At 72.8% G+C, this 55,718-nt stretch carries 59 protein-coding genes and 2 pseudogenes (2 of these 61 cut by a window edge); 42 read left to right on the plus strand and 19 right to left on the minus strand.

The features are described from left to right. From rplS to whiG, 9 genes are all read left to right on the plus strand, one after another. A protein-coding gene (gene rplS / locus B0I33_RS10830) for a 50S ribosomal protein L19 (RefSeq protein ID WP_106178489.1) crosses the window boundary here: on the plus strand, positions 1–24 show its 3' end. The gene continues 333 nt to the left of window position 1, outside the view; only the last 24 of its 357 coding nucleotides appear in the window; the start codon falls outside the window, past its left edge; its stop codon occupies positions 22–24. 42 nt (positions 25–66) lie between these two features. Continuing rightward, the gene (gene lepB / locus B0I33_RS10835) at positions 67–1,014 is read left to right on the plus strand and encodes a signal peptidase I (protein ID WP_106178873.1); all 948 of its coding nucleotides are present in this window, start codon (positions 67–69) and stop codon (positions 1,012–1,014) included. 74 nt (positions 1,015–1,088) lie between these two features. Beyond that, positions 1,089–1,871, plus strand: coding sequence for a ribonuclease HII (locus tag B0I33_RS10840; protein ID WP_245900629.1), 783 nt, complete (start codon positions 1,089–1,091; stop codon positions 1,869–1,871). Next, entirely contained in the window at positions 1,868–2,191 is a 324-nt protein-coding gene (locus B0I33_RS10845; protein WP_106178491.1) for a DUF2469 domain-containing protein, read from the plus strand. Before B0I33_RS10840 ends, B0I33_RS10845 begins: the two co-directional genes overlap by 4 nt. Positions 2,192–2,507: 316 nt before the next feature. Then, complete coding sequence (locus tag B0I33_RS10850; protein ID WP_106178875.1) at positions 2,508–2,900, plus strand: YraN family protein; 393 nt, start codon at positions 2,508–2,510, stop codon at positions 2,898–2,900. After that, positions 2,900–4,411 (plus strand): YifB family Mg chelatase-like AAA ATPase, encoded by a 1,512-nt coding sequence (locus B0I33_RS10855; protein WP_106178492.1) that lies wholly within the window; start codon positions 2,900–2,902, stop codon positions 4,409–4,411. Before B0I33_RS10850 ends, B0I33_RS10855 begins: the two co-directional genes overlap by 1 nt. Beyond that, positions 4,408–5,571 (plus strand): DNA-processing protein DprA, encoded by a 1,164-nt coding sequence (gene dprA, locus B0I33_RS10860; RefSeq protein WP_106178493.1) that lies wholly within the window; start codon positions 4,408–4,410, stop codon positions 5,569–5,571. Before B0I33_RS10855 ends, dprA begins: the two co-directional genes overlap by 4 nt. Positions 5,572–6,232: 661 nt before the next feature. Continuing rightward, positions 6,233–7,237, plus strand: coding sequence for a tyrosine recombinase XerC (locus B0I33_RS10865; RefSeq protein ID WP_106178494.1), 1,005 nt, complete (start codon positions 6,233–6,235; stop codon positions 7,235–7,237). Next, positions 7,209–8,090, plus strand: coding sequence for an RNA polymerase sigma factor WhiG (whiG, locus tag B0I33_RS10870; RefSeq protein WP_106178495.1), 882 nt, complete (start codon positions 7,209–7,211; stop codon positions 8,088–8,090). Before B0I33_RS10865 ends, whiG begins: the two co-directional genes overlap by 29 nt. Positions 8,091–8,112: 22 nt before the next feature. Here whiG and B0I33_RS10875 read toward each other — a convergent pair whose 3' ends face one another. Then, on the minus strand, positions 8,113–8,709 hold the full coding sequence (locus B0I33_RS10875; protein ID WP_106178496.1) for a M23 family metallopeptidase: 597 nt from the start codon (positions 8,707–8,709) through the stop codon (positions 8,113–8,115). 547 nt (positions 8,710–9,256) lie between these two features. Between B0I33_RS10875 and rpsB the strand changes: the two genes are divergently transcribed. From rpsB to B0I33_RS10900, 5 genes are all read left to right on the plus strand, one after another. Beyond that, positions 9,257–10,096: a 30S ribosomal protein S2 gene (gene rpsB, locus B0I33_RS10880; RefSeq protein WP_106178497.1), complete on the plus strand. Its 840-nt coding sequence runs from the start codon at positions 9,257–9,259 to the stop codon at positions 10,094–10,096. A 96-nt stretch (positions 10,097–10,192) separates the two neighbouring features. Continuing rightward, the gene (gene tsf / locus B0I33_RS10885) at positions 10,193–11,008 is read left to right on the plus strand and encodes a translation elongation factor Ts (RefSeq protein ID WP_106178498.1); all 816 of its coding nucleotides are present in this window, start codon (positions 10,193–10,195) and stop codon (positions 11,006–11,008) included. Positions 11,009–11,105: 97 nt separating this feature from the next. Continuing rightward, a complete protein-coding gene (gene pyrH, locus B0I33_RS10890) occupies positions 11,106–11,852 on the plus strand; it encodes a UMP kinase (RefSeq protein ID WP_106178499.1) in 747 nt (248 codons plus the stop codon). Positions 11,853–11,901: 49 nt separating this feature from the next. Next, positions 11,902–12,459, plus strand: a complete 558-nt coding sequence (gene frr / locus B0I33_RS10895) for a ribosome recycling factor (protein ID WP_106178500.1) — start codon at positions 11,902–11,904, stop codon at positions 12,457–12,459. After that, positions 12,459–13,349, plus strand: a complete 891-nt coding sequence (locus tag B0I33_RS10900; RefSeq protein WP_106178501.1) for a phosphatidate cytidylyltransferase — start codon at positions 12,459–12,461, stop codon at positions 13,347–13,349. The genes frr and B0I33_RS10900 overlap by 1 nt, the downstream gene beginning before the upstream one ends. A gap of 17 nt (positions 13,350–13,366) precedes the next feature. Here the strand turns inward: B0I33_RS10900 and B0I33_RS10905 are convergent, their stop codons facing one another. After that, positions 13,367–14,212, minus strand: a complete 846-nt coding sequence (locus B0I33_RS10905; protein ID WP_106178502.1) for a VOC family protein — start codon at positions 14,210–14,212, stop codon at positions 13,367–13,369. Between the two features lie 115 nt (positions 14,213–14,327). Between B0I33_RS10905 and B0I33_RS10910 the strand changes: the two genes are divergently transcribed. After that, entirely contained in the window at positions 14,328–15,080 is a 753-nt protein-coding gene (locus B0I33_RS10910; protein WP_425440466.1) for a class I SAM-dependent methyltransferase, read from the plus strand. Here the strand turns inward: B0I33_RS10910 and B0I33_RS10915 are convergent. Further along, complete coding sequence (locus B0I33_RS10915; RefSeq protein ID WP_181193248.1) at positions 15,044–15,673, minus strand: PadR family transcriptional regulator; 630 nt, start codon at positions 15,671–15,673, stop codon at positions 15,044–15,046. The genes B0I33_RS10910 and B0I33_RS10915 overlap by 37 nt on opposite strands. A gap of 95 nt (positions 15,674–15,768) precedes the next feature. Here B0I33_RS10915 and rlmN point away from each other — a divergent pair, with 95 nt between their 5' ends. From rlmN to B0I33_RS10935, 4 genes and pseudogenes are all read left to right on the plus strand, one after another. After that, a complete protein-coding gene (gene rlmN, locus B0I33_RS10920) occupies positions 15,769–16,890 on the plus strand; it encodes a dual-specificity RNA methyltransferase RlmN (RefSeq protein ID WP_106178505.1) in 1,122 nt (373 codons plus the stop codon). A gap of 37 nt (positions 16,891–16,927) precedes the next feature. Then, complete coding sequence (locus B0I33_RS10925; protein ID WP_106178506.1) at positions 16,928–17,173, plus strand: CopG family transcriptional regulator; 246 nt, start codon at positions 16,928–16,930, stop codon at positions 17,171–17,173. Further along, the gene (locus B0I33_RS10930) at positions 17,167–17,511 is read left to right on the plus strand and encodes a type II toxin-antitoxin system PemK/MazF family toxin (RefSeq protein ID WP_106178507.1); all 345 of its coding nucleotides are present in this window, start codon (positions 17,167–17,169) and stop codon (positions 17,509–17,511) included. Before B0I33_RS10925 ends, B0I33_RS10930 begins: the two co-directional genes overlap by 7 nt. Positions 17,512–17,533: 22 nt before the next feature. Next, positions 17,534–17,940: pseudogene (locus B0I33_RS10935) on the plus strand (dual-specificity RNA methyltransferase RlmN); the annotation flags it as partial. Positions 17,941–17,995: 55 nt separating this feature from the next. Here B0I33_RS10935 and B0I33_RS10940 read toward each other — a convergent pair. The 3 genes from B0I33_RS10940 to B0I33_RS10950 form a co-directional block, all read right to left on the minus strand. Beyond that, the gene (locus B0I33_RS10940; RefSeq protein ID WP_106178508.1) at positions 17,996–18,490 is read right to left on the minus strand and encodes a DinB family protein; all 495 of its coding nucleotides are present in this window, start codon (positions 18,488–18,490) and stop codon (positions 17,996–17,998) included. Positions 18,491–18,863: 373 nt separating this feature from the next. Beyond that, positions 18,864–19,268 (minus strand): heavy metal-responsive transcriptional regulator, encoded by a 405-nt coding sequence (locus tag B0I33_RS10945; RefSeq protein ID WP_245900591.1) that lies wholly within the window; start codon positions 19,266–19,268, stop codon positions 18,864–18,866. 157 nt (positions 19,269–19,425) lie between these two features. Beyond that, a complete protein-coding gene (locus B0I33_RS10950) occupies positions 19,426–19,692 on the minus strand; it encodes a DUF2631 domain-containing protein (protein WP_106178510.1) in 267 nt (88 codons plus the stop codon). A 90-nt stretch (positions 19,693–19,782) separates the two neighbouring features. Here B0I33_RS10950 and dxr point away from each other — a divergent pair, with 90 nt between their 5' ends. The 10 genes from dxr to B0I33_RS11000 all read left to right on the plus strand — a co-directional run bounded on the left by dxr (position 19,783) and on the right by B0I33_RS11000 (position 31,134). Further along, positions 19,783–20,988, plus strand: coding sequence for a 1-deoxy-D-xylulose-5-phosphate reductoisomerase (gene dxr / locus B0I33_RS10955; RefSeq protein WP_106178511.1), 1,206 nt, complete (start codon positions 19,783–19,785; stop codon positions 20,986–20,988). Between the two features lie 3 nt (positions 20,989–20,991). Then, positions 20,992–22,212 carry a M50 family metallopeptidase gene (locus B0I33_RS10960; protein ID WP_106178512.1) on the plus strand — a complete coding sequence of 407 codons (1,221 nt, stop codon included), beginning with the start codon at positions 20,992–20,994 and terminating at the stop codon, positions 22,210–22,212. 46 nt (positions 22,213–22,258) lie between these two features. Further along, complete coding sequence (gene ispG, locus B0I33_RS10965; protein WP_106178513.1) at positions 22,259–23,401, plus strand: flavodoxin-dependent (E)-4-hydroxy-3-methylbut-2-enyl-diphosphate synthase; 1,143 nt, start codon at positions 22,259–22,261, stop codon at positions 23,399–23,401. An 11-nt stretch (positions 23,402–23,412) separates the two neighbouring features. Beyond that, positions 23,413–24,480, plus strand: coding sequence for an LLM class flavin-dependent oxidoreductase (locus B0I33_RS10970; protein ID WP_106178877.1), 1,068 nt, complete (start codon positions 23,413–23,415; stop codon positions 24,478–24,480). Between the two features lie 4 nt (positions 24,481–24,484). Further along, on the plus strand, positions 24,485–25,288 hold the full coding sequence (locus B0I33_RS10975) for a helix-turn-helix domain-containing protein (protein WP_106178514.1): 804 nt from the start codon (positions 24,485–24,487) through the stop codon (positions 25,286–25,288). 55 nt (positions 25,289–25,343) lie between these two features. Then, positions 25,344–26,198, plus strand: a complete 855-nt coding sequence (locus B0I33_RS10980) for a GNAT family N-acetyltransferase (protein ID WP_106178515.1) — start codon at positions 25,344–25,346, stop codon at positions 26,196–26,198. A gap of 49 nt (positions 26,199–26,247) precedes the next feature. Next, a complete protein-coding gene (gene map / locus B0I33_RS10985) occupies positions 26,248–27,105 on the plus strand; it encodes a type I methionyl aminopeptidase (protein ID WP_106178516.1) in 858 nt (285 codons plus the stop codon). An 87-nt stretch (positions 27,106–27,192) separates the two neighbouring features. Beyond that, positions 27,193–27,945 (plus strand): 3-hydroxybutyrate dehydrogenase, encoded by a 753-nt coding sequence (locus B0I33_RS10990; RefSeq protein ID WP_106178517.1) that lies wholly within the window; start codon positions 27,193–27,195, stop codon positions 27,943–27,945. A 98-nt stretch (positions 27,946–28,043) separates the two neighbouring features. Continuing rightward, positions 28,044–29,318, plus strand: coding sequence for an MFS transporter (locus B0I33_RS10995; RefSeq protein WP_106178879.1), 1,275 nt, complete (start codon positions 28,044–28,046; stop codon positions 29,316–29,318). 4 nt (positions 29,319–29,322) lie between these two features. Next, the gene (locus tag B0I33_RS11000) at positions 29,323–31,134 is read left to right on the plus strand and encodes a helix-turn-helix domain-containing protein (protein ID WP_106178518.1); all 1,812 of its coding nucleotides are present in this window, start codon (positions 29,323–29,325) and stop codon (positions 31,132–31,134) included. Here B0I33_RS11000 and B0I33_RS11005 read toward each other — a convergent pair. Beyond that, positions 31,127–31,807 (minus strand): FadR/GntR family transcriptional regulator, encoded by a 681-nt coding sequence (locus tag B0I33_RS11005; RefSeq protein ID WP_106178519.1) that lies wholly within the window; start codon positions 31,805–31,807, stop codon positions 31,127–31,129. The two genes, B0I33_RS11000 and B0I33_RS11005, sit on opposite strands and share 8 nt — an antisense overlap. A gap of 61 nt (positions 31,808–31,868) precedes the next feature. Between B0I33_RS11005 and B0I33_RS11010 the strand changes: the two genes are divergently transcribed. Continuing rightward, complete coding sequence (locus B0I33_RS11010; RefSeq protein ID WP_425440469.1) at positions 31,869–33,077, plus strand: CynX/NimT family MFS transporter; 1,209 nt, start codon at positions 31,869–31,871, stop codon at positions 33,075–33,077. Between the two features lie 44 nt (positions 33,078–33,121). Here B0I33_RS11010 and B0I33_RS11015 read toward each other — a convergent pair whose 3' ends face one another. Continuing rightward, entirely contained in the window at positions 33,122–34,513 is a 1,392-nt protein-coding gene (locus B0I33_RS11015; protein ID WP_106178520.1) for a mycothione reductase, read from the minus strand. A gap of 85 nt (positions 34,514–34,598) precedes the next feature. Between B0I33_RS11015 and B0I33_RS11020 the strand changes: the two genes are divergently transcribed. Continuing rightward, positions 34,599–35,663, plus strand: coding sequence for a CobW family GTP-binding protein (locus B0I33_RS11020; RefSeq protein ID WP_245900592.1), 1,065 nt, complete (start codon positions 34,599–34,601; stop codon positions 35,661–35,663). 9 nt (positions 35,664–35,672) lie between these two features. Here the strand turns inward: B0I33_RS11020 and B0I33_RS11025 are convergent, their stop codons facing one another. Further along, positions 35,673–37,169 carry a cobyric acid synthase gene (locus B0I33_RS11025; RefSeq protein WP_245900593.1) on the minus strand — a complete coding sequence of 499 codons (1,497 nt, stop codon included), beginning with the start codon at positions 37,167–37,169 and terminating at the stop codon, positions 35,673–35,675. A gap of 112 nt (positions 37,170–37,281) precedes the next feature. On the opposite strand from B0I33_RS11025, the gene B0I33_RS11030 reads away from it, so the two are divergent. Beyond that, complete coding sequence (locus B0I33_RS11030) at positions 37,282–38,067, plus strand: S1 family peptidase (RefSeq protein WP_106178523.1); 786 nt, start codon at positions 37,282–37,284, stop codon at positions 38,065–38,067. A gap of 19 nt (positions 38,068–38,086) precedes the next feature. Continuing rightward, the gene (locus B0I33_RS11035) at positions 38,087–38,527 is read left to right on the plus strand and encodes a GNAT family N-acetyltransferase (protein WP_106178524.1); all 441 of its coding nucleotides are present in this window, start codon (positions 38,087–38,089) and stop codon (positions 38,525–38,527) included. A 68-nt stretch (positions 38,528–38,595) separates the two neighbouring features. On the opposite strand, the gene B0I33_RS11040 is transcribed toward B0I33_RS11035, so the two are convergent. Continuing rightward, positions 38,596–39,780 carry an 8-amino-7-oxononanoate synthase gene (locus B0I33_RS11040; RefSeq protein WP_106178525.1) on the minus strand — a complete coding sequence of 395 codons (1,185 nt, stop codon included), beginning with the start codon at positions 39,778–39,780 and terminating at the stop codon, positions 38,596–38,598. An 89-nt stretch (positions 39,781–39,869) separates the two neighbouring features. On the opposite strand from B0I33_RS11040, the gene B0I33_RS11045 reads away from it, so the two are divergent. Further along, positions 39,870–40,574, plus strand: a complete 705-nt coding sequence (locus tag B0I33_RS11045; RefSeq protein WP_106178883.1) for a PIG-L deacetylase family protein — start codon at positions 39,870–39,872, stop codon at positions 40,572–40,574. 62 nt (positions 40,575–40,636) lie between these two features. Here the strand turns inward: B0I33_RS11045 and B0I33_RS11050 are convergent, their stop codons facing one another. Both B0I33_RS11050 and B0I33_RS11055 read right to left on the minus strand, forming a co-directional pair. Continuing rightward, a complete protein-coding gene (locus B0I33_RS11050) occupies positions 40,637–42,103 on the minus strand; it encodes a DEAD/DEAH box helicase (RefSeq protein ID WP_219927175.1) in 1,467 nt (488 codons plus the stop codon). A gap of 195 nt (positions 42,104–42,298) precedes the next feature. Further along, complete coding sequence (locus tag B0I33_RS11055) at positions 42,299–43,210, minus strand: serine protein kinase RIO (RefSeq protein ID WP_106178526.1); 912 nt, start codon at positions 43,208–43,210, stop codon at positions 42,299–42,301. 206 nt (positions 43,211–43,416) lie between these two features. Between B0I33_RS11055 and B0I33_RS11060 the strand changes: the two genes are divergently transcribed. After that, positions 43,417–44,544, plus strand: coding sequence for an NAD(P)/FAD-dependent oxidoreductase (locus tag B0I33_RS11060; protein ID WP_106178887.1), 1,128 nt, complete (start codon positions 43,417–43,419; stop codon positions 44,542–44,544). On the opposite strand, the gene yaaA is transcribed toward B0I33_RS11060, so the two are convergent. Then, on the minus strand, positions 44,531–45,274 hold the full coding sequence (gene yaaA / locus B0I33_RS11065) for a peroxide stress protein YaaA (protein ID WP_106178527.1): 744 nt from the start codon (positions 45,272–45,274) through the stop codon (positions 44,531–44,533). The two genes, B0I33_RS11060 and yaaA, sit on opposite strands and share 14 nt — an antisense overlap. A gap of 31 nt (positions 45,275–45,305) precedes the next feature. Continuing rightward, on the minus strand, positions 45,306–45,656 hold the full coding sequence (locus B0I33_RS11070; protein WP_106178528.1) for a VOC family protein: 351 nt from the start codon (positions 45,654–45,656) through the stop codon (positions 45,306–45,308). 104 nt (positions 45,657–45,760) lie between these two features. Here B0I33_RS11070 and B0I33_RS11075 point away from each other — a divergent pair, with 104 nt between their 5' ends. Both B0I33_RS11075 and B0I33_RS11080 read left to right on the plus strand, forming a co-directional pair. Then, positions 45,761–47,509 (plus strand): proline--tRNA ligase, encoded by a 1,749-nt coding sequence (locus B0I33_RS11075; protein ID WP_106178529.1) that lies wholly within the window; start codon positions 45,761–45,763, stop codon positions 47,507–47,509. A gap of 6 nt (positions 47,510–47,515) precedes the next feature. Continuing rightward, positions 47,516–48,421, plus strand: coding sequence for a DUF8017 domain-containing protein (locus B0I33_RS11080; protein WP_106178530.1), 906 nt, complete (start codon positions 47,516–47,518; stop codon positions 48,419–48,421). A 3-nt stretch (positions 48,422–48,424) separates the two neighbouring features. On the opposite strand, the gene B0I33_RS11085 is transcribed toward B0I33_RS11080, so the two are convergent. After that, complete coding sequence (locus tag B0I33_RS11085; protein ID WP_342750055.1) at positions 48,425–49,120, minus strand: HAD family hydrolase; 696 nt, start codon at positions 49,118–49,120, stop codon at positions 48,425–48,427. A 107-nt stretch (positions 49,121–49,227) separates the two neighbouring features. Between B0I33_RS11085 and B0I33_RS11090 the strand changes: the two are divergent. Further along, a pseudogene (locus tag B0I33_RS11090) lies at positions 49,228–50,283 on the plus strand (YhgE/Pip domain-containing protein); the annotation flags it as partial. Here the strand turns inward: B0I33_RS11090 and B0I33_RS11095 are convergent. The 4 genes from B0I33_RS11095 to B0I33_RS11110 all read right to left on the minus strand — a co-directional run bounded on the left by B0I33_RS11095 (position 50,227) and on the right by B0I33_RS11110 (position 53,169). Next, positions 50,227–50,637: a YjbQ family protein gene (locus B0I33_RS11095; protein ID WP_106178532.1), complete on the minus strand. Its 411-nt coding sequence runs from the start codon at positions 50,635–50,637 to the stop codon at positions 50,227–50,229. The pseudogene B0I33_RS11090 and the gene B0I33_RS11095 overlap by 57 nt on opposite strands. A 37-nt stretch (positions 50,638–50,674) precedes the next feature. Further along, positions 50,675–50,872, minus strand: a complete 198-nt coding sequence (locus B0I33_RS11100) for a hypothetical protein (protein ID WP_106178533.1) — start codon at positions 50,870–50,872, stop codon at positions 50,675–50,677. Between the two features lie 90 nt (positions 50,873–50,962). After that, positions 50,963–52,084, minus strand: a complete 1,122-nt coding sequence (locus tag B0I33_RS11105; RefSeq protein ID WP_106178534.1) for a fatty acid desaturase family protein — start codon at positions 52,082–52,084, stop codon at positions 50,963–50,965. A 14-nt stretch (positions 52,085–52,098) separates the two neighbouring features. Continuing rightward, entirely contained in the window at positions 52,099–53,169 is a 1,071-nt protein-coding gene (locus B0I33_RS11110) for a ferredoxin reductase (protein WP_245900598.1), read from the minus strand. Between the two features lie 84 nt (positions 53,170–53,253). Here B0I33_RS11110 and B0I33_RS11115 point away from each other — a divergent pair, with 84 nt between their 5' ends. The 4 genes from B0I33_RS11115 to B0I33_RS11130 form a co-directional block, all read left to right on the plus strand. Continuing rightward, positions 53,254–53,922 (plus strand): TetR family transcriptional regulator, encoded by a 669-nt coding sequence (locus B0I33_RS11115; protein ID WP_106178535.1) that lies wholly within the window; start codon positions 53,254–53,256, stop codon positions 53,920–53,922. Between the two features lie 97 nt (positions 53,923–54,019). After that, a complete protein-coding gene (locus B0I33_RS11120; protein WP_106178536.1) occupies positions 54,020–55,126 on the plus strand; it encodes a Re/Si-specific NAD(P)(+) transhydrogenase subunit alpha in 1,107 nt (368 codons plus the stop codon). Continuing rightward, positions 55,126–55,431: an NAD(P) transhydrogenase subunit alpha part 2 gene (locus tag B0I33_RS11125; RefSeq protein ID WP_106178537.1), complete on the plus strand. Its 306-nt coding sequence runs from the start codon at positions 55,126–55,128 to the stop codon at positions 55,429–55,431. The genes B0I33_RS11120 and B0I33_RS11125 overlap by 1 nt, the downstream gene beginning before the upstream one ends. After that, positions 55,428–55,718: the 5' portion of an NAD(P)(+) transhydrogenase (Re/Si-specific) subunit beta gene (locus B0I33_RS11130; RefSeq protein ID WP_106178538.1), read on the plus strand. The gene runs 1,098 nt beyond the window's last position; the window shows 291 of its 1,389 coding nt (coding positions 1–291); its start codon is at positions 55,428–55,430; its stop codon lies beyond the right edge, outside the window. The genes B0I33_RS11125 and B0I33_RS11130 overlap by 4 nt, the downstream gene beginning before the upstream one ends.

A 55,718-nucleotide genomic window follows, 5' to 3' on the forward strand; every position in this document is an offset into this window, starting at 1 on the left:
CGCCGCGAGTCCTCCGCTTCCTGAGCCGTCGGCCACCTGACGTAGCCTGGCGACGTGGTCGAACCCGTGCCTTCTCACGCCGAGGAAGACGAGCCGGAACGCCCTGACGACGACGAATCGCGGAACGACGCGGAGTCCCCGGCCGCCGGGGACTCCGGCGGCGGGCGGTCCGCGGGCAGGGCGAAGAAGCGGCACCAGCAGCGCAAGCAGCGTCCGTTCTGGAAAGAGCTGCCGATCCTGATCGTGGTCGCGCTCGTGCTGGCGTTCCTCATCCAGCAGTTCCTCGCGCGGGTCTACATGATCCCGTCGGGCTCGATGGAGGAGACACTGCACGGCTGTCCCGGGTGCACGCCGGACCGCATCCTCGTGGACAAGGTGACGTACGACTTCACCGACCCCTCGCCGGGCGACGTCGTGGTGTTCCGCGGGCCGGACACGTGGCTGGAGGGCGAGGCGCCCGTCGAGACCTCGGACAACGGTTTCGTCCAGTTCCTGCAGAGCATCGGGTCGGTGTTCGGCCTCGCGCCACCGGACGAGCGGGACTTCGTCAAGCGGATCATTGCCACCGGCGGGCAGACGGTGCAGTGCTGCGACGACCAGAACCGGGTGCTGGTGGACGGCAAGCCGCTGGACGAGCCGTACATCCACTGGGAGGGCAGCCGCACCCAGGCGGACTTCGGCCCGGTCACGGTGCCGCAGAACAGCGTGTGGGTGATGGGCGACAACCGGAACAACTCCTCCGACTCCCGCTACCAGGGCGGCGGTGGTGAGCGGGGCGCCGTCCCGGTGGACAACATCATCGGCAAGGCCCGGTTCATCGTCCTGCCACCGTCCCGCTGGGGCACGGTGAGCGACCACAACCCGCAGCAGCCCGCCGAGGCGACGGCGCTGGGCGCACCGGCGTGGCAGCAGGGTCTGCCGCTCGGCGCCGGGCTGGTGGCGGCGTGGCCGACGGTGCTGGCCGGCAGGCGGATCGGTGGAGCCGCGCGCGGGGCGGTCGGCCGGAGGCGGTAGCTGCCATGGGCGCTGTGACCGCGGGAGTGCGAAGGAGCCGGATACCGGGCACGGTGCTGCGCCCGCCGAGAGCGGTGGTGCGCGGCGAGACGTCGTGGGCCCTGCAGTCGGCGCTCGACCGGCGTGGTCTCGGCCCGGTGGCCGGAGTCGACGAGGCGGGCCGGGGAGCCTGCGCGGGCCCGCTCGTCGTCGCCGCGTGCGTTTTGCGGCCCGGTGACGGGGCCCGGCTGAGCGAGCTCACCGACTCGAAGCTGCTGACCCCGGCGGCCAGGGAACGCGTGTACGACCGGGTGCTGGCCCGCGCGGTGGACCACGCGATCGTCGTGATCCCACCCGACGAGGTCGACGCCCTCGGCGTGCACGTGACCAACGTGGAGGGCATGCGGCGCGCGGTGGCCGCGCTGCGGACCGCGCCCGGCTACGTGCTCACCGACGGATTCCGGGTGCCCGGCCTGCCCGCGCCCAGCGTCCCGGTGGTCAAGGGAGACCGCGCCGTGGCCTGCGTCGCGGCGGCCTCCGTGCTGGCGAAGGTCACGCGGGACCGGATCATGGCCGGCCTGCACGACGAGCACCCGGTGTACGGGTTCGACGTGCACAAGGGATACACCACGGCCGAGCACGGTGAGGCCCTCACCGCGCACGGGCCGAGCGAGGTGCACCGGTGGTCCTTCGCGAACGTCGCGCACGCGGCGGCCGCGCACGGCAGGCGGCCCCCGCGCCGGGTGATGTTGAGCGCCGCGGCACTGCAGGCGGGCGCGCCGCGTGCCGACAGTGAGGACGTGAGTCAGAATGGACTCTTCGCCGAAGAAGACCTGCCAGGCTTGCGAGACCTGCGAGGAGGGGCGCGTTTCTCATGAGCGCTGAGGATCTCGAGAAGTACGAGACCGAGATGGAGCTGTCGCTGTACCGCGAGTACCGCGACATCGTCAGCCAGTTCTCGTACGTCGTGGAGACCGAACGGCGGTTCTACCTGGCCAACGCCGTCGACGTCCAGGTCCGCGACAGCGGCGGGGAGGTCTACTTCGAGGTCCGGATGTCCGACGCCTGGGTGTGGGACATGTACCGGCCTGCCCGGTTCGTGAAGAACGTCCGGGTCATCACGTTCAAGGACGTCAACGTCGAGGAGCTCGACAAGCCGGACCTGCGGCTGCCCGAGGACGGCCCGTTCGGCACCTGACCTCGCGAGTCCCCCGCTCCCGCACGCGAGTCCCCCACCCAGGCTCACGAGTGCCGCGTTCCCGCACGTGAGTGCTGTGTTCCCGCACGCGAGTGCTGCGTTCCGGCTCCCGAGTGCCGCGCTCCGGCCGTGAGTGCCGCGCTCGCGCGCCCGCGAGCGTCTAGCACCGGGCTCCGACAATGCCCGTGCCCGGCCCCCGCGTTGTCCACAGCACCCCACCTGTCCACAGGTGCGGTCGTCGGCGCTGGTCCGGCCCACCCGGCCCTGCCACCGTCGAGAGCGACCGACCGGTGAACACGACCTGGGGGTGGACTGCATGGGTACCGCTGCGCGGCCCGGACTGCCGGACGATCCGCGATCACCGCTGGCGCTGGGCAGAAGAGGTGAGGACCTCGCGGCCGAACACCTGCGACGACAGGGCCTCGTCGTGCTCGCCCGCAACTGGCGCTGCCGCGAGGGCGAGCTGGACATCGTGGCCACCGACCGCACCACGCTCGTCGTCTGCGAGGTGAAGACCCGCTCCGGGCCCGACTACGGGGCACCGGCCGAGGCCGTCACCGAGGAGAAGATCGCCCGGATCCGCAGGGCCACCACCCGCTGGCTCGCGGACTTCCGCGTCGCGTGGTGCCCCATCCGGTTCGACGTCATCGCCATCGACGCGCCACCGGGCGAGCGGCCGCGCATCCGGCACATCACCGGGGCGTTCTGATGGCACTGGCACGCACGTGGTCGATCGCACTCCTCGGCATCGAGGGCCGCGTGGTGGAGATCGAGGCCGACATCGGCGCCGGGATGCCGGGCACCAAGCTCGTCGGCCTACCCGACGCGGGGCTGCGCGAGGCCAAGGACCGGGTCCGCGCCGCGGTCCGCAACAGCGGCGAGAAGTGGCCGGACACCAACGTCACGCTCGGGCTCTCCCCGGCGAACCTGCCGAAGGTCGGCTCCGGCTACGACGTCGGCATCGCCGTGGCGGTGCTCGCGGCGGCGGGGTCCGTGCCCGCCACCCGGCTCGTCGGCACGATCCTGCTCGGCGAGCTGGCCCTCGACGGCCGGGTGCGGCCGGTCCGCGGCGTGCTGCCCGCCCTGCTCGCCGCCCGCGCCGCCGGGTACCGGCGCGCGGTCGTGCCCGCGGAGTCCCTGCGGGAAGGCGCTCTCGTCGACGGGCTCGAGGTCGGGGGAGCGGGGCGGCTCGCGGAGATCGTCGGCTGGTTGCGCGACGAGCGGCCGCTGACCTCGCCCGAGCCGCCCGCGCCGGTGGTGCCCGACGAACCGCCCGACCTCCGCGACGTCCTCGGCCAGCCGGAGGCGCGCTGGGCGCTGGAGGTCGCGGCGGCGGGCGGGCACCACCTGCTGATGGTCGGCCCGCCCGGCGTCGGCAAGACCATGCTCGCCCGGCGCCTGCCCGGCCTGCTGCCGAGACTGTCCAGGGCGGAGGCGCTGGAGGTGACCGCCATCCACTCCATCGAGGGCGCGCTCTCCCCGGAGCGGCCCCTCGTCACGGTGGCCCCGTTCGTCGCCCCGCACCACACGGCCTCGGTCGCCGCCCTGGTCGGCGGCGGCACCGGACTGGCGGGGCCCGGCGCGATCAGCCGCGCCCACCGGGGCGTGCTGTTCCTCGACGAGGCCTGCGAGTTCGGTCCCGAGCGCCTGGAGGCGCTGCGCACCGCACTGGAGGAGGGCGAGATCCGGCTCGCCCGCTCGCGTGGTGTCGTGCGCTACCCCGCCCGCTTCCAGCTCGTGCTCGCCTCGAACCCGTGCTCCTGCGCCCCGCCCCGGGAGACCGACTGCGCGTGCTCCCCTGCCGAGCGGCGCCGCTACCTGGGCCGGCTGTCCGGCCCGCTGCTCGACCGGGTGGACCTGCGGGTGCGCATGCGGCCGATCACCGCGATGAGCACGCACACCGGTGAGGAACCGGAACCCACGGAGGCCGTCCGCGCTCGCGTGCTGTCGGCCCGCGACCGGGCCGCGCACCGCTGGGCCGCGCACGGCTGGCGCACCAACGCCGAGGTGCCCGGCCCCGCGCTGCGCCGGGAGTTCAGTCTGCCGCGCGACGTGACCGCCCTGCTCGACCGCAGCCTCGACCGCGGCGCGGTCACCGCCCGCGGAGCCGACCGGTGCCTGCGGATCGCCTGGACCCTGGCCGACCTGGCCGAGGCGGACCGGCCGGACGCCGACCACGTGGCGTCGGCCCTGGAGTTCCGTGATCGGAGGGCGGCATGAGCACCGACGAGAACGGCATGGCGCGCGATCACGCACCGGACGATGTGCGGCTGGCCAGGGCGTATCTGCTGCGCGTCGCCGAACCACCCGCCCCGGCCCTGGCCGCGTTCGTCGGTGCGCACGGCCCGGTCGAGGCCGCCGCGCTCGTGCGGCGAGGGCAGGCGCCGGACTCCGTGCTGCAGGAGACGAGCGCGCGGCGGGAGCTGGGGCTCGCGGAGCGGGATCTCGACGAGGCGGAACGGCACGGGGCGCGGCTCGTCGTTCCCGAGGACGCCGAGTGGCCCGCATGGCCGCTGCTCGCGCTCGACATCGCGACGGGCCGGGGCGTCGACGGGGTGGCCGCGCCGATCGCGCTGTGGGTGCGCGGGGGAGCGCGCCTGGACGAGGCCGCCACCGAGGCCATCGCCGTCGTCGGTGCCCGCGCGGCGACCCCGTACGGCGAGCACACCGCCGCCGAGCTCGCCTACGCCCTGGCTGGAGGTGAGCTCGCGGTGTTCTCGGGAGCCGCGTACGGCATCGACGGTGCCGCCCACCGCGGTGTCCTCGCGGCGGGCGGCGTCACGGCCGCCGTGCTCGGCTGCGGCCTCGACGCCGGTTATCCCGCGGGCCACGTCGGACTGCTCAACCGCATCGCCGAGCACGGGCTCGTCGTGAGCGAGTACCCGCCGGGCACGCCACCCGCCCGGCATCGTTTCCTCGTCCGCAACCGGCTCATCGCCGGGCTCACCGCGGGGACGGTGGTGGTCGAGGCGGGGGCCCGCAGCGGCGCGCGGAACACCGCCGCGACCGCGGGAACGCTGGGCAAGGTGGTGATGGCCGTGCCAGGCCCGGTCGGCTCCGCGCAGTCGGTCGGCTGCCACCAGCTGATCCGGGACGCGGCGGCGACGCTGGTCGCCTCGGCGGACGACGTGCTCGACACGGTCGGCAGGCTCAGCGCCGCCAGGGCGGCACCGCCGCCCGCACGGCGGCGCACCGACGGCCTGGGACCGCAGGCGCTGCGGGTCCACGAGGCCCTCGAGGGCCGAGGCGGCAGGTCGCCGGAGGAGGTCGCCACCGAGTCCGGGGTGCCGCTGGCCCGGGTACGGGCCCTGCTGCCCGCGCTGGAGCTCGACGGGTTCGCCGAACGGTGCGAGACGGGGTGGCGCCGTGCCCGGAGCTGACCCCGCCCTGCCGCCCAGGCCCCCGACTGCCGGGCCCGGCCCCGCGAGTGCCGTGCTCGGACCCGCGACTGCCGCGCTCGGGCCCGTGAGTGCTGCGTTCGCGTTCGCGAGTGTTGCGGTCAGGCCTGTGAGTGCTGCGATCAGGCCCGCGACTGCCGTGCTCGGACCCGTGAGTGTTGCGTTCGCGTTCGCGAGTGCCGCGCTCGGGCTCGTGGGTGCCGCGGTCGGGTTCACGAGTGCCGCGTTCGGACCCGCGAGTGCTGCGTTCGAGCCCGTGGGTGCCGCGCCGTGAGTGCCGCGTTCGGGCTCGTGAGTGCTGCGGTCAGACCGGTGCGTGCCTCGGCCAGGCGCGGGAGCGTGGCGGTCCGGCGCGGGAGGGCCACCGCCCGGTCGCCGGACTCGGCTGTTCCGCGGGCGACGTGCCCACGGCAATGACGGGACCGCGTCGCTCCCACCTTCGATCGCGACGCACCCCCGGCCGGTCACCACCGGCCGGTTCCGGACCGGCCGCCGCTCACCCCCACGGCGGCCACCGGCCCCGCGCTTCCGCCGCCCACACCCCCTACCCCCGGAAGCGCGGGGCCTCCCCGGAGATTGCGGGTTGATCAGCGAGGTGTGGCGATGCTTGACCATCGAAGCCGCTTCCTCCAGCTTCGATGCCATGGTGTCCTCAGCCGGTTCCGGGCGGTCCGGGCGCGTCGACCTGGCCGGGGTGCGCGCCGCGCTGCCGCCCGCGGCCGACGGGCTCCTCGGCGACTTCGAACGGCACCTGCGCGCGGAACGCGGGCTGTCGGCCCACACCGTCCGCGCGTACGTCGGCGACGTGGTGTCCCTGCTCGGCCACCTGCACGGCGTGGACGGCACGACGGGACCGGCCCCGGCGGGGTCCGGTGCGCTGGACGGGCTCGACGTCGGTGTCCTGCGAGCATGGCTCGCCGCGCAACGGTCCACGGGCCGCAGCCGGACCACCCTGCAGCGCAGGGCCGCGGCCGCGCGGACGTTCACTGCCTGGGCGCAGCGGTGCGGGGTGCTGGAGACCGATCCCGGCGCCCGGCTGGTCGCGCCCCGGCCGCACCGGCACCTGCCCGGGGTGCTGCGGGCCGAGCAGGCGGCGGACCTCATGCGGGCCTCGGGTTCGGGCGCCGCCGAACGCGACCCGGTCGCCGTGCGCGACCACGCGCTCCTGGAGCTGCTCTACGCGACCGGGGTGCGGGTGGCCGAACTGTGCGGACTGGACGTGGACGACGTGGACTTCGACCGGAGGGTCGTGCGCGTCCTGGGAAAGGGGAACAAGGAGCGAATGGTGCCGTTCGGGCAACCCGCGGAACGCGCAGTGCGTACCTGGGTGGAGGGGGGTCGGCCCGCGCTGGCTACCGTGTCATCGGGATCGGCCTTGTTCCTCGGCGTCAGAGGCAGGCGGGTCGACCCGAGGACGGTGCGCAGGGTGGTGCACGACGCCGTCGAGTCGGTGCCGGGCGCCGCGGACATGGGCCCACACGGGCTGCGCCATTCCGCGGCGACGCATCTGCTCGAGGGCGGCGCGGACCTTCGCAGCGTTCAGGAACTACTCGGTCACGCTACGCTTGCCACGACGCAGCTCTACACTCACGTGACCGTCGAGCGGCTGAAGGCGATTCATGACCGAACCCACCCCCGTGCCCGATGACGCCGGTGGAGATTTGGCTGAACCGGAGCCCGGTCCGGACCGCCACACCACGAACGGAAGCGGCGTGACGGCACAGCTGAGCAGCGGTGGTGACACCGAGACGACCATCCAGTCGCTGTGGAAGGAGTTCGTCTCCACACAGGACCAGCGCATCCGTGACCGGCTCGTGCTGCACTACGCGCCGCTCGTCAAGTACGTCGCCGGCCGCGTCGGCACCGGGCTGCCCACGCACGTCGACGTGGGCGACCTCATTCAGTCCGGCATCTTCGGGCTGGTCGACGCGATCGAGAAGTTCGATCCCGACCGCGGCCTGCGCTTCGAGACCTATGCCATGCAGCGCATCCGCGGCGCGATCCTCGACGACCTCCGCTCGCAGGACTGGGTGCCCCGGGTCGTGCGTAGCCGGGCCAGGGAGGTGGAGCGCGCGATCGACCGGCTCGGGGCCAAGCTGCACCGCACGCCGACCGACGCGGAACTCGCCGCCGAGCTGGGCATCACGCTCGACGAGCTGCGCGAACTCTACGGGCAGCTCCGCCTGACCAGCGTCGTCGCGCTCGAGGACCTTGTCAGCGTCGGCAAGGACAGCGGTTCGCTCGTGGACACGCTGCCGGACGACGACGCCGTCGACCCCGCGACCGTGCTGGTCGACCGGGACAACCGGCGCCAGCTCGCCGACGCCATCTCCCAGCTCACCGAACGCGACCGGATCGTCGTCAGCCTCTACTACTTCGAGAGCCTGACCCTGGCCGAGATCGGCAAGGTGCTGGGCGTCACCGAGTCCCGCGTCAGCCAGCTGCACACCCGGGCCGTGCTGCGGCTGCGGGCCAAGCTGGTCGAGCAGGCGGGTGCCTGAGCGACGGCCGCGCCGGTGATCGTCAACCGCCGGGCGGCACCCCCTCCCACGGCTTGAGCCGGATCCGGACGTCCACGCGGACCAGCCGCATGGGGTCGAGGTACTCCTCGCCGCGCCGCACGCCCCAGTGCAGGCACGCCGCGACGGGACAGCCGGCGTGTCCCGCGGTGAGCGTGCCGACGACCTGGCCCGCGTACACCTGCTCGCCCCGTGTGACCGCGGGCTCGACCGGCTCGTACGTGGTGCGCAGGCCACCGTCGTGGTCGACCGACACCACGCCCCGGCCAGCCACCCGGCCCGCGAACACCACGAACCCCTGCCCGGCGGCCAGCACCTCACGGCCCGGCCCGGCCGCCAGGTCGACGCCGCGATGGCCCGGCCCGTACGGGTGCGCCGGTGCCTGGAAGGGCCTCGTCACGCGCGGCACCGGGGACAGCGGCCAGCCGAACCTCGGCTCGCTCGGCTCACCCGCCCCGGCCCGGGGCTGTGCGGGCGAGGCCGCGGCGCCGGTCACCCACGCGGCGCCCGCCAGTACCGCCAGCACCGTCAGGACCGCCAGGACCAGCGCGACCGCCCTGGGCGCGGCACGTCGCCCGCGCCGTTCCCGGGGCCCGGGCATCGCGGCCTGCCGGGACGAGGCACCGTGGCCGGGCGCCGGGCCGAGCCGCGCGGCCGCGCCCCGCCACGGCGGGGGAGATCCGGCCCGCCGGGCCGGCGCGCGCGGGCGGTGGACCGGGGCACCGGTGTGCCGGACCGGCGACGGCCGGGTGCTCCTGGATGTGGTCATGAACCCAGCGTGCCGGGACGGCAACGGGGGAGTGGAGGGGAGCGGCGAATCTGTGGACAACCGGGGTGGTTGTGGACAACTCCGGGCTCAGCCGGGCTCCGGTTCGAGCGGCTGACGGGTGTCGGCGTACACTACGGGGCGCGGCCTGTGTAGCCACAGGCTGACTTCGCGTGTACGTGCGCGGCTCCGCTCTCCCCGGGCCTGCCCAGGTGACCGGCGCCGACGGCGTCCGGCGGTCTCCGCGGTCGAACGTGGCCAACGAGTCCGGTCGCCGGCACTGCACCAGGGCGGCTGACCACCCGGTCCGCCGCGACAACCGGCCCCGCATGTCGAGCCCCGCGCCCGGCATGCACGAGACAGAAGAGGTGCGAATCCGGCCATGGCCGTCGTCACCATGAAGCAGCTGCTCGATTCCGGCGTGCACTTCGGGCACCAGACCCGGCGCTGGAATCCGAAGATGAAGCGCTACATCCTCACCGAGCGCAACGGCATCTACATCATCGACCTGCAGCAGACGCTGAGCTACATCGACCGCGCCTTCGAGTTCATCAAGGAGACGGTCGCCCACGGCGGCACGATCCTGTTCGTCGGCACGAAGAAGCAGGCCCAGGAGGCCATCGCCAACGAGGCGCAGCGCGTGGGCATGCCGTACGTGAACCAGCGCTGGCTGGGCGGCATGCTGACCAACTTCCAGACCGTCCACAAGCGCCTGCAGCGGCTCAAGGAGCTGGAGGCGCAGGAGCAGACCGGCGGCTTCCAGGGCCTCACCAAGCGCGAGATCCTCACGCTGACCCGCGAGAAGGACAAGCTGGAGAAGACCCTCGGCGGTATCCGCGACATGTCCAAGGTGCCCAGCGCCGTCTGGATCGTGGACACCAAGAAGGAGCACATCGCGGTCGGCGAGGCGCGCAAGCTCAACATCCCCGTGGTCGCCGTGCTGGACACGAACTGCGACCCGGACGAGGTCGACTACCCGATCCCGGGCAACGACGACGCGATCCGCTCCGCCGCGCTGCTGACCAAGGTCGTCGCCGAGGCCGCGGCCGCGGGCCTGATGGCGCGCTCGGGCCGCAACGGTGCCGCCGCCGAGGGCCAGGACAAGCCCGAGGCCGGGGTCGCTTCCGACGAGCCGCTGGCCGAGTGGGAGAAGGAGCTGCTGGCCGGTTCGGACGCCGGTGCCTCCGAGCAGCCCGCCGAGCAGCAGACCACCGCTTCCTGATCTCTCCACCGTGGCAGGCGGGCACCGCCTGCCACGGCGGGGTACCTCTCCACAGACCGACCCTGCGCGTACCGAAGAAGGAACGGACAACGCACGATGGCGAACTACACCGCGGCAGACGTGAAGCGCCTCCGCGATCTCACCGGCGCCGGCATGATGAACTGCAAGAAGGCGCTCGAGGAGAGCGACGGCGACTTCGACAAGGCCGTTGAATACCTGCGCATCAAGGGGGCCAAGGACGTCGGCAAGCGCGCCGAGCGCGCCACGGCCGAGGGGCTCGTCGCCGGGGACGGCGGCGTCCTCATCGAGCTGAACTCGGAGACGGACTTCGTCGCGAAGAACGACGAGTTCCAGCAGCTCGCCGACACGATCGTCGAGGCGGCCAAGGAGCTGCGCACCAGCGACGTGGAGCAGCTGAAGCTGGCCGAGGCAGGCGGCAAGACCGTCAACGAGCTCATCCAGGAGCTCTCCGCGAAGATCGGCGAGAAGCTCGAGCTGCGCCGCGTCGCCGCGTTCGACGGCCAGGTCACCACCTACCTGCACCGCCGGGGCGCCGGGCTGCCGCCCGCCGTCGGCGTGCTCGTCGAGTACACGGGCGACGACGAGGAAGCCGCCCGCGGTGCCGCGCTGCAGGTCGCGGCGCTCAAGCCGAAGTACCTGACGCGGGACGAGGTCCCGGCCGACGCCGTCGAGAACGAGCGCCGCATCGCCGAGCAGACCGCCCGCGAGGAGGGCAAGCCCGAGCAGGCCCTGCCGAAGATCATCGAGGGCAAGGTCAACGCGTTCTACAAGGACGTCGTGCTGCTCGACCAGCCGTCCGTCACCGACAACAAGAAGAACGTCAAGGCCCTGCTGGACGAGGCCGGCGTGACCGTCACCCGGTTCGTCCGGTTCGAGGTCGGCCAGCCGTAGTTCCGGTGAGCACTGTGCCCCGTCTCCCGCCAGCTTCTCCGGGGGCGGGGCACAGTTGTGGAACACCCACAGCAGCACTCGAGTGCGCGGAGGCGACATGGAAGCAGATCGGGCCGGGCAGGGATACCGGAGAGTGCTGCTCAAGCTGGGCGGCGAGATGTTCGGCGGCGGCGCCGTCGGTCTCGACCCCGACGTGGTCCATTCGGTGGCCACCCAGATCGCGGCCGTGGTGCGCACCGGCGTCCAGATGGCCGTGGTGATCGGTGGCGGCAACTACTTCCGCGGCGCCGAGCTCTCGCAGCGCGGCATGGACCGCGACCGCGCCGACTACATGGCGATGCTCGGCACCGTGATGAACTGCCTGGCCCTGCAGGACTTCCTCGAGAAGGAGGGCCTGCCGACGCGCGTGCAGAGCGCCATCACGATGGGTCAGGTCGCCGAGCCGTACATCCCGCGCCGCGCGGAGCGCCACCTGGAGAAGGGGCGCGTCGTCATCTTCGCCGCGGGCGTCGGGATGCCGTACTTCTCCACGGACACCGCCGCCGCGCAGCGTGCGCTGGAGATCGGCTGCGACGTGGTGCTGATGGCCAAGGCGGTGGACGGTGTCTACACGGCCGACCCGAAGAGCGACCCGGGTGCGAAGATGTTCGACGAGATCACCCACCGCGAGGTCCTCGAGCAGGGGTTGAAGGTCGCCGACGCCACCGCGTTCAGCCTGTGCATGGACAACAACATGCCGATCCTCGTGTTCAACCTGCTCACCGAGGGGAACATCGCTCGTGCGGTGAGTGGTGAGAGGATCGGCACACTGGTCAGTACCCCCACCGGTGGCCGGCCCGCCTGAGCGTGCTGGGATCGCTGGGGACCCGCGCAAACACACACCTGGAGTAGCCGTGATCGACGAGACCCTCCTCGACGCCGAGGAGAAGATGGAAAAGGCGGTGTCCGTCGCCAAAGAGGACCTGTCGTCGGTGCGCACCGGGCGGGCGACGCCAGCGATGTTCTCCCGCATCGTCGTCGAGTACTACGGCGCGCCCACCCCGCTGAACCAGCTGGCCAGCATCAACATCCCGGAAGCGCGGATGGCGGTGGTCAAGCCGTACGACGCCTCGCAGCTGAACAGCATCGAGAAGGCCATCCGCGACTCCGACCTCGGGGTCAACCCGAGCAACGACGGCGCCGTCATCCGCGTCGTCATCCCGCAGCTCACCGAGGAGCGCCGCCGGGAGATGGTCAAGGTCGCCAAGAGCAAGGGTGAGGACGCCAAGATCTCCATTCGCAGCGTGCGGCGGAAGGCGAAGGAGGAGCTCGACCGGATCGCCAAGGACGGCGAGGCCGGCGAGGACGAGGTCGCGCGCGCCGAGAAGGAGCTGCAGAACCTCACCGACACCTACGTCCACCAGGTCGAGGACCTCGTGAAGCACAAGGAAGCCGAGCTGCTCGAGGTCTGATGACGAAGGTGAGCGAGCACCGGGACGAACGCGAGGGCACGGCCGAGCCCGAGGATCCGGCTCCACCGGAGCGCAAGCCCTCCCGGGCGGGCCGTGACCTGCCCGCGGCCATCGCCGTCGGCGTCGTGCTGGGCGGGGCGATCCTCGCCTCGCTGTTCACGGTGCGGTACCTGTTCATCGCGATCGTCGCGGCGGCGATCGCGGTGGGCACCATCGAGTTCGCCGCCGCACTGCGCCGGGGGGCCGGCATCCGCCTCGCGGTCGTTCCGGTCCTGGTCGGCGGCCAGGCGATGATCTGGCTGGCCTGGCCGTTCGGCAGGGAGGGTGCCGTCACGGCGTTCGTGCTGACGGTGCTGGCCTGCCTGCTCTGGCGGCTGCCCGGCGGCGCCGCGGGCTACCTGCGGGATGTCGGCGCCTCCGTGTTCGCGGCCGCCTACCTGCCGTTGTTCGCCTCGTTCGCCGCGATGCTCGTGCCGCCGGAGGACGGCGTGGGCCGAGTCCTGTCGTTCATGATCGTCGTGGTGGCCTCCGACACCGGCGGCTACATCGCCGGGGTGCTCGGCGGCAGGCACAAGATGGCCCCGTCGATCAGCCCGAAGAAGACGTGGGAGGGCTTCGGCGGCTCGCTCGCCGCGGGGATCGGTGCCGGTGCGCTCTCGCTGTCCCTGCTGCTCGAAGGGCAGGCGTGGCAGGGGGTGCTGTTCGGCGCGGCGATCGTGCTCACCGCGACCCTCGGCGACCTGATGGAGTCGCTGATCAAGCGCGACCTCGGCATCAAGGACATGGGCCACCTGCTGCCCGGTCACGGCGGCATCATGGACCGCCTCGACTCGCTGCTGCCCTCGGCGGTCGTGTCGTGGCTGCTGCTGAGCGCGTTCCTCCCCGCCTGAGCCCGCCCGAGCCGCGCTCAGTCGCCGTAGGGGTCGTCGACCTCGGCGCGGCCCGCCCCGTTGTCGACCGCGGACTCGTGGTCGATGATCGACAGCACCGAGCCGTTGGGGTCGGCGATCACCGCCGTCCGCCCGAACGGGGTGTCGAACGGCGGGGTGAGCACGCTGCCCCCGAGCATGATCGCCTGCCCGGCGACGGCGTCGGTGCCCCGTGCCGGGTCGACGCAGAAGTAGACCATCCAGTGCGGCCGGGTGGATTCCCGGTACTCGTCGCCCATCTGGTAGCGGTAGATGACGGGGCCGTGGTCCAGTCGCCATTCCGCGTAGTCGATGCCGCCCGAGCCGATCTGCTCGCTCGTGAAGCTGAACATGCGGCAGTAGAAGTTGTCGGTCTTCTCGCCGTCGTAGGTGTTGAGGTCGGCTCCGCTGAACGCGCCGGGAACACCGGTGACGAAGCTCCACGAGTCGGACGGCTGCCAGAACACGACGGGCGCGCCGCCCGCGTCGAGGGCGTGCACGATGCTGCCCCGGTCGGGAATGTCCACCGGGCCCAGCGTCACCAGCCCGCCGAGGTGCTCGACCCAGTCGGCGACGCTGGCCGAGTTGGTCACGGCGAGGTGCACGATCCAGCCGGTCGGCTGGTCGCTGGCCGCCTGGTAGAGCCCGGCGACCTCGTACTCGCCGAGGGTCGCGATGTTGTACCGCCGGGTCAGCGTCGCCGGGTCGCGCCGGAGCCGGAACTCCCAGCCGAAGAGCTCCGCGTAGAACCGCTGCGCGGCCGTTTCGTCGGAGGCGGCCAGCTCCACCCAGCACGGCATCCCGGCGGGGACGACGGACTGCTGGGTGGGCGAACCGACCGACATGGGCAACTCCCGCGAAACGCACCGTGATCACGCTTTGTACCGTGCCGGTGATCTTACGTCGCCAGGTGCGGTCGATACCCTGGTCTTCGTGAAAAGATCCGTACGCAGGGTAGACGTGGTACCCAGTCCGAACATCTGGTACTACCCGGAAGCGTACGAGCTGGAGAACCGGGTGCAGGACGCCGACGGCACCCTCTGGAGCGTCCTGGCCGAGCAGGCGCCCTGGTCCGGGCGCGACGTGGTGGACATCGGCTGCGGTGACGGCTTCCACCTGACGCGGTTCGCGGCGGCGGCCCGGTCGGTGGTCGGGGTCGAGCCGTACCAGCCGCTCGTGCGGCGCGCGGAGCGCCGGGTGGCGGGCCTCGGCACCGTGTCGGTGCTGCGCGGGGCGGCGCAGCGGCTCCCGCTGCCCGACGGGAGTGCCGATGTGGCGCACGCGCGGACGGCCTACTTCTTCGGTCCCGGCTGTGACCCAGGCCTGCGCGAGGCCGACCGGGTGCTGCGGCCGGGCGGCACGCTGGTGATCGTCGATCTGGACACCCGCCACGCGCCCTACGGCGACTGGATGCTCGCCGACCTCCCGCACTACGACGCCGACGCGGTGGACGCGTTCTTCGCCGCGGCCGGGTTCGCCTGCCACCGCGTGGAGGCCCGCTGGGCCTTCCCCGATCGCGCGAGCATGGAAGCCGTGCTGCGCATCGAGTTCAGTGCCAGGGTGGCCGAGCGCGCGATCGCGGAGACGTCACGCCGCAACGCGGGCGCGCCCGGCCCCGGCCTGGACCTGCCGGTCGGCTACCGGGTGCTGGTCCGGCGCAAACCGGGCGGGCTCGTTCACTCGCCCGCGGGGGACTCGCCGAGGATCCCGTAGAGCGCGCGCCGCGCGTCGTTGATCACCTCGATCGCCTTCGCCTGCTGCGCGCTGGTGCCGACCGCCCAGACCTGCCGCATGGCGCCCATGAGCGCGCCGGCGGCGTCGCGCAGCTCCACCTCGTGCGGGTCCGCCTCCTTGGCGAAGTGCTCCCAGGGCGGCGGCCCGTCCTGCTTGCCCGCGGCCGCCCTGCCCTCGTCGGTGAGCTCGTACAGCCGCTTGCCGCCGTCCTCGCTGCTGCGGACCAGGCCCTCGTCGGCCAGCAGCTGCAGGGTGGGGTAGACGGAACCGGGGCTCGGCTGCCAGAACCCGCCGCTGCGCTCCCCGATCTCCCCGATGATCTCGTAGCCGTGCCTCGGCTGCTCGGCCAGCAGGGTGAGGACCGCGGACCGGACGTCGCCGCGCCTGCCGCGCCTGCCGTGCCCGTGGCCGCCGCGACGGCGGCCACGGGGTCCCGGTCCACCGGGAAACGGCCCCGGCCCGCCGGGGCCGCCAGGACCGAAGCCGCCGAATCCCCCGAAACCGCCGTGCCGGTGCGCGCCGGGCGGGCGGAAGCCACGTGGTCCGAATCGTTCGTCGAAACGTGGTCGCATGACCATCCTCCCTGTTCGTTGTATCTCGACATGTTCACGATATATCGGAAACAGTCGTCATGCAACCATCGAGGTCATGGGACACTGGAGGAGTTATGACTGCCCTCCCCCTCGTCTTCGACGCACCCCGCCGGGGCATGCCGCCCCGGCACCTCGCCGACCTCACGGCGGCCGAACGGGCGGAGGCCGTCGTCGCACTCGGCGAGAAGCCGTTCCGCGCCAAGCAGCTGTCGCACCACTACTTCGCCCGGCTCACCGCCGATCCCGAGCGGATGACGGACATCCCGGCCGCCTCGCGGGCCCGGCTCGCCCAGGAGCTGATGCCCCCGCTGCTCACGGAGGTCAGGGCGCTCGACTGCGACGGGGGATCCACGCGCAAGACGCTCTGGCGCGCGCACGACGGGACCCTCCTGGAAAGCGTGCTCATGCGCTATCCGGACCGGGCGACGCTGTGTATCTCCAGCCAGGCGGGCTGTGGCATGGCGTGCCCGTTCTGCGCCACCGGCCAGGGTGGTCTCGAACGGAACCTGTCCACCGCCGAGATCGTCGACCAGGTGCGCTCCGCGGCGGCGGTGATGCGGGACGGCCTGATGCCGGGTCCCGACGGCACGCCCACTCCCGGCCGCCTGTCCAACATCGTGTTCATGGGCATGGGGGAGCCGCTGGCGAACTACCGGCGCGTGGTCGCCGCCGTGCGGCGGATCACCGAGCCGGCGCCGGAGGGACTGGGCATCGCGCAGCGCTCGGTGACGGTGTCGACGGTGGGGCTGGCCCCGGCGATCCGCAGGCTGGCTGACGAGCGGATGCAGGTGCGGCTCGCGGTGTCGCTGCACACTCCCGACGACGAGCTGCGGGACACGCTCGTGCCCGTGAACAATCGCTGGCCGGTCGCGGAGGTGCTGGCGGCGGCGCGCTACTACGCCGACGTCAGCGGCAGGCGGGTGTCGATCGAGTACGCGCTGATCCGGGACATGAACGACCAGCCGTGGCGGGCCGACCTGCTGGCCCGGCTGCTGCGTGAGCACCTCGGGCACCTGGTGCACGTCAACGTGATCCCGCTGAACCCGACGCCGGGCAGCAAGTGGGACGCCTCGCCGAAGCCGGTGGAGCGCGAGTTCGTGCGGCGCGTCAACGCCGGGGGAGTGGCCTGCACCGTGCGGGACACGCGGGGCCAGGAGATCGCGGCCGCCTGTGGCCAGCTCGCCGCCGAGGCCTGATCGACAGAGTGGGTAATACCGGGTTATACTCATCGTCGTGAAGACGGCGATTTCGATTCCTGATGAGACGTTCGCGCAGGTGGAACGGGGTGCGCAGGGTCTTGGGATTACGCGCTCGGAGTTCTATGCGCGCGCTGCCCGGTTCTACCTGGAACATCTGGAACGGGAGTCGTTGACCAATGAGATCAACTCCGCTCTCGAGTTGATCGACGGGGACGACTCCTCCTCGGCTGCGGTCATCGCCGGTCGGCGTCGGCTGGAGCTGGCTGACGACGAGTGGTGATCGAACGAGGCGGCATCCACTGGGCTGACCTCGGCGAGCCCGAGGGCTCACGGCCTGCCAAGCGTCGCCCTGTACTTGTCATCCAGTCGGACCCCTACAACACCAGCAGGCTCGCGACCGTCCTCGTGGCGGTGCTCACCTCCAACACGACGTTGGCCGCCGCGCCGGGGAATGTGTTCCTGCCGTCATCAGCCACAGGTCTTCCTCGCGACTCGGTCGTCAATGTCACGGCGCTGGTGACGTTGAACAAGACCGATCTCGTTCAGCATGTTGGCGATGTGCCTCTCCTGCTGATGCGCGACGTGGACACGGGACTCAGGCAGGTTCTGGGACTTTGACGCCCGCCGAGTTCGTCAGACGGTAGGGAGCGGTGAGCCGCTGGCGAACCACCGGCGCGTGGTCGCCGCCGTGCGGCGGATCACCGAGCCGGCGCCGGAGGGGCTGGGCATCGCGCAGCGCTCGGTGACGGTGTCGACGGTGGGGCTGGCCCCGGCGATCCGCAGGCTGGCTGACGAGCGGATGCAGGTGCGGCTCGCGGTGTCGCTGCACACTCCCGACGACGAGCTGCGGGACACGCTCGTGCCCGTGAACAATCGCCGGCCGGCCGCGGACCTGCTGGCCCGGCTGCTGCGTGAGCACCTCGGGCACCTGGTGCATGTCAACGTGATCCCGCTGAACCCGACGCCGGGGGAGTGGCCTGCACCGTGCGGGACACCCGGGGCCAGGAGATCGCGGCCGCCTGTGGCCAGCTCGCCGCCGAGGCCTGATCGGCCCGCGAGGTTCGGTCAGCAGCAGTCCTCGGCCGAGCAGTCGCGCTCGCCGTCACACCCGCCGGGTGGCGGTGAGCTGTTCGCGGAGAATGTCGCCGTGGCCTGCGTGCCGGGCGAAGTCCTCGATCAGGAGCAGGTAGACGAACCGGAGGCTGACTTCGCCGGCGCGGGGATGCGTCGTCGTGTCGTCGAGGTCGAACTCGGCGGCGATCGCGCGGGAACGCTCGCTGGCGCGCTCGAACTCGCCGATCACGTCGGCCAGCGTCTCGCCGTCGCCGACGACGAAACTGCCGTCGTCAGCGGTGGCGTAGCCGTCGCACGCGGATTCGTCCAGGCCGAACAGAGTGCGCTGGAACCAGATGCGCTCGGCGGTGGCGGCGTGTTTGATCAGCCCGATCGGTGTGGTGAGCGAGGTGACCAGGCGCCGCCGCACGTCGGTTTCGGACAGGCCGCTCGCGGTGTCGATAAGCGCGCGCCGGTTGCGGTCGAGCATGTACTCCAACATGGTGCGTTCGGGTCCCGTGGTCAGTTGGGGCCATACGAACATGGGTCGTCCCGCCTTCCGGATTGGTGACAGAGGGGTGCTCGGACAGGGGTCGTCTCGATCACCGAGGACCTCGGTGATGCGGGCCCGAGCGGAGGGAGGAGTCGCGGCACGCGCCACGAACGGGTTCTCGGCTCCGGTCAGATCGTCCTCGGGGAGGCTGTGTCCAGAGCCGAGGAGAGCCGGATCGAGTCAGGCTAGCGTTCCCGCCCCGCTCCTGTCACGCCGACCGGTGCCGGTGCTGTCATGAGTGGCTCGTGACTGACTTTTTCGCCACTAACGAGCCACTCATGACACGCGGGGTTCGGTCAGCAGCAGTCCTCGGCCGAGCAGTCGCACTCGCAGTCACAGCCGCCGGAATAGGCGAAGCGCACGGTCAGTCACCCCCTTCCCTCGGGTCGGGCGGGGGGCACCAGGTGCCGGGCTCGGGGTCCACGCAGTCGTCGGCGCGGATGCCCTCGACCATCGTGACCAGCTCGGCGCGCAGCGCGGTCAGCCGGGCGACCTCGGCGTCGATCTCCTCGATGTGCCGCCGCAGCAGCGTCTCGGCCGGCTCGCACGGGCACGTCCCGGTGTCGCGCACCGCGAGCAGGTCCCGGATCTCCGCGAGCTGCAGGCCGAGCCGCTGGGCGCCGCGGATGAACCGCAGCCGGTCGACCGCGGCGTCGCCGTAGCGCCGGTGCGCCCCGCTGGTGCGGTCGGGCGGCGGCAGCAGGCCGATCCGCTCGTAGTACCTGATCGTGTCGGGACTGGCGCCGGTCCTCGTGCTGACCTGCGCCATCGTGAGAGAGTTCGCACCCGCTGCCGTCCGCATGGTGCGAGGTTAGAACCTGGAGTCGGCTCCAGAGTCAAGTCCGGACACGTGACCGCCCGACGAACCGGATGTGGCATTGGTGACGTCCGGCGCACCGAATGCCACATTCGGTGCGTCCAGCGGGCTACCGGCGCCAGGCGGTGCGGCGCCGCCGCAGGTCCCACAGCAACCCGATGACGACCGCGCTGCCCAAGCCGATCAGCCAGATGTTCTCGGTGTTGCCCTCGTGGTTGCCGATCAGCATGGCGAACAGCGCGATCGCGGTGATCCAGCCCCCGGCCTGCGTGCCCTTCGGGAAGCTGCCGTGCCAGCCCCACTCCGCCGACGGCTCGTCGCGGGGGTCCACCTCGGTCCCGGTGCGCTTCTCGACCGCCTTGTTCGCCACGATCACTCCTTACCGCTGTGCTGCGCACGATGATCCCACACCACGACCGGTGGACCGCCGACGGGCCGGAGGCGAGGTTCGCCACAATGGTGGGCGATGAACTCGCCAAGAACCGTCCTCGTCCTCGGCTCGACCGGCTCCATCGGCACCCAGGCACTGGACGTCGCGGGCCGCAACCCCGGCCGCTTCCGCGTCGCGGGCCTCGCCGCGGGCGGCTCCGACCCGCAGGCGCTCGCCGCCCAGGTGCTCGCCCACTCCGTCGAGGCCGTGGCCGTGACCAAGCCGACGGCGGTGGAGGACCTCCAGCTCGCGCTGTACACCGAGGCGCAGCGCCGCGGCTACGCGAAGGGCGAGTTCCGCCTGCCGCGGATCTTCGCCGGTGCAGGCGCCGTCGTGGAGCTGATCGAGGCCGTCCCGGCCGACGTCGTGCTCAACGGCCTGCCGGGCTCCCAGGGGCTCGCGCCGACGCTGCGCGCCCTGGGCACGGGCGCGACGCTCGCGCTGGCCAACAAGGAGTCGCTCATCGCGGGCGGGCCGCTCGTGCTGGCCGCGGCGGGGCCGGGCCAGCTGGTGCCGGTCGACTCCGAGCACTCCGCCCTCGCCCAGGCACTGCGCGGCGGGCGCGCCGACGAGGTCGACCGGCTGGTGCTGACGGCCTCCGGCGGCCCGTTCCGCGGCCGCACCAGGGAGCAGCTGGCCGGGGTCACCGTGGACGACGCGCTGGCACATCCGACGTGGGCGATGGGACCGCTGGTCACGATCAACTCGGCGACCCTCGTGAACAAGGGCCTGGAGCTCATCGAGGCGAGGCTGCTGTTCGACGTGCCGTGCGACCGGATCGACGTGGTGGTGCACCCGCAGTCGATCGTGCACTCGATGGTCACCTTCACCGACGGGTCCACCCTCGCCCAGGCCAGCCCGCCCGACATGCGGTTGCCGATCGCGCTCGCGCTCAACTGGCCGGACCGGGTACCCGGCGCCGCCCCGCCGTGCCGCTGGGACCAGGCGGCGAGCTGGACCTTCGAGCCGCTCGACAGCGCGGCGTTCCCCGCCGTGGAGCTGGCGCGGCACGCGGGCACGGTGGGTGGTCTCCTCCCGGCGGTGTTCAACGCCGCGAACGAGCAGCTCGTGGCCGCCTTCCTGGCGCAGAACACCAGCTTCACCTCCATCGTGGACACTGTGAGTGAGGTGGTGGAGTCCGCCGACGAATGGCGCCGCGAACCCCGCGACATCGACGACGTCTTCGCCGCGGAACAGTGGGCGCGCGAGCGCGCCCTCGCGATCAGTACGGGAGGGAAGTAGCGCGTGCTCGCCTACATCTTCGGAGTCGCGCTCTTCGCGCTCGGCATCTGCGTGTCGGTCGCGCTGCACGAGGCCGGGCACATGCTCACGGCGAAGGCGTTCGGCATGAAGGTCCGCCGGTACTTCGTCGGCTTCGGGCCCAAGGTCTTCTCGTTCCGCCGCGGTGAGACGGAGTACGGGCTCAAGTGGATCCCGCTCGGCGGCTTCTGCGACATCGCGGGGATGACCGCGATGGACGAGGTCACGCCGGACGAGGCGCCCCGCGCCATGTGGCGGTACAAGACGTGGAAGCGCACCGTCGTGCTCGCGGCGGGCTCGTTCACCCACTTCGTCCTCGGCTTCGTGGTGCTCTACCTCATGGCCGTGACCATGGGCCTGCCCAACATCATGGGCACCCCGCAGATCTCGTCGGTGTCCCAGTGCGTGCAGGACGCCACGACCCGTGAGGAGTACGTCAACCCGCGGCAGTGCGCCCCCGGAGCGCCCGCGCCCGCGAAGGAGGGCGGCATCCAGCCCGGTGACGTGATCGTGTCGGTGAGCGGCACCCCGACACCCACCTTCGAGGACGTGGTGAACGAGATCCAGCCGCTGTCCGGCCCCACCCGGATCACCGTCGAGCGCGACGGCGAGACGGTGCCGCTGACGGTGGATGTGACACAGGTCAAGCGGCCCGTGCTGAACGCGCAGGGCGAGCGGGAGATCGTGGAGGTCGGCTCCATCGGGGTCACCTTCCCGAGGGAGTTCCACTACGACCTGGTGGCCGGCCTCGGCGGCGCGGCGACGTTCACCGGCGACATGCTCGTGCAGACCTGGCAGCGGCTGCTCGAGTTCCCCGAGCGCATCCCCGCCGTGGTGGAGGCCATTTTCGGCGCCGAGCGCGACCCGAACACCCCGGTCAGCGTCGTGGGCGCCAGCCGGATCGGCGGCGAGGCGGTCGAGCGGGGCATCTGGTGGCTGTTCCTGTTCCTGCTGGCGAGCCTGAACTTCTTCGTCGGCATCTTCAACCTGCTGCCGCTGCTGCCGCTCGACGGCGGGCACATCGCCGTGACCTGGTACGAACGGGTGCGCGACTTCGTGCGCAAGCTGCGCGGCAAGGCCGCGGGCGGGCCGGTCGACTACACGAAGCTCTCCGCGGTGACGATGGTCGTGATACTCATCGGCGGCGCGGTCGTGCTGCTCACCGTCACGGCGGACATCGTCAATCCCATCAGGCTGCCGTCCTGACGTATCGTGAGACTGTCGCGTTCGTAGACCGCTAGCAGAGGATTCGATGACCGTCGACCTGGGTTTGCCCGAAAGTCCACCGCCCGTACTCTCCGAACGCCGAAAGACCCGTCAGCTGCAGGTCGGTCCCGTCGGCGTCGGCAGCGACCACCCGATCTCGGTCCAGTCGATGACCACCACGGTCACCGCGGACGTCAACGCCACGCTCCAGCAGATCGCCGAGCTGACCGCGGCGGGCTGCGACATCGTGCGCGTGGCGTGCCCCAGCGCCGACGACGCCGAGGCGCTGCCCGCGATCGCGCGGAAGTCGCAGATTCCCGTCATCGCCGACATCCACTTCCAGCCGAAGTACGTCTTCGCCGCCATCGAGGCGGGCTGCGCCGCCGTCCGCGTGAACCCCGGCAACATCAAGAAGTTCGACGACCGCGTGGGGGAGATCGCGCAGGCGGCCAAGGACCACGGCACGCCGATCCGGATCGGCGTCAACGCCGGGTCGCTCGACAAGCGCCTGATGGAGAAGTACGGCAAGGCCACGCCCGAGGCGCTCGCGGAGTCGGCCCTGTGGGAGGCGTCGCTGTTCGCCGAGCACGACTTCCACGACCTGAAGATCTCGGTCAAGCACAACGACCCGGTGGTCATGATCCGGGCCTACGAGATCCTCGCCGAGCAGTGCGACTACCCGCTGCACCTCGGCGTCACCGAGGCCGGCCCCGCCTTCCAGGGCACCATCAAGTCGGCGGTCGCCTTCGGCGCGCTGCTGCGGCAGGGGATCGGCGACACCATCCGGGTCTCCCTCTCCGCGCCCCCGGTGGAGGAGGTCAAGGTCGGGGCCCAGATCCTGCAGTCGCTCAACCTGCGGCCGAAGAAGCTGGAGATCGTCTCCTGCCCGTCGTGCGGCCGCGCGCAGGTGGACGTCTACCGGCTCGCCGACGAGGTCACCGCGGGGCTGCAGGGCATGGAGGTGCCGCTGCGCGTGGCCGTGATGGGCTGCGTGGTCAACGGCCCCGGTGAGGCGAAGGAGGCCGACCTGGGCGTCGCCTCGGGCAACGGCAAGGGCCAGATCTTCGTGAAGGGCGAGGTCATCAAGACCGTGCCCGAGCACCAGATCGTCGAGACGCTCATCGAGGAGGCCATGCGGATCGCCGAGGAGATGGGCGAGACCGGCTCTCCCGAGGTGACCGTCAGCTGACGGGAGCTGTGGTGGCCTTCGAACTGGGGATCTACTCCTTCGGGGAGATCACCACCGACCCGCGCACGGGCACGGTGCCGACCGCGCGGCAGCGGTTGCGGGACTACCAGGAGCAGGCCGCGCTCGCCGACGAGGTGGGCCTCGACGTGTTCGCTCTCGGGGAGCACCACCGGTCGGACTTCGCCGTGTCGGCGACCTCCGTGGTGCTGTCGGCCATCGCGGCGCGGACGCAGGACATCCGGCTCTCCAGCGCCGTGACCGTGCTCAGCTCCGAGGACCCGGTGCGGGTGTTCCAGCAGTACGCCACGCTCGACCTGATCTCGAACGGCCGCGCGGAGATCATCACCGGCAGGGGTTCGTACACGGAGTCGTTCCCGCTGTTCGGCTACGACCTCGCGCAGTACTCGGAGCTGTTCGCCGAGAAGCTGGAGCTCCTGCTCGCCATCCGGGACCGGAACCCGGTCACCTGGTCGGGGCGGTTCCGGCCGGCCCTGCGCGAGGCCGACATCGCCCCGCGCCCGGTGCAGGACCCGCTGCCGGTCTGGGTGGCGGTGGGCGGCACACCGGAGTCGGTGGTGCGCGCGGGCCGGCTGGGCCTGCCGCTCGCGCTGGCGATCATCGGCGGGGCACTGTCCCGGTTCACGCCGTTCGCGCAGCTGTACCGGGAGGCGGCCGCCGAGGCCGGGCACGACCCGGCGGCGCTGCCGCTGAGCATCAACTCGCCCGGGTTCGTGGCGCCGACCAGCCAGGCCGCGCGGGACCTTTCGTACCCGCACTTCGACCGCGGCATGCTGGAGAACTTCCACCAGCGCGGGCGCGGCTTCCACACCCCGCGCGACGCCTACGACGCGCAGTCGTCCCGGCCCGGTGCGCTGGTGGTGGGCAGCCCGCAGGAGATCGTCGACAAGATCCTGTACCAGCACGAGCTGTTCGGTCACCAGCGGCTGCTGATCCAGCTGGGGTTCGGCGGCGTACCGCAGAAGGAGACGCTGCGGGCCATCGAGCTGCTCGGCACCGAGGTGGCGCCGGTGGTGCGCCGCGAGATCGCCGCGCGCGAGCGGTCCGGCGGACAGGAGTGACGTCGTGCCCGACGCCGGCTGGGCGGTCCGGGCGCCGCACCCGGCGCTGCGGCATCTCGTCACGCGCTACGTCGGCTACACCGGCGACGGGAGCGGACCGGGTGTGCACCGGGGCCTGCCCAGCAGGCACGCCACGCTCGTCCTGGCCCTCACCGAGCCGGTGCGGGTCCTCGGCCCCTCCGGTGCGACGGCGCTGCGCGCGGCGGTCGGTGGCCTGCACACGGCCCCGGTGCTCATCGCGCAGGGCGGGTACGAGACCGGTATCCATGTCGAGCTGAACCCGCTGGGCACACGGACGTTGCTGGGGCTGCCCGCCGCCGAGCTGGCCGGGCACGTGGCCGGTGCCGCCGACGCGGGCGCCGCCCGGCTCGCCGCGCTGTCCGACCGGCTGGCGGCCGAACCGACGTGGGCCGGGCGGTTCGCGCTGCTCGACGCGGCGCTGCTGGCGGAGGTGCGGGACGCGGCCGGGCCGCCCGAGGAGGTCGGCTGGGCGTGGCGGCGGCTGGTCGCCACCTGCGGTGGGTTGCGCATCGCCGACCTCGCCGCCGAGGTCGGCTGGAGCCGCCGTCACCTGGGCGAACGGTTCCGGCGTGAGTTCGGGCTCGGCCCGAAGCAGGCGGCGCGCGTGCTGCGGTTCGAGCGCGCCGGGCGCCTGCTGCGCGCGGGCGGGCCGCGGGACCTCGCCGAGCTCGCGGCCACGTGCGGTTACTACGACCAGGCGCACCTCACGCACGAGTGGCAGGCGTTCGCGGGCTGCCCTCCGGGCCGCTGGATCGCCGAGGAGCTGCCCGCCCTCGTGCGGGAGTAGCCGCGGCGGCTCGCGGCTTTTCCGTTACGAAGCGTTTTCTGGCAGGCTTGACCTTGTGTTGCGGCTTGCTGGTGCGCGGCTGCTCGACGACAGGGACTATCCCGCGGTTCGTGCCGCACTCGCTGCCGACCCGGTGGGAAGCTGCATGGTGGCCGCGCGCGTCGAGGTGGCGGGGCTGGACCCGTGGCGGCTGGGCGGTGAGCTCTGGGCCGCGGACGGCCGGAGCCCGAGGTCGGGCCGCTTCTCGGGATTGTGTTTCTCCGGTCCCAACCTGATCCCCCTGCGGGGCAACGGCACGGTCCTGCGCTCGTTCGCCGACCGGGCCCTGCGCCGCCAGCGCACGTGCTCCTCGATCGTCGGTCCCGCCGAGCAGGTGCTCGGCCTGTGGGACGAGCTCACGGGGGAGTGGGGGGCCGCCCGCGAGGTGCGGCAGGACCAGCCACTGCTGGCTCTCGACGGTGTGCCCGCCGTGCCCCCGGACCCGGCTGTGCGGCCGGTCCGGCCGCACGAGCTGGAGCGCTACCTGCCCGCCGCCGTCTCGATGTTCATCGAGGAGGTCGGCGTCGACCCGCGTGCGGGCGACGGCGGCGTCAGCTACCGGGCGCGGGTCTCGGAACTGATCTCCAGCGGCCGGGCGTTCGCGCGGTTCGAGGCGGGCGAGGTCGTGTTCAAGGCCGAGATCGGCGCGCTCTCGTCGAGCGTGGGACAGATCCAGGGCGTGTGGGTGCACCCGGACCGGCGCGGGGAGGGCCTCGGCGCCGCGGGCACGGCCGCCGTGGTCGACCGGCTGGTGCGCGGCATGGGCCGCACCGCGAGCCTGTACGTCAACTCCTACAACACGCCCGCCCTCGCGGTGTACCGCAGGATCGGGTTCCGCCAGGTGGGGCGCTACGCCACGGTGCTGTTCTGACCGACCCGTGGGCGGCGCCCGCCACCGGAGGCCGTCGTAGGGTGGTGACATGCCCGTTCGATCTCCACTGCGGCCCGGCGTGCAGTCGCCCCGCCGCCCCGTGCCCGACTCCATCCCGCGTCCCGAGTACGTCGGGAAGCCCGCGCCGCGCCGCGAGTCCGGCAACGGCGTGCGCACGCCCGAGGTCATCGAGGCGATGCGGGTCGCGTGCCGGATCGCCGCGCAGGCGCTCGAGGAGGGCGGCAAGGCGGTCAAGCCGGGCAACACCACCGACGACATCGACAAGGTGGTGCACGAGTTCCTCCTCGACCACGGCGCCTACCCGTCGACGCTGGGCTACCGGAACTTCCCGAAGTCCTGCTGCACGTCGCTGAACGAGGTCATCTGCCACGGCATCCCCGACTCGACCGTGATCGAGGACGGCGACATCTGCAACATCGACGTCACCGCCTACATCGGCGGGGTGCACGGCGACACCAACGCCACGTTCCTCGCCGGCGACGTCGCCGAGGAGGCGCGCCTGCTGGTGGAACGCACCCGGGAGGCGACGACGCGGGCCATCAAGGCCGTCCGGCCGGGCAGGCAGCTCAACGTCATCGGCCGCGTGATCGAGTCGTACGCCAAGCGGTTCGGCTACGGCGTGGTGCGGGACTTCACCGGGCACGGGGTGGGCCCGGCGTTCCACACGGCACCCACCGTGCTGCACTACGAGGAGCCCTCGGTCACCACGGTGATCGAGGAGGGGATGACGTTCACCATCGAGCCGATGATCACGCTCGGCACGATCGACTACGACGTCTGGGCCGACGACTGGACCGTGACCACCAAGGACAAGAAGTGGACGGCCCAGTTCGAGCACACGATCCTGGTCACCGGCTCGGGCGCGGAGATTCTCACCCTGCCCTGAGGTGTGGTCCCACCCCACGGATCTCCCGTGGGTTGTAGCCCGCGCGCACATGGTTGAGGCGGTCGGCGGGTTCTACCGTCGGCTGCCATGACCAGCAGCTCACTCCACGGCCGGACGGCCCTCGTCACCGGCGGCGCGAGCGGGATCGGCCGGGCCTGCGTGGCCGCGCTCGGCGCCGCCGGGGCGAAGGTGCACCTGGTGGACGCCGACCGGGACGGCGCCGCTGCCGTCGCGGCGGAGACCGGGGCGCTCGCGCACGTCGCCGACCTCACCGACCCGGAGGCGATCGCCGGCCTGCCCGCCGACGTCGACATCCTGGTCAACAACGCGGGCGTCCAGCACGTCGCGCCGCTGCACGAGTTCCCTCCGGAGCGGTTCACGGCCCTCCAGCAGCTCATGGTCACCGCGCCGTTCCTGCTGATGCGTCGGTGCCTGCCCGCGATGTACGAGCGCGGCTGGGGCAGGCTCGTCCACATCTCCAGCGTGCACGGCCTGCGCGCGAGCCCGCACAAGGCGGCCTACGTGGCCGCCAAGCACGGCCTGGAAGGGCTGAGCAAGGTCGCCGCGCTCGAGGGCGCGCCGCACGGCGTGACCAGCAACTGCGTCGACCCCGGCTACGTGCGCACCCCGCTGGTCGAGGGACAGGTGGCCGACCAGGCGCGCACCCGCGGCATCGCGGAGGAGCAGGTCCTCGACGAGGTCTTCCTCGGCCGCACCGCCGTGCGGCGGCTCATCGAACCCGCCGAGGTCGCGGACGTGGTGCTGTGGCTCTGCGGCGAGCGCTCCGGGCACCTCACCGGCGCCTCCATCCCGCTCGACGGTGGCTGGTCCGCCAGCTGAGTTTCCGAAGTCCCATCCGCACAACGAAGTGGTGATGAACCGTGTCCGAGACCACGTCCCCGCCAGCCCGGTCCATCCGGCGCGTCGTCGGTGCCAGCATGATCGGTACCACCATCGAGTGGTACGACTTCTTCCTGTTCGGCTCGGCCGCCGCGCTCGTGTTCAACAAGCTGTTCTTCCCCGAGGCCGACCCGCTCACGGGCACGCTGCTCGCGCTCGCGACGTTCGCGATCGGGTTCGTCGCCCGGCCGATCGGCGGGCTGGTGTTCGGTCACTTCGGGGACAAGCTGGGGCGCAAGAAGCTGCTGGTGGTGAGCCTGCTCATGATGGGCGGCGCCACGTTCGCCATGGGCCTGCTGCCCACCTACGCCACGATCGGCCTCGCGGCCCCGCTGCTGCTGGTGCTGCTGCGGCTGATCCAGGGCTTCGCGCTCGGCGGGGAGTGGGGCGGCGCCGTGCTCATCGTGTCCGAGCACGGGGACGCGAAACGGCGCGGCTTCTGGGCGTCCTGGCCGCAGGCCGGTGCCCCCGGCGGCAACCTGCTCGCCACCGCGGTGCTCGCCATCCTTGCGGCGGTGCAGAGCGAGGCGGCGTTCGAGGCCTGGGGCTGGCGCGTTCCGTTCCTGCTGTCGGGCCTGCTGATCGGCATCGGCCTGTGGATCCGGCTGTCGGTGTCGGAGTCCCCGGTGTTCCTGGAGGCGGTCGAGCGGGCCGGGAAGAACCCGGCTCCGGAGAAGGCGCCGATCGTCACGGTACTGCGGCACAGCTGGCGTGCGGTGCTGATCGCGATGGGCGCGCGGTTCGCCGAGAACGTGTCGTACTACATCGTCACCGCGTTCGTCCTCGTCTACCTCGTCAACGAGGTCGAGGTCTCCCGGTCGGTCGGGCTGAACGCCGTGCTCATCGGGTCCGCCGTGCACTTCGTGACCATCCCGTTCTGGGGCTGGCTCTCCGACGTCCTCGGCCGCCGCGTGGTGTACCTGTTCGGCGCGACCGGGATGCTCGTGTGGGGCTTCGTGTTCTTCTCGATGCTGGACACCGCCTCGGGACTGGCCACCATCGTCGCCGTCACCGTCGGCCTCGTCCTGCACGGCGCGATGTACGGCCCGCAGGCCGCGTTCTTCTCCGAGCTGTTCGGGACCAGGGTGCGTTACTCGGGAGCGTCCATCGGCTACCAGCTCGCCTCGATCATCGCGGGCGGGCTGGCGCCGCTCATCGCGACCGCGCTGCTCGACGCGACGGGGGCGAGCCTCGCCATCTCCGTCTACCTGGCCGCCACGTGTGTCCTCACGATCGTCGCCGTGTACCTGGCCAAGGAGACACGGGGAACGTCGCTCGCCGACGCGGGTCACCGCGAATCGGTGTCAGCATGAGCACATGACCGACGCCGCCCACCGGCTGCTGGAGCTGCTGTCCGCGGGCGCGAGCAGTGAGGAACTCGCTCGCGTGCCCGCGGACAGCGGCCTCACGCAGCTCGCCATGCGGATCCGCCGCACGCTCGACGCCCACAGCAGGCGCGAGGCGGAGCTGGCCGCCCTGTTCGACACCGCCAGCGACCTGGCCCGGCTGCGCGACCTGGACGCGGTGCTGCGGTCGATCGTGCGGCGGGCCCGGATGCTGCTGCGGGTGGACGTGTCCTACCTCAGCCTCAACGACGAGGCCAACGGCAGCACCTACATGCGGGTCACCGACGGTTCGGCGTCCGCGCTGTTCCAGCAGGTGCGGCTGGGCATGGGGGAGGGGCTCGGCGGGCTGGTCGCGCAGACCGCGCGGCCGTACGCCACTGCGGACTACCCGGCCGACGACCGGTTCGAGCACACCGAGCCGATCGACCGGGCGGTCGGCGACGAGGGCCTGGTGGCGATCCTCGGCGTGCCGCTGGCCCTCGGCGACCAGGTGATCGGGGTGCTCTACGCCTCCGACCGGCGCACCCGCGTGTTCACCCCCGACGAGGTCGCGCTGCTGTCGTCACTGGCCGATCATGCCGCAATCGCCATCGACAACGCCCGGCTGCTCGAGGAGAGCGCGGCCACGATGGCCGACCTGGAGGCGGCGAACGCGACGATCAGGGCGCACCACGCGGCGATCGCGCGGGCGCAGGAGGCGCACGACCGGCTGACCGCGCTCGTGCTCGGCGGCGCCGACGTACCCGCCGTCGCCGCGGCGGTCGCCGAGGTCCTCGGGGGCGGCATCGTCGTGCACGACGCGGACGGCGCCGAGCTGGGCCGCGCGGCGGCCGATCCGGTGGAACCGCCGGCGCAGGCGGTGCGGGCGTCCCGCTCGGGTGGCCGCGCGGTGGCCGACGACCCGAACTGGGTGTGCGCCGTGATGGCCGGGCCCGAGCTGCTGGGCAGCATCACCCTCACCGGGCGGCCGGACCTGGCCGACGCCGACCGCAGGCTGTTCGAGCGGGCCGGGGTGGTGACCGCGCTGCTGTTGCTGCTGCGCCGGTCGGCCGCCGAGGCGGAGGACCGGGTGCGCGGCGAGCTGGTGGCCGACCTGCTGACCGCGCCGCACCGCGATCCGGCGGCGCTGCTGCGCCGTGGCCGCCGCGTCGGGGTCGACCTCGCCGCGCCGCACGCCGTGCTCGTGCTGCACGCCGAGGGTGTGTCGCGGACCCGGCTGGCCTCGGTCGCGGCCCGCCGGGCCGCGCTCGCCGGGGTGTACGCGGAGCGGGTGGTGATGCTCGCCGAGGGGGACACGCCGGGCAAGCTGGCGGAACGGACCTCGGCCGAGCTCACGGCGCTGCTCGGCACCGCCGTGACGGCCGGTGCGGCGGGCCCGGCGAGCGGTCCGCCCGAGCTGGCCGCGGCACACGCGGAGGCCGTGCGCTGCCTGCGGGCCCTGCTCGCGCTGGGCCGCGCGGGCGACGGCGCCGCGGCCGCCGAGCTGGGCTTCGTCGGGATGGTGCTGGGCGACCGGACGGAGGTGCCGCGGTTCGTGCGGGCCACGCTCGGCCCGGTGCTCGACTACGACGAGGCCAGGGGCACCGAGCTGGTGCGCACGCTGCGGGCGTACTTCGGCTGCGGCGGCAACCTCACCCGCGCCAAGGAGGAGTTGCACGTCCACGTGAACACGGTCGCGCAGCGGCTGGAGCGGATCTCCTCGCTGCTCGGTTCCGACTGGCAGTCGCCGGACCGCGCGCTGGAGCTGCAGCTGGCACTGCGCCTGCACCGGCTGGCTACGTAGCGCCGTCGTCCTGCCGGGCGAGCAGCTCGTCGAGGAAGCCCCCGGCCTCCGCGACGGCCCGCTCGGGGTCGCGGGCGGCGATGGCCGCCACCAGGCCCCGGTGCCCGATGTGGGCGGGACCGGGCTCCGCGCGCGAGGTGGCGGCGACACTCGCGGTGACGACCTCGGTCAGCCCCCGGTACAGCTCGGTGAGCAGCGTGTTGTGGCCGCACTCGACCACGGCGAGGTGGAACTCGGCGTCGGTGCGGGCGAAGTCCTCGAAGCGCCGCTCGGCGTGGGCACGGTCGCGCTGGTCGAGCAGCTCGTGCAGCCGGTCGACCTCCGCGTCGGTGCGCTGGGTGGCGGCCAGCCGCGCCCCCTCGGCCTCCAGCGTGCGGCGCACCTGGAGCACCTCCCGCAACTCACTGCCGCACAACCTGCGGATGGCGCCGGAGACCTCGCTGGTGGCGCGCACGTAGGTGCCGTCGCCCTGGCGCACCTCCAGCAGACCGCCGTGCGCGAGCGCGCGCACCGCCTCGCGGACGGTGTTGCGGCCGACACCGAGCCGGGCCGCGAGCTCCGGCTCGGGCGGGATGCGTTCCCCCACCGCCCACTCGCCCTGGCGGACGGCCTCGCGCAGCTGCCCGATCACCTGGTCGACCAGGCCGGAGCGGCGGGTGGTGGCCAACGGCACAGCGAACCTCCGCGAGACTATTCAGCCGATCATCCTATGTTTGGTTAGAGTAGCGGACGTGGTGGCCGAGCCTGGAACGTCCGTGCGCGCCCGCCGCCCGCGTGCGCTGCTGACGGGCAGCGGGCTGCTCGCCGCCGCCGTGCTGCTGGCCGCGCTGAACCTCCGCCCGCCCGTCACCAGCGTCGGCGCCGTGCTCGACGAGATGCGCGAGACCCTCGGCGCCTCCGCGACGTGGGCGGGCGCGCTCACCACGATGCCCGGGCTGTGCTTCGCCCTCGCCGGCCTGGCCACCCCCTACCTCGCCCGGCGCATCGGGATCAGCGCCGCCGTCGGCGTCGCGCTGGCCCTGCTCACCGCCGGGCTGTTCCTGCGGGTGCTCGACGGGCCGTTCGTGGTGCTCGGCGGCACGCTCGTGGCGTGCGCCGGGATCGCCTTCGCGAACGTGCTGATCCCGGTCGTGGTGAAGGAGTCCTTCGCCACCCGGATCGGGCTCATGACCGGTCTCTACACCGCCGCCCTGCAGGCGGGCGGCGCGCTCGGCTCCGCCGTCACGCCGCCGCTCGACGCGGCGCTGGGTGGCTGGCGGGCCGGGCTCGGGACATGGGGCGTGCTGGCCGCGCTCGCGCTGGTGCTGTGGCTGGCGTCGGGCCGGAGCAGGCCGACGCTGTCCGGCAGGCCGGTCCCGGGCAGCACGGGCGGCACCCGCTCGCTGCTGCGCAGCCCGCTGGCGTGGATCGTCACCGTCTTCTTCGGCTCACAGGCCTGCCTGGCCTACATCGTGATGGGCTGGCTGCCGCAGGTGCTCATGGACGCGGGGGTGAGCCGGGGCGACGCCGGGCTGCTGCTTGGCCTGATCTCGCTGCTCGGCATCCCGGTGAGCCTGGTCGTGCCGCCGCTCGCGGCGCGCCGGGGCAGCCAGAGCGGCCCGATCGTCACCCTCGCCGTGTTCGGCATCGCGGGCATCGTGGGGCTGATGGTGGCGCCGTCGGCCGCGCCGCTGCTGTGGTCGATCCTCGTGGGCATCGGCATGAGCGTGTTCTCACTGGCGCTGACCACCATCGCGCTGCGGGCGCGCACCGGTCCCGACACCGCGGCGCTGTCCGGGATGGCGCAGGGCTTCGGCTACCTGCTCGCCGCGGTCGGCCCGTTCCTGTTCGGGCTGCTGCACGACGTCACCGGCGCCTGGACGGTGCCGTTCGCGCTGCTGCTCACCGTGGTGGTCGGCCAGATGGTGTTCGGCTGGCTGGCGGGCAGGCCGAGGTACGTGTAGCGGGGCTCGTGCGTGTTTTCCTTGGTGCGAACAACGTTCTTCGCTCACGCGGCGAGCGGTAGGTTCAGCAGGGCGTTCTCGACCAGTTCGGGCATCGCGGGGTGGATCCAGTACTGGCCCCGCGCCATCGACCGGGCGTCCAGCCCGAAGCTCATCGCCTGCACCAGCGGCTGGATCAGCGTCGGCGCCTGCGGCCCGATGATGTGCGCGCCCAGCAGCTGCCCGGTGTCCGGGTCCGCGAGCAGCTTCGCGAAGCCCGAGGTGTCCTCCATCGCCCAGCCGTAGGCGATCCCGGCGTAGTCCTGCGTCGCGGTCACGTACCGCACGCCGCGGGCCGCCGCGTCCCGCTCGGTCAGCCCCACCGCCGCGATCTGCGGTGACGTGAACACCGCGTGCGGCACGAACCGGTGGTCGGCCTCGATCGGGTCGTCCGGGTGCAGCAGGTTGTGCTGGACCACCCTGGCCTCGTGGTTGGCGACGTGCTTGAGCTCGTGCCGCGACGAGATGTCCCCCAGCGCGTAGATCCCGTCCACGCCGGTGCGCTGGCAGGCGTCCACCACGACGTGCCCGCTGTCGTCCGTCGCCACCCCGGTCACCGCCACCTCGAGCAGATCGGAGTTCGGCGTCCGGCCGGTCGCGACCAGCAGCAGTTCCCCCTCGACGGCCTCGGGCCCGCCGGGCCCCTCCAGGTCGAGCGCGACACCGTCCCCGGTCCGCCGCGCCCGGACGGTGCGCCGGTTGAGCCGCACGTCGAACCGCTCGGTCGCGAGCCGCGTGAACCGCTCGCTGATGTCGTCGTCCTCCGCCCGCAGCAGCGCGTCCGAGCGGGCGACGATCGTCACGTCCACCCCGAACGCGCCGAGGACGTGCGCGAACTCGGCGGCGATGAACCCGCCGCCGAGGATGACGGCCCGCCGCGGCAGCTCGTCGATCCGCATGATCGTGTCGGAGGTGTGGTAGCCGACGTCGGCCAGCCCGGGCACGTCCGGCACCACGGGCCGCCCGCCCGCGGCGAGCACGAACCGGTCCGCCGTCACCGTCTCCGGCCCCCCGGCCAGCTCCACGGTCAGCTCCTTGTGCCCGGTGAACCGCGCCGCGCCCTCGTAGACGGTGACGCCCGCGTTGTCCTCGTGCTCGCGGCGGTACTCGCGCCCGCCCTCGGCGATCGGGTCGATGCGGCCGAAGATCCGGTCGCGGACGTCCCGCCAGCGCACCCCGCGCAGCTCGGCGTCCACCCCGAACCGTCGCCCGGCCGAGGGCGCCATCGCCAGGTCGGCCGTGTGCACGAACATCTTCGTGGGAATGCAGCCCACGTTGAGGCAGGTGCCGCCGAACGTCCCCTGCTCGACGATCGCCACCTTCCGGTCCGCGAACCGCGGGTCGAGGATCGAGTTGCCCGATCCGGTTCCGACGATCACGAGGTCGTAGTGCGGCACGACGTTACCCTTTCGACGGCGGCTGGCCAGGCTGACGTCCAGCCCAACTCGCGTACCCCACGAGATGTTCCCGGAAGGGGGGTCCTTGCCCAGACCGTCCAGACGCCGCATCCCGGTCGTCATCGTCGCCGGGTTCCTCGGCTCGGGAAAGACCACGCTGCTCAACCACCTGCTGGGCAACGCCGACGGGGTGCGGATCGGCGTGGTGGTCAACGACTTCGGCAGCATCAACGTGGACGCGATGAGCGTGGCCGGTCAGGTCGACTCCATGATGGCGCTGCAGAACGGCTGCCTGTGCTGCGCGGTCGACGCCAGCGGCATGGACGGCATCCTGACCAAGCTCACCCGGTCCGGCACCGACCTCGACCTCATCGTCATCGAGGCGAGCGGCCTCGCCGAACCGCGCAGCCTCGTCCGGCTCGTGCTGGCCAGCACCAATCCGGTGATCGAGTACGGCGGGCTGATCGTGGTCGTCGACGCGGCCGAGTTCGAGACGGGCCGGGCGCGGCATCCGGAGCTGGCCGACCACGTGCGGATCGCGGACCTCGTCGTGCTCAACAAGACCGACCGCGTGCCGGACCACGCCGGGCTGCTGGCGACGGTCCGCGCGCTCGCCGACGGGGCGCCCGTGCTGCCCACCGCGCACGGGCGCGTCGATCCGGCGCTGCTGTTCGACGCCGAGCCCCGCGAGCGGGACACCGGCCCGCGCCAGCTGTCGTTCGAGGACCTGCGCGCCGACCTCGCCGACGGCCACGATCACCATGACCACCATGAGCACGGTGCCTGCGCCGACCACCTGCACGCCGCCTACGAGAGCACGGAGTTCAGCGTGGACGCCGCCGTGCACCCGCGCAGGCTCATGCGGTTCCTCGAGTCGCGGCCGGCCGGGCTCTACCGGATGAAGGGCGACGTCTACTTCGGAGTGCCCGGTCACCGGCAGCGGTTCCGGCTGCACACCGTGTGCGCCTACCTGCGGTTCCACCGCTCCCGCTGGCCGGAGGGCGAACCGCGCGGGACGCGGCTCGTGCTCATCGGCACCGGACTCGACCGGGCCGTGCTCGACCGGCAGCTGCACGAGTGCGTGGAGCCCGAGCCCGACCAGGTCGACCCGCAGGCCATGCTGCGCATCCTGCGGCACACGGAGAGCTGAACCGCTTCGTCAGCCGGTCCCGAGCCGGACACGGGGCAGGCCGGCGGGCACGCCGCCGGAGATCAGGTCGAGCAGCGCCGCGGTGTCCACGTGCTCCTCGACCGCGTCGGCCAGCCGGTCGAGCATCGCCTCGCGCCGCTCGCCGAACCCGGGAGCCTCGGCGGCCGCCCACGCCACCCCGGCCTGCGCGGCGGCCTCCGCGAGCCAGGCTCGCCGGAAGGCGTCGTTCTCGAAGATCCCGTGCCACATCGTGCCCCAGACGGCCCCGCGACGGCGGCCGTCGAGGAACGGCTCCGCGTCGCCCGGCCGGACCTCGGTGCGGCCGTGGTGGATCTCGTAGCCGCGCACCGGATGCCCGCGCCACGTGGTGGACGGCGTGGTGAGGGTCTTGTCCGGACGGAAGCGGACCGCCAGCGGCAGCAGCCCGAGACCGGGCACCGTGCCCGCACCGGACTCGACGTCGTCGGTGATGCTCTCGGCGAGCATCTGGCACCCGCCGCAGATGCCCAGCACGGGCCGTCCCCGCTCGGCGCGGTCCCGGACTGCCCGCTCGATGCCGCGCTCCCGCAACCAGCGCAGATCCTCCACAGTGGACCTGCTGCCCGGCAGGATCGCGACGTCGGCCGCGGCGACGACGTCCGGGTCGGCGGTGACCGTCACGGACACGCCGGGTTCCGCGGCGAGCGGGTCGAGGTCGGTGGCGTTGGACACCCTGGGCAGCCGCACCGCCGCCACGCGCAGGGTCGCCCCCGCGCCGCGCCGGTGCCCGGACCAGCCCGCGATCGCGAGCGCGTCCTCGGAGTCCAGCCACGCGCCCGGCAGCCACGGCAGCACGCCGAGCACCGGCCGGCCGGTGAGCTCGGTGAGCGAGCGCAGGCCCGGCTCCAGCAGCGCCGCGTCGCCGCGGAACTTGTTGACGAGGAACGCCGCCACGTGCGCCTGGTCGGCGGGGTCGAGCACCGCGACGGTGCCCGCGAGCGCGGCCAGCAGGCCACCCCGGTCGATGTCGCCCACGACCAGCACCGGAAGGTCCGCCGCGCGGGCCAGCCCCATGTTGACGTAGTCGCCGTCCCTCAGGTTGATCTCCGCCGGGCTGCCCGCGCCCTCGCACAGCACCACGTCGAAGCGCTCCCGCAGCTCGGTCAGCGCCCGCAGCGCGGCGGCGGCCAGCTCGCGGCGGCCGCCTGCCCAGTCGCCCGCCGCCAGCTCGCCCCACGGCCTGCCGCGCAGCACCACGTGGCTGCGCCGGTCGCCGCCCGGCTTGAGCAGCACGGGGTTCATCGCCGATTCCGGCCGCACGCCCGCCGCGACCGCCTGCAGCCACTGTGCGCGACCGATCTCGGTGCCGTCGGGACACACCATCGAGTTGTTCGACATGTTCTGCGCCTTGAACGGCGCGACCCGCACGCCCTGCCGGGCGAGCCACCGGCACAACCCCGCGGTGACGGTCGACTTGCCGGCATCCGATGTCGTGCCCGCGACGAGGAGCCCACCCTGGACAGTCACCGGCACAGCTTCGCAGAAACCCTTCGTGACGACGTACTCCACCCGGTTCAGTGACACCGAATCGGGCTCGCATTCTCTACTGTGGGCGCGGATCCGATCGAGGGGGAAACCCATGCCCACGAAACTCCGGCGCGCGCTGTCCGCGGCCGCCGTGCTGCTGGCCGGCGCCGTCCTCGTCCCCGGCGCGGCGGCACCGCAGGCCAGCGGTACCCAGCCGTTCATCGTCGGCGGCCAGGAAGCCTCCATCGCCGACCACCCGTACGCCGTGTACCTGGTGGACAGCCGCGGCAACCAGTTCTGCGGCGGGGTGCTCGTCGCCGCCGACGCCGCGCTCACGGCGGCGCACTGCGCGCTCGCCGTGCGGCCCGCCGAACTGGGGGTCGTCGCGGGGCGGCAGCACAAGCGCGGCACCGACGGCGTCGAGGTCGGGGTGCGGCGGGTGTGGACCTCGCCGGACTACCAGGACCCCACGTCGGGCCACGACATCGCCGTGCTGAACCTCGACGACTACGTGCCGTACCGGCCCGCCCACGTGGCGCGGCCGGAGGACCGCGCGCTGTACGCGGCCGGGACGCGGGCCACCGTGCTCGGCTGGGGCCGCACGTCGGACGGGGGGCCGAAGGCGCAGTCCCTGCGCAGCGCGCAGGTTCCGCTCACCAGCGACGCGACGTGCGCGGAGGCCTACCGTTCGTACGACCCGCGGACCATGGTGTGCGCCGGGTTCCCCGAGGGCGGCGTGGACGCCTGCCAGGGCGACTCCGGGGGACCGCTGATGGTCGGCGACGTCCTGGTCGGCATCGTGTCCTGGGGCGAGGGCTGCGCCGCGCCGGGCAAGCCCGGCGTCTACACCCGCGTGGCGAACTACACCGACGACGTCAGCCGCCACGTCCGAAGGTGAGTCTGCTACTCATGCAGGGGTGACCGACATCCACTCGTGCGCGGCGGACGAACTGACCGCCGCACAGCTCTACGCCGTGCTCCGGCTGCGGGTCGACGTCTTCGTGGTCGAGCAGGAATGCCCGTACCCCGAACTCGACGGCAGGGACCTCCTGCCCGGCACCCGGCACTTCTGGTTCGCCGACGGCGGTGACCCGGAGGAGGTGACCGGGTATCTCCGGGTGCTGCGCGAGCCGGGTGGCGCGCTGCGAATCGGGCGGGTGTGCACGGCGACGTCGGTGCGCGGCAGCGGGCTGGGCGCGCGGCTCATGACCGCCGCGATGGAGTACGCGGGCGAGGTCCCCTGCGTGCTGGAGGCGCAGACGTACGCGCAGGGCTTCTACGCCAGGTTCGGCTTCGTCCCGGAGGGGGAGGAGTACCTCGAGGACGGCATCCCGCACATCACCATGTGGCGCCGCTGAGCCCGCCGGTGGGCAGTGAAGGCCACCTTCACTGCGGTGGACGCAGTGAAGGTGGCCTTCACTGCCGGTCAGCGGGCGCCGGGTGGTGCCGCGTCGGTGATGACCTGGACCGCACGGTCCACATCGGACTCCGCGAGGTCGGCCCGCGCGGTCAGGCGCAGGCGGGACACCCCGTCCGGCACCGAGGGCGGGCGGAAGCAGCCCACCCGCACCCCGTGCTCGGCGCAGCGGGCCGCCCATGCCACCGCCTCGTCCGGGCCCGGTGCGTGCACCGACACCACGGCCCCGTCCGGGCTGCTCACGGTGAACCCGGCGGCGCCGAGCCGCTCCGCCAGCGCACGCGCGGTGCCGAGCACGCGCCCGGGCAGCTCCGGCTCGTCGCGCAGCACGCCGAGCGCGGTCAGCGCGGCCGCGGCGCTCGCCGGGGCGAGCCCGGTGTCGAAGATGAAGCTGCGCGCCGTGTCCACCAGGTGCTTGATCACCCGGCGCGGGCCCAGCACGGCACCGCCCTGCGCGCCGAGCGACTTCGACAGGGTGATGGTGGTCACCACGTCCGGTTCCCCGGACAGCCCCGCCTCGTGCACCGCGCCCCGGCCGCCCGCACCGAGCACGCCGAGGCCGTGCGCGTCGTCCACCAGCAGCGCCGCCCCGTGCTCGCGGCACACCCGGGACAGCTCGCCGAGCGGAGCCAGGTCGCCGTCCACCGAGAACACCGAGTCGGTCACCACCAGCGCGCGCCGTTTGCGGCGGGTGGCCAGCGCGTGCGCCACCGCCGCGGGATCCCGGTGGGCGACCGCGGCGACGTCCGCGCGGGAGAGCCGGCAGCCCTCGATGAGCGAGGCGTGGATGTACTTGTCGGTCACGATCGCCGACTCGGCACCGGACAGCGTCGTCACCGCGCCGAGATTAGCGGTGAACCCGGACGAGAACACCAGCGCCGCCTGCGTGCCGCAGAACCGCGCGAGCTGGTGCTCCAGCTCGGCGTGCAGCTCGGTGGAGCCGGTGACCAGCCGGGAGCCGGTCGAGCCCGCGCCCCAGCGCAGCGCGGCCGCCGCGGCGGCACCCGCCACGCGCTTGTCCCTGGCCAGTCCGAGGTAGTCGTTACCCGCGAGGTCGAGTTCCCGCGCCTCGGGACCGCGGGGGCGCAGGCGCCGGACCAGGCCGGCCTCGGCCCTGCGGTCGGCCTCGGCGTCGAGCCAGTCGAAGACCTGCTCGGGCGGGGTGACGGTGGTGGCTGGACCGGGTGCGTTCACGCCTGGCAGTCTCGCACCGGTCCGTACGTGGGAGGGGAGTGAGGGTGACTCAGGACGCACATCCGGAGCCGGAGCGGCCGCTGGCGGCGATGCCGGAGGACTGGCAGCGGGCGCTGGCGGTGGTGGCGCATCCCGACGACCTGGAGTTCGGTGGTGCGGGCGCGGTCGCCCGGTGGACGGACGAGGGGCGCACCGTGACCTACCTGCTGGCCACGCGTGGCGAGGCGGGCATCGACGGCATGCCGCCGGAGGAGGCCGGGCCGCTGCGGGAACGCGAGCAGGTCGCGAGCGCCGCCGTCGTGGGCGTCGAGCAGGTGGACTTCCTCGACCACCAGGACGGTGTGATCGAGTACGGGCTGCCGCTGCGGCGGGACATCGCCGCGGCGATCCGCCGGTACCGCCCGGAGCTCGTGGTGATCACCAACCACCACGAGGTGTGGCCGGGTGGCTTCCGCAACATGGCCGACCACCGGCACGTCGGCCTGGCCGCCCTCGACGCGGTGCGGGACGCGGGCAACCGGTGGGTGTTCCGCGACCTGCTCGACGCGGGCCTGGAGCCGTGGCAGGGCGTGCGCTGGGTGGCGGTCGCGGCCTCGCCGTTCGCGACGCACGCCGTCGACGTGAGCCGGACCCTGGACCGGGCGGTGGACTCGCTGCGCGAGCACCGGGTCTACCTCGCCGGGCTCGGCGGTGACATGGCCGACCCGGACACGTTCCTGCGCCGGGCGGCGGAGGAGACCGGGCGGCGGTTCGGCGGTGTCCCCGCCGTGTCCTTCGAGCTCATCGCCCTGTAGCCGCAGTGAAGGCCACCCTGCGTGCGTTGAACGCATGCAGGGTGGCCTTCACTGCCATCGAGTCAGTCGCGGGTGGCGTGGTGGCGGGCCGGCCTGCGGTTGGCGGACCGCTGCGGGCGGCCGGTGCGGGCCTGGTCGCCGCCGCCCCGCGCGTGGTCCCGGCCCCGGCCCTGGTCGCGCCTGCTGCCGAACGACGGCCTGCCCCGGCCCTGCGGACGGCGCTCCGCCTGCCGCGGCGCGCGGTGCTCGACGACGGGCACACCGCTCGGGGTGCGGGCACCCGTGATCCGGGCCAGTTCCTCGTCGCCGGGCGAGACGGTCGCCTGCGCGGGCTTGACGCCGACCTTGTCGGTCAGCCTGCGCACCATGCGCCGCTGATCCGGTGTGATCAGCGTCACGACCGTGCCCGAGGCGCCCGCGCGTGCGGTGCGGCCCGCGCGGTGCAGGTAGTCCTTGTGGTCGGCGGGCGGGTCGACGTGCAACACGAGGCTCACGTCGTCGACGTGGATGCCGCGGGCCGCGACGTCGGTGGCGACCAGCACCGGGGTGCGGCCCTGCTTGAAGTCCGCGAGCACCCGGTTGCGCTGGCCCTGCGTCTTACCGCCGTGCAACGCGCCCGCGTGCACCCCGCTGGCCCGCAGTTTCGTGGTCAGCCGGTCGACGTGGTGCTTGGTGCGGACGAACATGATCGTGCGCCCCTCGCGGGCCCCGATCTCGGTGACGACGGCCAGCTTGTCCTGGTGCGATGCCTGCAGCACGTGGTGCGCCATCGTGGTGACGCTCGCCGTCACCGGCGCCACGGAGTGCGTGACCGGGTCGGTCAGGTACGCGTCGACGAGCCGCCCGACGTCGCCGTCGAGCGTCGCCGAGAACAGCAGCCGCTGCCCATTCGGCGGGGTGAGGTCGAGGATCTCCCGCACCTGGGGCAGGAAGCCCATGTCGGCCATCTGGTCGGCCTCGTCGAGCGCGACGAACTCGGTCTGGTCGAGGGCGCAGGTGCCCTGCCGCACGTGGTCGGACAGCCTGCCGGGCGTCGCGATCAGCAGGTCGACGCCCTTCGCGAGCGCGTCGGCCTGCTTGCCGAAGGCCATCCCGCCGACGGCGGTGCGGCACCACAGCCCGAGCGCCTTGGCGAGCGGGGTCAGCGCGTCGGCCACCTGCATGGCCAGCTCGCGGGTGGGCACCAGGACGAGCGCACGCGGCTGCCGGGGGCGTGCCCGGCCGCCGTCCAGCCTGCTGAGCAGGGCGAGCCCGAACGCGAGGGTCTTGCCGGACCCGGTCTGGGCCCGGCCCAGCACGTCCCGGCCGGCGAGTGCGTCGGGCAGCGTGGCGGCCTGGATCGGGAACGCCGTCGCCATGCCCGCCTGCCGCAGCGTGCGCTGCAGCGGCTCGGGCAGGTCGAAGTCGGCGAACGGCCTGGTCACGACCGCGGTGGGGGTCACGTCGGCGACGGTCGGGGTGTGCGCAGGCGTGTGCTCACGGCGCTGACGCGGCTTGCGGACGGGACGGGTGGAGAATGTGTTGGTCACTCATGCCTCTCGGACGTGGCACGTCACAAGGAGGCCCGGTTGCCTGCGCGTCGGCAGGGCACGAGAAGTGCTGAGGTGGGCGTTCACAGGGACGAACCCGGCGTTCGGTCCCGGCATGGCACCGCGCGCCGCTGATAGGTGGAGCACCGCACGCCGGTACCTCCCCGGCCGCAGGCGGTGCTCCCCCACTCTACCTCAGGGCAGACCCGTGGCCCGGCGCAGGCCCGTGATCAGCTCCTCGGCGGCCACCACGTCGTCGGTCAGCCCCCGCGCCACGAACCAGCGTGCGATGTTGCGCACGTCACGTTCGAGGAAGGCGGGCCCCCTCGGATTCCGGACGACGTCCACCACCTGCGGCAGGTCGATGACGACCAGCCGTCCGTTGTGGACGAGCACGTTGTACGCCGAGAGGTCGCCGTGGGTCAGTCCCTCGTCGGCCAGCAGCTCCAGCGCCGCGACCAGCTGCCGCCAGAGCCGGTACAGCTCCTCGGGACCGGGCCGCAGGTCGGCCAGCCGGGGCGCCGCGGCGCCGTCGTCCGTGCCGACGAACTCGAGCAGCAGCTCGCCGCCGAGCAGCTGCACGGGATACGGCACCGGCGCCCCGATCGTCCACAAGCGACTCAGCGCGGCGAACTCCGCCGCGGCCCACCGCTGTGCGATGAGGTCACGGCCGAACACCGTGCGGTGGCGCATGGCGCGCGTCTCGCGGGACCGGCGCACGCGCCTGCCCTCGAGATAGCCCGCGTCGCGGTGGAACATCCGGTGTTCGGCGGAGCGGTACCGCTTGGCCGCGAGCAGGCACTCCCGCGATCCGTCGGGCAGGCCACGGCGCACCAGGTGCACGTCGGCCTCCTTGCCGGAGCGGAGGACGCCCAGCTCGGCGTCCACCGCCGCGAGGTCGGTGACCACCCACCCGGGCCGGGGCAGCGGGCCGTGCTCGCCCGTGTCCCACGTCGTCCAGCGGTCGCCGCCGGGCACGGGCAGGCCCTCCTCGTCCGGATCAGGGGCCCGCCGGGGCCGCCGTGGCTTGCGGCGCGCCGGGGCGTCGTGAATGTCGTGAATGTCGTCGAGGTCGTCGAAGTCGTCACTGAGATCGTGGTGTCGCACTGGAGGGACTCCTGGAAGGCGGGCCCCGCCAGGCCAGATTCAGCGCGGCGGGGCGCAACGGCGGGCGGACGGAGCGCCCGGGACCGTGTCGGACATCGGGCACCTCCTCTCGCTCCGCCGGTCGCCACCGGCCCGTTCGGCTGAACGTGGTCACCATGGCGCACCGGGCGCGGTTCCCGCAACGGATTTCCGGCACGCTGGCGGGCATGCGGATCATCGTGATCGGAAGCGGGATCGCGGGCGCCGCGACCGCCTACGAGCTCGCGCGCCGGGGCGCCGACGTCGTCGTGGCGGACGCGGGGCTGCCGGGCGCGGCGACCGCGGCCGGAGCGGGCATCGTCAGCCCGTGGACCTCCCGCGCTCCGGACGGCGCGGCGCTGACGTTCGCGGCGCGGGCCGCCGCGTACTACCGCACGCTGGTGCAGCGGCTCGCGGAGGACGGGCACGGCGACTCGTCGTTCGAGGTGGTGGGCGGCATGGTCGTCGCCGCGGGCGAGCCGGAGCTCGCCGACCTGCACCGCCGCCTCACGGCACGAGCCGCGGCCTGGCCGGAGGCGGGCTCGGTGACCCGGCTCGACCCCGCGCGGGCCAGGGCGCTGTTCCCCCCGCTCGCGCCCGGGCTGGGCGCGGTGCACGTCACCGGATCGGCCCGGGTGGACGGCAGGCGGTTGCGGGAGACGCTGCTGCGGGCGGCGGTGGGACGCGGGGCGCGCACCGTCCAGGGCCGCGCCGAGCCGCACGTCACCGCAGGCACGGTGACCGGAGTGCGGGTGGCGGGCGACGTCGAGCCCGCCGACCGGGTCGTGGTGGCGGCGGGCGCCTGGAGCGCGGAGCCGCTCGCGCCGCTCGGGGTGACGGTGCCGGTGGCGCCCCAGCGTGGCCAGATCAGCCACTTCGGGCTGCCCGGCACGGACACCGCGCCGTGGCCGGTCGTGCTGCCCGCCGCGTCGAGCCACTACCTGCTGGCCTTCCCGGGTGGCCGCGTGGTCGCCGGGGCCACCCGGGAGACCGGCTCGGGGTTCGACCACCGCGTTACCGTGGCCGGGCAGCGGGAGGTGCTGGCGGAGGCGCTGGAGGTGGCGCCGGGGCTGGCGGACGCGACGCTGCTGGAGACGAGGGTGGGTTTCCGCCCGGCGAGCCCGGACGGCGAGCCGCTGCTCGGGCCACTGCCGGGGCATCCCGAGGTGGTGCTGCTCAGCGGGTTCGGCCCCGCCGGACTCACCCTCGGGCCGTACGCGGGCGTGCTCGCCGCGCGGGTGGCACTGGGCGAGCCCGTCCCGGCGGAGGCCGCCGCGCTCGATCCCGGCCGGTTCGGGGAGCTCAGTGCCCCGTGACGAGCTCCAGCTCGGTCTCCCCGGTCCGCTCCACGGCCAGCCCCGCCCTGGCCGCGACCGCGCACAGCCGTTCCACAGTGGACGGCTCCGCGCGGGTGGTGGCCAGTGCGGCCGCGAGCGTGCCCTTGAAGGCCTTGTTGTGGTGGCTGACGGTCCGGCGCCTGCCGGCCGCGTCCTCGGTGACGACCCGCACGGTGACCGCGCCCGGCACCCTGGCCAGGGCGGCGTAGGTGCCCGAGCGCAGGTCCACGACCAGTTCGCCCGCCGCGGCGAGCGCGGGTTCCAGCACCGGCCGCCACACCGCGCGCAGCGATCCCGCCGCGGGCAGCGCGACGCCGCCGGAGAGCCGGTACGCCGGGATCGGGTCGGCGGCGCGCACCACCCCGAACAGCGCGGACGCGATCACCAGCCGCCGCCGCGCCCTGGCCAGCTCGGCCCTGCCGAAACCGGCCGCACCCAGCGCGTCGAAGAGGACGCCGGTGTACCGGTGCAGCGCCGGGGTGGTGGGCGAGGTCCACAGCCGCGCGTTGCGCGCCACCTCGGCCTCCTGCCGCCCGGACAGACCCAGGGCGGCGAGGCTCGCCGGGACGTCGCCGGCCAGGTCGACCAGCTCGTCGGCGAGTTTGCGGCGCACCGGGTTCAGCTCGGGAAACGACAGCGCGCCGAGGTCGAGCGGGGGCCCGTCCCCGCCCTCGGCCTTGGTCTCGGATGGGGGCAGCAACACCAGCACGCCGGCAGGGTAACGGCGGCCCTCGGCACCCTTACGAGTGATAGCCGCCCACGCAGAACTCGTTGCCGTCCGGATCGGCCAGCACGGTCCACCGCAGGCCCGGCATCTCGTGGTCGGCGAGCTCCCGTGCGCCGAGGGCGACGAGCCGGGCGACCTCGGCCGCGCGGTCGCCGGTGCCGAAGTCGAGGTGCACGCGGTTCTTGCCCGGCTTCGGCTCGGGCACGCGCTGCAGCCCGAGCGCGACGGGCTGGCCCTCGCCCCTGAGCACGATGTACTCGTCGTAGTCCTCGGCGATCTCCAGGCCCAGTGCCTTCGTCCAGAACCCGGCGAGGCGCCGCGGGTCCGCACAGTCGAGGGTGACCATGCCCAGTGTCAGGTTCATGGCGGGCACGCTACGGCGGGGGTCCGACAAATCCCCGTTGCGCCAGCTCGCGCGCCGTTGACTACCCTGCGCACAGCGTCTCTCTCCAGGCCGAGGAGTTCGAAGTGATCACCAGGATGTCGTCGCTGTTCCTGCGCACCCTGCGCGAGGACCCGGCCGACGCCGAGGTACCCAGCCACAAGCTGCTCGTGCGCGCGGGCTACGTCCGCCGCGTCGCCCCGGGCGGGTACTCGTGGCTGCCGCTCGGTCTGCGCGTGCTGCGCAACATCGAGGCGGTGGTGCGCGAGGAGATGGACGCGATCGGCGGGCAGGAGATCCAGTTCCCCGCGCTGCTGCCGAAGGAGCCCTACGAGGCCACCGGCCGCTGGACCGAGTACGGCCCGAGCGTGTTCCGGCTCAAGGACCGCAAGGGCGCCGACTACCTGCTCGGGCCGACGCACGAGGAGCTGTTCGCGCTCACCGTGAAGGGTGAGTACAGCTCGTACAAGGACTACCCGGTCATCCTCTACCAGATCCAGACCAAGTACCGGGACGAGGCGCGGCCGAGGGCCGGGATCCTGCGCGGGCGCGAGTTCGTGATGAAGGACTCGTACTCGTTCGACCTGGACGACGCCGGGCTCGACCGGTCCTACGCGCTGCACCGCGACGCCTACGTCCGGATCTTCGACCGGCTCGGGCTGGAGTACGTGGTCGTCAAGGCGACCTCGGGGGCCATGGGCGGCTCGGCGTCGGAGGAGTTCCTCGCCGTCGCGGCGACGGGGGAGGACACCTACGTCCGCAGCACCGGCTCCGGTTACGCCGCCAACGTCGAGGCCGTGGAGACGCCCGCGCCGCCCGCGCGGTCCGTCGAGGACAAGCCCGACGCGCAGGTGCACCACACACCCGACACCCCGACCATCGAGAGCCTGGTCGACTTCCTCAACAAGGCGGATCTCGGCCGCACGTTCACGGCGGCCGACACGCTGAAGAACGTGATCGTCAAGACCCGCGCGCCCGGCGCGAAGGAGTGGACGCTGCTCGGCGTCGGCGTGCCGGGCGACCGTGAGGTCGACCTGAAGCGGCTGGAGGCCTCGCTCGAGCCCGCCGAGGTGGCGCTGCTGGAGGAGGCCGATTTCGCCGCCAACCCGTTCCTCGTCAAGGGCTACATCGGCCCGGGCGCGCTGCAGGCCAACGGCGTGCGTTACCTCGTGGACCCCAGGGTGGTCACCGGCACCGCCTGGGTCACCGGGGCGGACAAGGCCGACCACCACGTCGTCGACCTGGTGTGCGGCCGGGACTTCACGCCGGACGGCACGGTCGAGGCCGCCGAGGTGCGTGCGGGCGACCCTTCGCCGGACGGGCAGGGCACGCTCGTCGCGGCCCGCGGCATCGAGATCGGGCACATCTTCCAGCTCGGCCGCAAGTACACCGACGCCTTCGAGGTCGACGCGCTCGGCCCCGACTCGAAGCCGATCCGCATCACGATGGGCTCGTACGGCATCGGCGTGTCGCGGCTCGTCGCCGCCATCGCCGAGCAGCACCACGACGAGCTGGGCCTGGTGTGGCCGAGGGCGGTCGCGCCCGCCGACGTGCACCTGGTGGTGGCAGGCAAGGACGACGCCGTGTTCGAGGGCGGGGAGCGGATCGCCGCGCAGCTGTCCGAGCGGGGCCTGCGCGTGCTGCTGGACGACCGCAAGGCCACACCCGGCGTCAAGTTCGCCGACGCCGAGCTGGTCGGCGTGCCGACGATCGTGGTCGTCGGCCGCGGGCTGGCCCACGGAGTGGTCGAGGTGAAGGACCGCGCCACCGGGGAGCGCACCGAGGTGCCGGTCGGCGAGGTGGCCGACCACCTCGCCGGGCTCACCGGCCGGTAGCCGCGGGTGTCCCGGTTCCGCGAGCACGATGACGGCACACCCGGCTACGAGGATCGTGCCGCGCTGCCGGGGATCGGCGGTTACCAGCCGTCCGATCCGGCGGACGCCACCCCGGCGCGGTTCCGGCCCGCTCCGCCCGCGCCGGAACCGGAGCCGGGGGCGAAACCCCGGCGGTGGCGCAAGGCCCCGCTGTGGCTGATCCTCGCGGTGACGGTCGGGATCGGCGTGGTCAACCTCGTCCGCGGCATCGGGTCCGGCCTCGACGGGCAGGACGAGCGGCGCGAGGTGGCCGCCTCGCCCGCACCGGCCACGGCTCCCGCCGCGCGAGCGGAACCGAGCGGAACCGCGCCCGCCGTGCCGCCCGAGGTGCCGGGCTGGCGGCCCGTGGTGGCCCGCGACGGTGGCTACGCCTACGACGTGCCGCCGGGCTGGGAGCCCCGGCCGGGCACCGTGCACGGCTGGGAGGCGAGCGGGTCCGAGCCGCGCATCGCGCTCGTGACGAGCGCGTTCACCGGGCGGAACTCCTGTGGCGACCACGACCGGGGTGGCAGCGGCGTCACCTCGGCGGGGGAGCGGGACCCCGCGACGGCGGCGCTGCGCACCGCCGAACGGGTCGCGCGGCGCGCCTACCCGCCGGACGGGGGCATGGCGCCCGGGTCGGCGGGCATCGAGACCGGCACCACGGGGGTGCTGCTCGGCGACCGCACGCGGCGGGGCGCCTTCGCGATCGCGGACGTCACGGTGCGGCCCGGCGGCGATCCGTGCCTGCCGGACCGGGCCGTCGTCGGCGCGCTGGCGGTGCCCGGTGACAGCGGCAGCGTCGTTCTCGTCGTCTACGCCGACCAGGGCGTGCCGGGCGCGCCGGGTCGTGCGGAGGTGCGCGAGATCCTGCTCAGCTTCCGGGGGCCGTGACGCTCACCCGGTGAGGGCCGCGACCACCGCGGCGGTGTCGGACAGGTCGCGGAACACGACGTCGGCGCCGGAGGCGCGCAGCTCCTCCTCGGTGTGCCTGCCGGTGGCCACCCCGACGGCCAGCGCGCCGTGCTCGCGCGCCGCGGCCACGTCGTGCGGGGTGTCGCCGACGATCACCACCGCGTCGGACGTGAACGTCGTCCCGTGCTTGGCGGTGGCCAGTTCCGCGGCGTGCGTCACCAGGTCCGGCCGGTGGGCCGACAGCGAGCCGTAGCCGCCGATCGCGAAGTCGATGTGCTCGTCCAGGTCGAACGCGCTCAGCTTGTGCCGGGCGATCTCCGGCAGGTTGCCGGTGACCAGGGACTGCACGACCTCTTCCCGCCCGGCGAGTGCGGTGAGCGCGGCGGCCGTACCCGGCAGGGCGTGCCCGCGCCGCGCCAGTGTGGGCAGCGCACGGGTGGAGATGGCCACCAGCTCCCGCCACAGCCTGCGGATCGTCTCCTCGCTCGGCTCGAGGCCGTGCCCGCGCAGGATCTCCAGCGTGATGGCGCGCTCGGTGCGGCCGGGGAAGGACGGCACCTTCCGCAGCGTGACGTCGGCGACCGCGGCCAGCGCCTCGGCGTACCAGTCGCCCCCGAGTCCGCGCAGGTCGACGAGGGTCAGGTCGATGTCCCAGAGCACCAGGCGGCGTGTGGTCACGAGCCCACCGTACCGGGACGGCAATTCAACAAGTGTTGGCATTCGGCGCTGCCGGTCGTACCATCGGTGACACCGAATTCAACATAAGTAGAAATAAGGAGGGGAACATGGCGGGGCGCAGCATTCCCGGTCCGGGAGCCCTGGTCGCGCTGACGGCGCTCGCCGGAGCGCTCGCCGCGGCGGTGCTCGGGTTCCTGACGTTCGGGGCACAGGCGTCGAGCCAGCCGCGGGACGTGCCCGTCGCCGTGGCGGCGCCCGCGGAAGGTCCGCTGCGGGCGGCGGCCGAGCGGGTGGCCGCCCAGGGCGGGGACGCGCTGAGCTGGCAGGTCACCACGCCCGAGCAGGGCAGGCGACTGCTGGCCGACAAGGAGGTCTACGGCGTGCTGGAGCTGGCGGGAGGGCCCGGCGGGCCGTCCGCCACGGTGGTGCTGTCGGGCGCGGTCAACCCGAGCGGCACCCAGGTGGCCCAGCAGGCGCTCACCGGGGCGGGCCAGGCGCTCGTCGCGGCCCTCGCGCAAGACGGCGCCGCCGCGCCGCCGGTGCGGGTGGAGACCGTGCACCCCACCACGGCCGCGGGACGGTCCGCGCCGCTCGCGGTGAGCGCCCTCGGCTGGGTGGGCGGCCTCGTCGCCGGGGCCCTGCTGGTCGTGCTCGCCGGGCGAGCCGGGCGCAGCGTGGGACCCCAGCGCGGGCTCGCCCACGTCGGGCTCACCAGCGTGCTGGTGACGGGCGTGCTCACCGGCTTCCTGGCGCTGTGGGACTCCTCGCTGCACCTCGGCTGGGACACACTCGGGTTCCTCCTGCTCACCGTCACCGGATTCGCGACGGTGCAGGCGGGCCTGCTGCGCCTGCTCGGCCTGCGGGCCATGGCGCTGCTCGGGCCGCTGTACCTGCTGGCCCCCGCGGTGGCCGCGCAGGTGCCGCAGCTGCTGCACCCCGCCTACGAGGCCCTGCTGTGGTCGTGGACGCCGTTCCGGTTCTCCACCGAGGGCCTGCGCAGCCTGCTGGTGGGCGCGGGCCAGGCGCCGGACGTCGCGACCGGGGCGTGGGTGCTCGCCGGATTGCTGGTGGGCGGCCTGGTGTTGCTGCTGTGGCCGCGCCGGGAGTCAGCCGGCCAGGAAGCTGAACCGGAGCCTGCGGACGGCGTTGTCGATGTTGGTGTCGACCAGGCAGATCGACTGCCAGGTGCCCAGCGCGAGAACGCCGCCCAGCACCGGCACGCTCGCGTACGGCGGTAGGAAGGCGGGCAGCACGTGGTCGCGCCCGTGACCACGGCTGCCGTGCCGGTGCCGCCAGCGCTCGTCCCGGGGGAGCAGGTCGTCGAGGGCGGCGAGCAGGTCGTCGTCGCTGCCCGCCCCGGTCTCCAGGATCGCGAGCCCCGCCGTGGCGTGTGGCACCCACACGTGGAGCAGGCCGTCGCCCGCGTCCGCCTCGGCGAGGAACGCCTCCGCCTGCTTGGTCAGGTCGTGCACCACGGCAGTGCCGCCGGTGCGCACCTCGATCTCCGTGGAGTACATACGACCACCGTAACCAGCGTCCGGCCGGGGAGGGTCGTCAGTCGGCGGCGGAGTCCTCCCGGGCGCGGCGCGAGGCCTCGCGCATCTCGAAGACGTCGGTGATCCAGTCGCCGGTCTCGCGGGCCACGTCCCGGACGGCCCCGGTGATGATGCCCGCGATGTTGCCGATGTGCGTGGCCGCCGACTCGGTGAGCTCCTGCACCGTGTCCTTGCCACTCTCGAACTTGCCGACCATGTCCGTCCCCGCCCCGTCTCGGTGAAGTGTCATGAGTGGCTCGTTCCCGACGTTTCTCGTCCGGAACGGGCCACTCATGACAGTGGTGTGTCAGGCCGCGGCGGCCCGTTCGCCGCCGCCGAGCGTAGCCGACTCCCGCTCGCTCGGCCTCCCGTTCCACGGCAGGGCCAGCTTGACGATCTTCCTGGCGACCGAGAACAGCTGCCGGTGCAGCGGGCCGGTGTGGTAGGGCAGGCCGTACTTCGCACAGATCGCCCGCACCTCGCCGGCGATCTGCGGGTACCGGCGCGCGGGGATGTCCGGGAACAGGTGGTGCTCGATCTGGTGCGAGAGGTTGCCGGTGAGGATGTGGAACAGCGGCCCGCCGGTGATGTTCGCCGAGCCGAGGATCTGCCGCAGGTACCACTGCCCCCGCGTCTCGTTCTCCGTCTCCTCCTCGGTGAAGCTCTCCACGTCGGCCGGGAAGTGCCCGCAGAAGATGATCGCGAACGCCCACAGGTTGCGGGTGAGGTTCGCGGTGGCGTTGCCGAGCAGCGTCAGCGGCGCGAGCGGGCCGGTCAGCAGCGGGAACAGCGCGTAGTCCTTGCCGACCTGGCGCGCGGCCTTGCGCACCATCCTGGCCCGGACCTCCTTTGTCGACGCCCAGCTGCGCTCGCCCTTGACGATCCGGTCGAACTCCAGGTCGTGCAGCATCACGCCCCACTGGAAGAACACCGCCAGCAGCGCCGCGTACACCGGGTTGCCGAGGTAGTAGGGGTGCCACCGCTGGTCGGGGTCCATCCGCAGGACCCCGTAGCCGATGTCGCGGTCCTTGTCGAGGATGTTGGTGTACGTGTGGTGGATGTAGTTGTGCGAGTGCCGCCAGTTCTCGGCGGGTGCCACGGTGTCCCACTCGAAACGCCGCGAGCTCAGCGCCGGATCACGGGTCCAGTCGTACTGGCCGTGCATGACGTTGTGCCCGATCTCCATGTTGTCCAGGATCTTCGACAGCGACAGCGCGCCCACCCCGGCGATCCACGCGGGCGGGAAGAACCCGGCGAACAGCAGCCCGCGCCCGGCCACCTCCAGCGCCCGCTGGGCCTTGATGACGTTCTGGATGTACTGGACGTCCTCGGCCCCGAGGTCGGCCACGATCCGCTGCCGGATCGCGTCCATCTCGCGGCCGAACTCCTCGACCTGTTCCGGCGTCAGCCGGTCCTGCAGTCCGGTCACGTGCACACTCCTTCTCACGCGTTGATCTCGACGTCCCCGACCGGGACGGAGATGCACAGCTGGATTTCCTCGTCGTCGTCGTGGGAGAGCTCGCCGGAGAGGGCGTTGCGGACGCAGCCACGGGCCTTCACCGTGGTGCAGGAGAAGCAGATGCCCATGCGGCACCCGTGCTCCGGGCTGAGCCCGGCCTCCTCGGCCTGTTCGAGCAGCGGCCTGCCGGAGTTGGCGATCTCCCTGCCGCTGTGTGCGAACCGGACGGTGCCGGTCGCGTTCGTGGTGTCCAGTTCCAGCGAGGGCGGCGCGAAGTCCTCGGTGCGCAGCCGTTCACTCGTTCCCCTGTGCTCGGTCAGCGCACGGACGGCGGTCAGCAGACCGGGTGGCCCGCACAGGTAGGTCAGCGTGCCCGCGCGGTCCGGCGCCACCGCGTCGAGGTGCTCGGCGGTGCAGAACCCGTGCAGGTCGCCGCCGGAGTCCTGGTGCGTGTAGCCGAGAACGACGCGCAGGCCGGGGAGCCGCCGGGCGAGGTCGGCGAGCTCGTCGCGGTAGAGCACGTCGTCGGCGGTGTTGGCGTAGTGCAGGAAGACGATCTCGCCCCGGTGGCCCTCGTCGGCGAGCGTGCGCAGCATCGAGAGCACGGGTGTGATCCCGCTGCCGCCGCTGATGAGGACCAGCCTGCCCGGCCGCGGCCGGGGCAGCGTGAAGGCGCCGTCCGGTTCGGACAGCCCGAGTACCGCGCCCTCCGTGATCCGCTCGTGCAGGTGGCGCGACACCAGCCCGGAGGGGTCGGCCTTGACGGTGAACTCCAGCTCGTCGCGCCGGTGCTGCGAGGAGGCGGGGGAGTAGCACCGGGTGCGCCGGACGCCGTCGATGTCGACGGTGATCCGGACGTACTGGCCCGCGGTGAACCCGCGCCACGCGCGGCTCGGCCGGACGGTGAAGGTGACGGTGTCCGCGGTCTGCCTGCGCACCGACGTGACGACCCCGCGGATCTCCCGGCGCACCAGCATCGGGTGGATCAGTTCGAGGTAGCGGTCGGCGCCGTGCGGCGTGAGCAGCGCCTCCGCGAGCGCGGCGATCCTCGGCACGTTGCCTCCCTGTACAGTGAACGTGTGTGCACTGACAAGTGCAGCGCAGAATGGCCGCGGACGTCAACGCCGGGGTGATGTGACGTGAGCGACAGCACTGCCGGGCGTACTCTCGTGCGGGTGAGCGTCGACCCGGTCAGCCGACAGGAACGCAAGCAGCGCACGCGGCAGGCGCTGCTGGACGCGGCGCTGGGCCTGCTCGCGGAACGGACGTTCGCCGGACTGAGCCTGCGTGAGGTCACCAAGCGCGCCGGTATCGTGCCCACCGCCTTCTACCGGCACTTCGAGTCGATGGACGAACTCGGCATCGCGCTCGTGGAGGAGTCGATGCGCAGCCTGCGCCGCATGCTGCGGGCCGCACGCAACGACCCGTCGACCTACCGCGACATCATCCGGGCCTCCGTGCTGACCCTGTACGAGCACGTGCGGGCGGGCGAGGACCACTTCCGCTTCCTCACCAGGGAGCGTTACGCGGGCACCGGACCCGTGCGCAGGGCCATCGACGTGGAGTTACGCCTGTTCTCCAGCGAGCTCGCCGTCGACCTCGCGCGGTTCGAGTACCTGCGCGAGTGGAGCACCGAGGACCTGCGCATGATGTCGGACCTCCTCGTCACCGCGATGCTGCAGACGGTGCTGGAACTGGTGGAGGCCAGGCCGCGGGACGCGGAGAACGACGCGGAGATCGTCCGTACGGCCGAGAAACGGCTCCGCCTCATCACGCTCGGGGTGCCCAATTGGCGGAGCCGCCGTTGAATCCGGCCGCCGAGTGACTATTGTCACGTGATCCGGTCGGCGCTCCAGTCCAGTATGGTCTGGTTCTCCGGTACCTCACCGCCGAGGAGGTCGCGAAGTGCCCGAGACCGATTCGCCGCCGACGATCGGCGTGGTCAAGGAAACGAAGCCGGGCGAACGCAGGGTCGCACTGGTCCCGAAGCTCGTGGAACGCCTGGTCAAACGAGGTCTACCCGTCGTCGTCGAGAAGGGTGCCGGGGCCGGCGCTCACCTGCCAGACGAACTGTACGAACAGGCGGGGGCCAGTGTCGGCGATGCGTGGAGCGCCGACATCGTGCTCCGTGTCGCGCCGCCGACCAGGGCCGACATCGAACGCCTCGCCAGGGGCACCATCCTGATCGGCTTCCTCGCTCCGCTGTCCAATGTGGAGGAGGTGGCCGCGCTCGAGGAGGCCGGTGTACGCGCGTTCGCTGTGGAGTCGATCCCCAGGATCTCGCGGGCCCAGTCGATGGACGCCCTGTCCTCGCAGAGCAGCGTGGCGGGCTACCGGGCGACCCTGCTCGGCGCCCAGCGCCTCACCCGGTTCTTCCCGATGCTGACCACGGCGGCCGGCACGGTCCCGCCCGCGAAGGTCCTCGTGCTCGGCGCGGGGGTGGCCGGCCTGCAGGCACTGGCCACCGCCAAGCGGCTCGGCGCGCGAGCCACCGGCTACGACGTGCGGCCCGAGGTCGCCGACCAGGTGCGCTCGGTCGGCGCGCAGTGGCTCGACCTCGGTATCGAGGCCGTCGGTGAGGGCGGCTATGCCCGGGAGCTCACCGAGGAGGAGCGCGCCGAGCAGCAGCGGAGGCTCACCGAGGCGATCACCGGCTTCGACGTGGTGATCACCACCGCCCTCGTGCCGGGGCGCACGGCCCCGACGCTCGTCACCGCCGACGCCGTGCGCGGCATGCGGCCGGGCAGCGTCGTCGTGGACATGGCGGGCGAGGCGGGCGGCAACTGTGAGCTGACCGAGCCGGGGAAGGACGTCGTCGTCCACGACGTCACCATCTGCTCGCCGCTCAACCTGCCCGCGGAGATGCCCGACCACGCCAGCGAGCTCTACGCCCGCAACCTGGTCGAGCTGGTCGAGCTGCTGGTGGACAAGGAAGGCAACGTGAACCTGGACTTCTCCGACGAGATCATCGCCGGCGCGTGCGTCGCCGGCGCGGGCGAGGAGGTGAACTGATGCTGCTCCAGAACCTCGCGATCCTCGTGCTCGCCGGATTCGTGGGCTTCGCGGTGATCTCGAAGGTCCCCAACACCCTGCACACGCCGCTGATGTCCGGCACCAACGCCATCCACGGCATCGTGCTGCTGGGCGGGCTCATCGTGCTAGGCCTCGGTACCGAGGGCGTGCTGAACAAGGTGCTCCTCGTCATCGCCATCGCCTTCGGCACCATCAACGTGGTCGGCGGCTTCCTCGTCACCGACCGGATGCTGGCGATGTTCAAGGAGAAGCCGAAGGAGACCGCGAAGGAGGGCGACAAGTGACCACGCTGATCGCCGTTCTCTACATCATCTCCTTCTCCCTGTTCATCTACGGCCTGATGGGGCTCACCGGTCCCCGCACCGCGGTGCGGGGCAACTGGATCGCCGCCGTCGGCATGGCGATCGCCGTCATCGCCACGCTGCTCCTGCCGGGCATGGGTAACTGGTGGCTGATCGCGCTCGGCATCGTGCTGGGCACGGTCGTCGGCGTACCCGCGGCGCGGAGGGTCAAGATGACCGCGATGCCGCAGATGGTGGCGCTGTTCAACGGGGTCGGCGGTGGCGCGGTC

This window comes from Prauserella shujinwangii (genome assembly GCF_003001955.1).
GTDB lineage: Bacteria > Actinomycetota > Actinomycetes > Mycobacteriales > Pseudonocardiaceae > Qaidamihabitans > Qaidamihabitans shujinwangii.

Bases quoted from the DNA above. Each gene is read 5' to 3' on its own strand.
- B0I33_RS10845 (WP_106178491.1), top strand. From the start codon at position 1,868: ATGAGCGCTGAGGATCTCGAGAAGTACGAGACCGAGATGGAGCTGTCG.
- B0I33_RS10850 (WP_106178875.1), top strand. From the start codon at position 2,508: ATGGGTACCGCTGCGCGGCCCGGACTGCCGGACGATCCGCGATCACCG.
- B0I33_RS10855 (WP_106178492.1), top strand. From the start codon at position 2,900: ATGGCACTGGCACGCACGTGGTCGATCGCACTCCTCGGCATCGAGGGC.
- dprA (WP_106178493.1), top strand. From the start codon at position 4,408: ATGAGCACCGACGAGAACGGCATGGCGCGCGATCACGCACCGGACGAT.
- B0I33_RS10865 (WP_106178494.1), top strand. From the start codon at position 6,233: ATGGTGTCCTCAGCCGGTTCCGGGCGGTCCGGGCGCGTCGACCTGGCC.
- whiG (WP_106178495.1), top strand. From the start codon at position 7,209: ATGACCGAACCCACCCCCGTGCCCGATGACGCCGGTGGAGATTTGGCT.
- B0I33_RS10875 (WP_106178496.1), bottom strand. From the start codon at position 8,709: ATGCCCGGGCCCCGGGAACGGCGCGGGCGACGTGCCGCGCCCAGGGCG.
- rpsB (WP_106178497.1), top strand. From the start codon at position 9,257: ATGGCCGTCGTCACCATGAAGCAGCTGCTCGATTCCGGCGTGCACTTC.
- tsf (WP_106178498.1), top strand. From the start codon at position 10,193: ATGGCGAACTACACCGCGGCAGACGTGAAGCGCCTCCGCGATCTCACC.
- pyrH (WP_106178499.1), top strand. From the start codon at position 11,106: ATGGAAGCAGATCGGGCCGGGCAGGGATACCGGAGAGTGCTGCTCAAG.
- B0I33_RS10900 (WP_106178501.1), top strand. From the start codon at position 12,459: ATGACGAAGGTGAGCGAGCACCGGGACGAACGCGAGGGCACGGCCGAG.
- B0I33_RS10905 (WP_106178502.1), bottom strand. From the start codon at position 14,212: ATGTCGGTCGGTTCGCCCACCCAGCAGTCCGTCGTCCCCGCCGGGATG.
- B0I33_RS10915 (WP_181193248.1), bottom strand. From the start codon at position 15,673: ATGCGACCACGTTTCGACGAACGATTCGGACCACGTGGCTTCCGCCCG.
- rlmN (WP_106178505.1), top strand. From the start codon at position 15,769: ATGACTGCCCTCCCCCTCGTCTTCGACGCACCCCGCCGGGGCATGCCG.
- B0I33_RS10940 (WP_106178508.1), bottom strand. From the start codon at position 18,490: ATGTTCGTATGGCCCCAACTGACCACGGGACCCGAACGCACCATGTTG.
- B0I33_RS10945 (WP_245900591.1), bottom strand. From the start codon at position 19,268: ATGGCGCAGGTCAGCACGAGGACCGGCGCCAGTCCCGACACGATCAGG.
- dxr (WP_106178511.1), top strand. From the start codon at position 19,783: ATGAACTCGCCAAGAACCGTCCTCGTCCTCGGCTCGACCGGCTCCATC.
- ispG (WP_106178513.1), top strand. From the start codon at position 22,259: ATGACCGTCGACCTGGGTTTGCCCGAAAGTCCACCGCCCGTACTCTCC.
- map (WP_106178516.1), top strand. From the start codon at position 26,248: ATGCCCGTTCGATCTCCACTGCGGCCCGGCGTGCAGTCGCCCCGCCGC.
- B0I33_RS10990 (WP_106178517.1), top strand. From the start codon at position 27,193: ATGACCAGCAGCTCACTCCACGGCCGGACGGCCCTCGTCACCGGCGGC.
- B0I33_RS10995 (WP_106178879.1), top strand. From the start codon at position 28,044: ATGATCGGTACCACCATCGAGTGGTACGACTTCTTCCTGTTCGGCTCG.
- B0I33_RS11000 (WP_106178518.1), top strand. From the start codon at position 29,323: ATGACCGACGCCGCCCACCGGCTGCTGGAGCTGCTGTCCGCGGGCGCG.
- B0I33_RS11030 (WP_106178523.1), top strand. From the start codon at position 37,282: ATGCCCACGAAACTCCGGCGCGCGCTGTCCGCGGCCGCCGTGCTGCTG.
- B0I33_RS11045 (WP_106178883.1), top strand. From the start codon at position 39,870: ATGCCGGAGGACTGGCAGCGGGCGCTGGCGGTGGTGGCGCATCCCGAC.
- B0I33_RS11060 (WP_106178887.1), top strand. From the start codon at position 43,417: ATGCGGATCATCGTGATCGGAAGCGGGATCGCGGGCGCCGCGACCGCC.
- B0I33_RS11070 (WP_106178528.1), bottom strand. From the start codon at position 45,656: ATGAACCTGACACTGGGCATGGTCACCCTCGACTGTGCGGACCCGCGG.
- B0I33_RS11095 (WP_106178532.1), bottom strand. From the start codon at position 50,637: ATGTACTCCACGGAGATCGAGGTGCGCACCGGCGGCACTGCCGTGGTG.
- B0I33_RS11100 (WP_106178533.1), bottom strand. From the start codon at position 50,872: ATGGTCGGCAAGTTCGAGAGTGGCAAGGACACGGTGCAGGAGCTCACC.
- B0I33_RS11125 (WP_106178537.1), top strand. From the start codon at position 55,126: ATGCTGCTCCAGAACCTCGCGATCCTCGTGCTCGCCGGATTCGTGGGC.